This is a genomic window from Brevundimonas sp. GCM10030266 (assembly GCF_042666595.1).
In the GTDB taxonomy this organism is placed as follows: Bacteria; Pseudomonadota; Alphaproteobacteria; order Caulobacterales; family Caulobacteraceae; genus Brevundimonas.
The window spans coordinates 1-52,593 of record NZ_JBHTCY010000002.1 but is presented as its reverse complement, the minus strand read 5'-3'; the positions used below and the strand labels follow the sequence as shown (position 1 = coordinate 52,593).

Below are 52,593 nucleotides of genomic sequence, written 5' to 3'. Positions count from 1 at the left end.
GCTGATGACAAAGCCGCGCTCGTTGACGCTCCGGTGGGCGCAAAGCAGCCCGTAGCGGTAGGCCTTCACAGGACGAAGGCCACACCGGCGCGTCAGTTCGACGGACTCGTACTGACAGAGGTCGAGGGCGCTCACTGGACCCACTCCCGCTTCTTCGCCGGGAGGGGCTTGTCGAGGTGGTCGGTGTTCGGGACCGAGGTCTTCAGCCAGGATTGGAGGTCGCGGCGCTGGACCTTGCGGAAGCGGTAGGGTGCATGCCCCCAGAATCTGGCCAAAGCCGGATTGGGGTCGCCGTTGTCCACTCCAACTAGCGTAAGCGCGGGTCCACCGGTTGGATGGAAGAACACCGTTTCGACGATGTAGGTGCGCCCCACCATTGAGGGTTTCCGATCCATGCGGATGCAGATCACCTCGTCGCCCGGCTTGAAGTCGCACATCAGGCAGCCCTCCCAACGATGGACAGGACGTCATCAGCCTCGGCCTTCACGCCGAGCGCGGACAGGCGCAGCTTGCGGCGTTCAGCTTCGGTGAGCGGCCCATCGGCCAGCGCCTCGCGGACCTCGCGTTGCAGCCCGGCAGCGGCCTCGGTGGCCTCCGACGATGCGGTCAGCAGGCAGGTTTCCTCAGCCTCATCCTCAGCCAGCAGCAGGTCGATCAGTTCGGCCCGCTCGGCGGCGTTGGCGACGGCGAGGAAGCAGTGAACGGGCAGGGTGGTCCGGGGGCGCTCGGCGCTCTCGTACAGGCTCCACGCGCCCTTGTTCTTGAGCCCGGCCTGTCGCGCCGCTTCCTCGGTCGAGCCGATGCGCTGGCGCATGCGCTTGGTCAGGGCCTTGATCCTCGGGATGCTCATTGGCGGGTTCTCAAAACGTTCGGTGGCGGTGTTTCAGCGACGGCGGGCCGCGCTCAGGCGACAGGAGTGGCGGGCAGTTCAGAGGTGGCGGTGTGGTTGTCGTTGGCGTTCGAATGTTCATGGGGCTGGACCCCGACGCCGACGGCTGGGCGCTGCGCGAGGTGCAATCCCTCTGCGGCCTGATGCTCGGCGGTGAGGCGGTCGAGAGTGGCGACGACGCCGTCGACGACGGGGATGTCCCGCTCCGCCCGGTCCGCCAGCTGACGGATCAGCGACCGCGCCTGAGGCTGGTTGTCCAGTTCGGCCAGCGCGTTGGCGGCGATCACGTCAGCCATGAAGCGGCGGGCGGTCTGGAGGATCTCGCGGGTGATGCTCATGCGTCACCTGCGGAATGGGTGGCCCCGACCGGCGCGGGGGAGGGGAGGCCGGTCGGGGCGCGCAGCACCGGGCAGGGGAAGGGTCGGTGCTGCGTCGGGGAGAAGGTCGCCATCGGTCAGGCGGCCCCAATGCGGAGAACGAGAGCGATGGAGACGACGCCCGACAGCGCGGCCAAAACTGGCCATCGACGCTTCTCCGGGAAGCGGAAGAAGGTCGCGACCGCGTACCCGAAGTTCGACGCGTTCATGGCGAGCAGGATCAGCGACAGCATCTACGCGGCCTCCGAATGAGGGAGGGTGTCGTTGGCGGCGTCGGAAGCGCGGAAAGCCTCGACCATGGCCACGTCGGGGTTCAGGTCGCGCGCGCGGATGCGGCCGCCGGACAGCTTTTCGATTTCCAACGCGACGCGCACGCTGGCCGACTGGGAGCGCTCCAGATCGCTGACGTGACCCTTGCTTCGAAGGCCCACCTTCGCGGCAAAGGCTTCCTGAGAGAGCCCCAGTTCTTTACGGAGAGCGACGATGTCCATGGCCAAGGGTTCGCATATCCCGAACTTACGTGCAAGCGGATAGTTCGGACTACGGCTGACGACATCGGTCTAGCGGGATCGCACAATGCGAACATGGCCAAGAAGTTGAAACCCGCAGACCACTACGACGACCTGAAGCAGGCCTCGGGCTGGTATCTCGCCGCATGGCGCGACGTGAAGGGTCTCTCCCAGCAAGCCCTGGCTGATGCCATGGAGACGTCCAAGGGGCAGGTCAGCGATCTCGAGAACGGGGCCATCAACAAAAAGGGACAGCAGACCCGATACAACCGCGACTGGTTGGAAAAGGCCTGCGCGGCCCTTGAGGTCGCGGCTGGTGACCTGCTCGATACCAACCCGGCGAGGGAAGAGCCCAAGTACGCGGCATTGCGCCGGGCGTTCCCCGGACTGTCGGAAAAGGACGCCGAGACGGTCAGCCGCCTAGCAGACGACCTGAGGGCACGAGCCTGACGGCCAACTGATCAGTGCTGGCACGGTGTGAGAAGTTTCGTTTTTGAGGGCTTGAAGAATGAGCGAGACTGACGGCGGTTCGCCCGAAAACTCGAAACCAAAGCCGCCACCGCTGATTAGCAGCGGCGAAAAAGCCGCGCTTCTGGCCATCATGGAACTTTCGACGGCAGTAAAGCACCTGGCCATGGCCCAAGTTCGAGATGAGGACGTGGCTGGGCGCGACGAAGATCTAAAAACCGTCGTGAAGTGCATCAATCAGGTGCACAGCCTCATGGAGAAGTTCCTCGCTGGCGAGAAGGTGACGCTTGATGCCTAGCTCGGAGGAAATCATGGGCCAGCGTTCCGCGGACTTGCTCTCTCAGATGCAGCGGTTGCAAACCGGCGGTGGAGGGGGCACTTCTGACGGCATGGAGCCCCGCGTCGCGAAACTGGAAGCCGATGTCGGCCATATCCTCACGACCTTGAGCGACCTCAAGGCGGGGCAGGGCGCGGCGTCCAAGGATCTGACTGACCTGAAGGTCGGCCAGACCGAGTTGAAAACGACGGTCGGTCACCTGCCGTCGAAGGAAGACATCTCGAAAACGATCAAGGATTGGGCGCTGCTAATTGGCGCGATCCTTGCGGCGATCAATGTGATCGGGCTCCTGATCATGCGGTTTGTGCCGACCGGGTCGTGATCCACGCCCTCCCGCCTGATCCCCCGCCCTTCATTGGCCGGGCTACCGTGATCGACGGCGACACCATCGAGATCCACGGCCAGAGGATCAGGCTTTGGGGGATAGACGCCCCTGAAGGCCGGCAGACCTGCACGCGGGGAGGGGAGACCTACCGCTGCGGCCAGGAAGCGGCGAACAACCTTGCGCGCCACACCGGCGAGTTGGTGGTCGAGTGCGAGCCTCGGGGCCGACCGGACCGATACCGTCGCATCGTGGCCCGGTGCGTGACCAAGCGGCAGCACGGCGGGGATCGCTGGTTCATCGTCGATCTAGCCGCCCAGCAAGCGCGGGACGGATATGCGCTCGACTATCCACGATACAGCGACGGCGCCTATGCGGTGGCAGAGGCTACAGGTCGGGACGCGAGCGCCGGGATGTGGGCCGGCGAGTTCCAGAGGCCTTGGGAATGGAGGTCGAGATGATTGACTGGCAAGAACCGCCGTCGGGATATGAGCGCTTCGTGGAAGCGAACGGCCCCGACGCGGCGGTCCCCATCATCTTCGGCGATGCCCCCTACATCATCTCCCCGCATTCAGCCGAGCGGTTCGGTAGGGTCGAGATGGAGTGCATGGCGCACGACGACCATTCGCTCACGGACTGTCGCCCGCTCGCTGAGATGCCCCAAGGTCGAGGGCTTGGCGAATACGCCGTGCGGGAGGCCCACAGGGTCGGGCGCACCCCGCAGTGGCTGGAGGGCGGCCGGCGTTACAAGGTCATGCTGTTCTTCAAGGATCCGAACCAGGGCGATTGATACAGAAGGCCTTGGGAGTGGAGGGCGCGATAGGCTATCCTCAGGCGCTTTCAATAACTCGAAACACGTGGATCCGAACCGGCTTCGTGGTGCCGTCTTCTTTGAAGCGGCTTTCGAGAATGGCCTCGACTCTCGGCTCGTGCATTTCAGCCAGCGCATCTGGATCAACGCCGGGTGCCAGCCGCAGCGGAAGACGGCGAGTTTTCACCCCCTCCGCCTCGATCTTAGCGGCCCATCCTCGGTCTGACTTGTCGCGGTCCGTCGCCCTGATGTGAAGCACAGCGTCGGTGAGGTGGAGCGGTACGATGTCGTCTTCTAGCTCGGCTAGCGCGACGGCGGTCGGGAAGTCTGCCACCGCCTCCGGACTTACTTCCGGCAACCCGCGAGGCTGAATTCGGCCGTTACCGTTTCGCTTAGCGGGCCTGAAAATATCAACCGTAGCGCGCTGCACCGAGGAAAGCTTGTTGCCGATAGCTTTGTTGACTGCGGCGATCACATCGGCCGGCGACTTGCCGAGCTGATCAGCGGCGATGTTTATGAAGACGTTGTGGTCACCCACAATAGACGCCGGTGCCGCCTCTGACTTCTTGTTGCGACCGAACATGGCGGTGGCCCCGGTGTAGAGGGCCACCATGAAGAGAACGGTCAGGATGGTGTCGTAGCGATCGCTCACTGGCACGCCCGTGATGGTCTCGAACAGGGCAGGCACCTGGACCTCCAGATCCTCTTGAAAGGCAATGAAGAGCGCGACGTAAAACGCCTCGCGCAAAGAGCTCTTCTCTACCCGGTCTAAGACTATTTTCCTATCCTCGACCGTTAGGCCGGGAACTAGTCGTTCGAGGGCGTCGACCGCTATTGGAAGAAGCTTCTCGTGGGCGATCAGGGTCGCCGCGATGTCGCTCAGCGAAACGTCGTGGCTGTCGGGATAGTAGATTTCGTGCGGCAGCTGGATTTGTTGCAATCGCCCCTCCCCAGAGACGGTTGCAGCTAGCCAGCAACCGGGGCGGGAGTCTAGGCCGGGACGATCTGGCTCTTTCGGCGGCTGATCAGTAGTCGCCCTTCTGGATGTCGCCCACGACGATCTTCAGCTCCGACCGCCCTTCCTCCAAGGCCTGAACGCTCCACTCGAAGATCGACTTTAGCCGCTCGCCCGGGTCCGAGGTCTGGTCTGACAGCAGCCGCTCCATGATGTCGGTCACGGCCTGATTTCGTCCCATCAGCAGCCCAGCCCGATAGATGGGGTGATCCGCCAAGCCGCCGTCGTCATGTGGGTCGGACATGGCGAGAGCTAGCCCGCTGCCGGGTCGGATGTCCATAGCCGGGAACGATTGCAAAGCGGTCAGGTTGGCCCTCTAGCAAGGAGGTCTCCATGACCGACACGAACTCCCCCAATCCCGATCCTGATGATGACATTGCCTGGCCCGAGGAGGGTGGCGCTACCGATAAACCCAAGCCGGGCGAAGAAGATGGGTGGGGAGATGGTGGTGAAGACGGCGAAGGTCGAGCCGACGTCGACAAGATTATCGAGGAGAACACCTCGGTGAACGGGATCGACCCCGACGCAAGCTGACGCCCGGAACGCTTAGCAGGCTAAGCAGTTTGGTCGCCGCGTCCGCGTCCTTGGGGAAGCGTCATGCGGACGTAGCGGCGGCTCCGAGCAGGGGGCCGCCGCTTTACGTTCATCATGGTGCAACCGCGAACAGGCTTGGCGGTTAGCGTTGCATGACCAGCCCTGCTCAAATTCGGATAGATCGAGAGAAGTGGGGCCTCGTTGTTCTCGCGGGCCTCGCACTTGTCGTCGCTGCTCTTCTGATCGTCGCCGTGCTTCTGCCAGGAAGGACCGAGGCTGACGAAAGAGCTTCAGCCGAGGCCGTCCAACAGATGGACCGCGCCCAAGCTCAAGACACCGCTGCTCGTCGGCAGGCCGAAAAGGGCCAGCGATCAGACTTCGACTAAGCCGCCCCTTCCATAGAGGGGACGGCGCCGTTCAAGCAGCGTCGTCCAGCCACGGGTCTCTCCCGTCTGGATCGATCTGCTGAAGTCGAGATGGAACCTCGCCAGCGATCACCAGCGGGTCCGGGTCGTCCCAAACGTCCACCTCAGGATCGCCCCACTGCTGAAATGCGATCACGCCAGGTGCGAGTTTAGCGAGAATGCGTGCGCCTTCTTCCGCATCGACCGCGCACGAGAATGCGTGCCGGATCTCACGGTCGGGCCAGATCTCGATGGCGAAATAGAACAGTGATCGCAAGGGTAACCTCCGCGCTCGAATCCATCCGAATGGCATCTGGAGTCAACGGGGTCGCCTGACCCATACGACCAAATCTGACGCACGTAGTTCGGAATACGCGAACTTTATTGTTGCAACGTAGTTCGGATAGTGCGAACGTCATCTCATCACCGGAGAGGACGCCATGTCGCCCACCACCACGAACAACCCGGGCTCTGTCCGCGTCGCGCGCAATGATGCGATGACGGTCGTGGCCATCGACGCCACAGCCCCGGAAGGCCGCGCCGTGATGCGCGAAGCCTTCGGCCTGTCGCCGCTTCGCCGCGCCGAAATCCGCCGCAGCCTCGTCGTGTCCGAGACGGACCGGGCGCACCCGCTCTTCGGCGGCATCTTCGCCGGTCGCCGCGTTCTGCCTGACGCCGAAGTCGCTGCGATGGACGCCGAAATCGAGCGCCTGAAAGCCGAGCAGGCCGAGGCGCTGACCCCCCAGCAGAAGGAAGCCGCCTGATGGTCTCGCACCCGCTTCTCCCGGCCACTGAGGCTGCGGCTGACGCCTATCTCGGCTTCGCCCGGATCGCTGACGGTTCGGCTGCCGATGCGGCCCACAAGGACAAGCTTCGTCAGGCCTACCTGGCCCTGAAAGCCCAAGACCCCGGCGGCCTGCTGAACGAAGCGGAAGAGCTGGAGCGCTGGGCGGAGAAGAACGACGCCCAAGCCGCCGCCTTCCCGGTGGCCTCCGCTCAATACGCCCGCACCGCTGCCGCCTTCCGTGAACAGGCCTCGGGTCTGCGCGCCAAGGCCGAAGCGCTCTCCAACCCTGAAATGAAGGAAGCCGCCTGATGGCTGAGCAATCGCATACGCTGGGGCCGTGGGAGGCCATCCGAGTGGGTGATCTTCTGGCGATCATGCCGGACCCCATGCGTGGCCGGGCCGACACCTTCCTCGGCGTCGCCATCATTCAGGAGCACGACGGGGAGCGTTCGCCTCGTCGCGTGGACGCCAACGCCAGCCTGATCGCTGCGGCTCCTGAACTGCTGGAGGCAGACGAGGAAGGTGCGGCCGCGCTGATCGCCATGATCGAGCGGTACGAGCGCGTGGACGCCCCGGCAGAGGACCGGGCGCTGATCGAGCGCGCTTCCAAGGCCTATGCCGCCCTCCGCGCCGCGTCCCGCAAGGCCACCGGAGGGTCGGTCTGATGGGAGGCTCCGTCGTTTCCCTGCCGCCCCGTCCGTCGGCGGCGCCCGCGCCTCTGCGTCCGGTGAAGGAGCCCTCGGTCGCCGAGCGCGTCGGCATCCCTGATCGCCGCCCCCGGTACTTCGCCGAGGATGGCGCTGTGATCGTCACGGCCAGCCGCCGCCGGATGACTGTCGAGCAGGCCTACGCCGAAGCGGTCAGCCTGCTGGACAAGGCGACGGACCCGACCATCGGAACCCTGGCCGACGCCTATCGGGACGAACTCAGCGACCTGATCGTGGCGCTGCGGGGAGCTCTCGACGGCTCCAGCCCGCCCCCGGCGGCCATCGCGAGGGCGGCGGCATGATCGACACCCGCGCCCTCCAGAAGGCCATCGACGCCTCCCGCGAAGCCGCCACCACCATGAACGAGGCGTGGTGCGCAAACACCCGGGTCGATCAGGCCGAACACCTCGCCGAGGCCGAGCGCCTTCTGGTCGAGGCCCTTCACAACATCCGGGCCGTCCGAGTGCCCGTCACCCCTGAGCTGAGGAGTGCAGCATGAACCGCGAGCGACTGAAGACCCTGCGCGACCATCTGGCGGGACTGCCGGATGAGCGGGTGGATATGCGCCATTACTTCACGGTCGGAAACGGCTGGACGGCTGCTGATCCAGCCGCTCTCCTTGAGGCTGGATGCGGAACGGCTGCCTGTATCGCTGGGTGGGCGGCGAGCCTGTTCCAAGGTCAGCCGGAAGACGCCAACGACCTGTTGGACCTCACCGAAATGCAAGAGCAGGCGCTGTGCTACCCGACCGGGTTCCAGTTCAAAGGCACCTACAACCGCCTCGGAGCCATAGCCGCCATCGACTCCATGCTGGCGAACCCTGACGATCTCGCTCTTCCGGTCTGGCCGGAGAAGGCGGTGTCGGCATGAAGCCCCAACGCACCCACGCCAACGACGACGGCGGCATCGACTGGGACGGCATCTGGTCGACCTACGTCCAGCAGTCCGACGCCCCGCTCGAACTCAAAGCCGCCAACGACAACACCGACGACCGTGAGCCTTCCGGCTTCGGCCTGGCTGTCGTGGTCATCATCGTGATGGTCGTCGGCCTCTCCTGCATCGGAGCCATTCAATGACGACCGAGCCGAAACCGACCGGTGCGGCCCTGCTGCGCGAGCCGTTCCCGGCGCACCAGATCAGCAAGCTGCCGAAGCCGACTAAGCCCCAGACGGACGCGGTTAAGGCCGACTTCAAGAAGGGCATCCGCTGCAAGATTTGCGACGGCTGGCATCACCCGGACGTCGTCCACCTCGACTATGTCGGCCATGCTGCCCTGACGGACCGGCTTCTGGATGCTGACCCGAACTGGTCGTGGGAACCGGTGGCGTTCAACCCGGCAGGCCTGCCCGCGCAGGACGCGGACGGCGGGCTGTGGATCAGGCTGACGGTCGATGGCGTGACCCGTCTCGGCTACGGCCATCCCGACGGCAAAAAGGGCGGCGACGCCATCAAGGAAGCCATCGGCGACGCCCTGCGCAACGCCGCCATGCGCTTCGGCGCGGCTCTGGACCTCTGGCACAAGGGCGACCTGCATCTGGCCGATGGCGAGGCGGAGGCCCCGCCGCCCGCGAACGACGAGCAGGACAAGCCGAAGTCCCCGCCGACGCTCGCCGAGCGTGCTGACGCTCTGGTCGGCGCGCTGAACAAGGCCGCCACCGCTGACGCGCTGGAGCGCACCTGGGCCAAGGGCTCGGGCCTTTGCGCTGACCTCGACACCTCCGACCCCGAGAAGCTCGCCGTGATCACGCAGCTCTACGAGAGACGCCGCGACGAGCTGGACACCACCCCGTTTGGAAAGGCCGCCTGATGACCTCCACCTACCGCAGCAGCAAGGGCGAAGACCTCGTCATCGCCGATATGGCCTTCCCCTACCTGAAGTCGGCCCACGCCAAGCTCATCCGCGAGCAGGTCGGCGAGGAGCGCCAGGACGAGATCGACGCCATGACGGCCGAGATCACCAACCGCGAGATCGAGCGCGCCAAGGCCGAGGCCGAGGCGGCAGCGACCACTGAAACCGCCTGATCGAAGGGATCACCTATGTTCATCACCTCCATCAACATCGCCCGCGAAGGCTACTACGGTCATGGCCGCAACGATCCGACGAAGCCGCTCCGCGCTGTCGTTCAGGTCGAAGGCCAGCACGGCAAGGTCGAACTGAACCTGTCGCCGGAAGCGTCAGACCGCATGGTCGCGCTTATCGCTGAAGAGATCGTCGAGGCCACGAAGGCCACGGCGGCCCTGATGACCAGCGGCGTCCTGACCGGAGCCAAGAGCGACCGGTTAGCGGCCCCGAAAGGGAAGGGTGCCGCATGAGTGCCGAACCCATCCACCTCGCCAACGCCACGCCGTTCGACCTGATCGTTGAGAGCATCAACGACCTGATCGGCGAGGCCCGCAACTACGCCGACGGCGCCGCTGTGGAGACGCAGGGGCAGGCCGACGACATCTCGCGCATCATCGAAGGCCTGAACCAGAACGCCGCCGCACTGGACGCGGAACGGGTGAAGGAGAAGGCCCCGCTCGACGCCGAGATCAAGCTCATTCAGGACCGCTACAACGCCTACATCGCCGACCGGAAGAACAAGAACCCCGGCTCGGTCTGGAAGGCCGTCGACGCCCTGAAGGCCTGCCTTCAGCCGTACCTCGCCCGGCTCGACGCCGAGAAGCGCGAACGAGAGCGGATCGCTCGGGAGGCCGCCGAGGCCAAGGCCCGCGAGGCCGAGGCCGCCATCCGCGCCGCCGCCGCCAACGACCTGGGCGCCCGCGAGGACGCCGAGACCAAGGTCAAGGAAGCGGCCATCGCCGAGGCTGAGGCCCGCAAGGCGGTTGCGGACAAAGCGCAAGCTTCTGGCGGCAACCGCGCAATGGGCCTGCGGTCGGTCTGGAAGGCGCGCGTCACCGATCCCCACGCCGCCGCCGGCCACTACTGGCGCCAGAACCCGGAGGCCTTCAACGACCTGCTGCAGAAGCTGGCGAACGATGACGTTCGCGGCGGCAAGCGCTCGGGCATCCCCGGCGTCGAGTTCTACGAAGACCGGGTGCTGTAGTGAGCGACCGGCACCTCCTCAAGCTCACGCCCGGCGTGCGCCAGCAGGCCCACCAGTGGCTCGACCGTGCCCTGTCACTGTGGCAGCCCGGCTCGCCGTGGGTGATGGAGCTGCGGTCGGCCACCCGGTCGGACGAGCAGAACGCAGCCATGTGGTCGCTGCTGGGCCAGATCCAGAAGCAGCGCCCGACGCACAACGGCGTCCAGATGACGACGGAGACGTGGAAGTGCCTGTTCCTGCACGCGCTGGGCCACGAGATGAGCTTCGTTCCGACGCTGGACGGAACCTCGATGCTGCCGCTGGGCCTCCGGTCCTCCAAGCTGACCAAGCGCGAGTTCTCGGACCTGATCGAGTTCATCCTGGCATGGACGGCCCGTGAAGGCCTGACAATCCAGCACTTCGACGCGGCCAACGACGATCAGGTGCAGGGGAGGGCGGCATGACGACCGCCCAGGAAAAGGCGATCCTCCGCGCCGCCGCAGAGATCACCCGGAAGAAGAACCGGGAGCGCCGTCAGGCGATAAAGGCCCAGCGTAAGCCCGGCGGCAAGGCTGATCGCGGACGGGTGCGGGACACCGGCTATCTGGCGTTCCTCCGCCGCCAGCCGTGCGCCTGCGGGTGCGGGGCTCCGGCGCCCAGCGATGCCGCGCACCTCCGCATGGCCAGCCCCGAGCGCGGGAAGCTGCCGACCGGGATGCAGGTCAAGCCGAGCGACCGGTTCGCCGTCCCGCTGCGCCGGGCTTGTCATGAGCGGCAACACAGCATGAGCGAGGCCCGGTTTTGGTCCGAGCGAGGGATCGACCCCTTCGTCGTGGCTGACCGTCTCTACGCTGAGTACCGCGGGGAGGGGGCATGACCGCTCTTCCCGACTACTGCCCGTTCGAAGTTGTCGAGCGGCTGACCTTCGACACCAAGAAGTGCGGTGCTGACATTCGCCTTTCGATCCAGCCGGAGGGAGTCGTCTGGGCGACTTCGGCCCATCGCCGCCACGGCAACTTCAGCGGCTACGCCGAGCCACTTGGCCGGTGGGGAACTGAGCGCCCGTCACGCTGCGCGCCTGATCGGTTGTCCGCGATCGAGCAGGCCTCCGCCCGCATCCGCCGGCACGACGCCGACCCCGAAGTGCTGGCCTGGCTCGACACCTTGATCCCCGACCAGCCCGACCTTTTCCAAGGATCTGACCAATGACCCGAGAGACTGAACAGAAGCTGGTTCCTCTGGAGCCGACCGCCGACATGATCGCTGTCGCTGAGCAGGCGAGCCAGATGCTGGAATGGCAGATCAAGGCGTCATGGTCCGCCATGCTCGCCGCCGCCCCCTCTCCCGACACCGGGAAGATGGGTGGGGATGTTCGTTACGGCGACGAGACGGCCTCACAGATCGTCCGCCGCTGGGCCGATTGGATCAACGATGTCAGCGCCGACATGGAGCAACCTGAGTGGGGCGGAAAAACCCGCAACGATGTGCTGAACGAGCGCGACTTCCTGCTCAAGGCCCTTTCGCGAGCCCCTGTCTCTGGGGGAGAGGGTGAAGCGGTGGCGTGGCGGTGGCGTCTCAAGCCCGAAACCGATTGGTGGGTCTCGGTGCGACCGTTCGGCAGCAAGACCGGCGAAGAACAGCCCCTCTACACCCACCCCTCCGACCCCTCCGCTACGGAGAGGATGAGGGCGGAACGGGAAGATGAAATCGTCCGCACGGCGACCAGCCTTTTCAATGCGTTCGTCGGCGGTTCGGCCCTTCGCGACGTTCAGAACGGCACCATGACGAAGGCCCAGGCTGACTCGTGGAAGGCCCACGCTGTTCGCCAGCATGAGCAGAGCCTTCGCGAAATGGCCGGTGTCGCCGCTCTTGGGGAGGCGTGAGCGATGGGGGATGTGCTTCACAGGCCGGGCCTTGATCCTGAGCGAGACGCGATTTTCTGCGCTGCCATCACAGGCATCTGCGCAAACCCGAACTTCTTCGGTTCGGTCTTTCAACAATCCCCGCAAGTCGCCGTCGAGTTCGCCTCGCAGGTTGTTGCTCGCGCCTGTCAGGACCCTGAGCAATGACCGACCAACCAACCGTAGGAGTGGCGCTCAAGCCCTGCCCGTTTGACGAAGGATCAGCGATCATCGTCGTCAAGCCTCTGGGGGACGGATGGCCCGACCTGTTCCAAGGTCAGTGCCAATCGTGTGGAGCCGAAAGTGCCCCCTGTAATAGCGATGCGGATGCGGTCACCGCATGGAACACCCGCACCCCAGCGTCAGGGGCGGTGGAGGCTGCGCGAAAGATCGGACGCTGGATCGACGCAGGGATGCCGGATCACTCCGACGACACCCCCACGCGGGAAGCCTTGAAGCGTGACCTCCGCGCCGTCCTCGCCGCCCTGACCTCAGAGCCGGAAGCCGAGGGGGCAGACATGCGTCCCGTCGAGGCTACGTGGTCAACCGGAGACTCCCATGCCTACGTCAATATGGCGGCGGCGCTGTCAGCAGAGGCAATGCCGTGGCGGAAGAAAATCGGCCTTCGCATCACGTCATTCCGGTTCCTCGATTTCGATGCGCCCCAACCCCTACAAGGGGGTGAGGTGACGAGGGAGGCGGCGCAAGACATTCGCTTCCTAGAGGCAATGGCGGTCGATCTGGACTACGCGGCCATGCCGACGAAGCCCGACGTGGTTACGCTGTGTGGATCACAGGCGGCGCGCACCCGTGACGCGATCCGAACGGCTCTCGCCCTGATCTCCCCCGCCCGCACAGGAGGCAAACAGTGACCCAGGATTTGATCGAAGCTCGTCGCGAACCGCAGCCCGCAACCATCATAGCGGGCCACATCGACGGACCATTGCTCGTTTACAGCGACGGGCAAATGCATTGGTTGTCCGTCTGGGAGCGCGTCAAGGTCGCGCTTGGGCTCGACAACGCGAACAGCATCCAGAACCGCAAGCGGCCTGACCTCCGCGCCCACCGTGAAGGGGAGGGACGGTAGTGGCGCTCTGTCGTGTTGGCCTGCATCGCCGCCGATGGGTTTCTCAAGAGGGGGCCGATCATACCGGCATTGATGTTTGGCTCCGCTGCACGAACTGCCAGCACCGGACGGTGACCCACATCGAATGCCGCGTCGTCACCCCCGAGGTCCGAACGAGGCTGGAAAAGGAGTGGGCCAAAGAAACGACGAAGGACGTGATCCCGCAATGACCACCCATACCGACGCCCCCGCTGATGATCTGGTGGGGAGGCTGGAATCCGGAAAGCTTTGGGCCTTTGACTCCAAACAAGCCGCCGCCCGCATCCGCTCTCTGGAAGCCTCCTGCGCCGCCTACCGTGAACAGGTCATCACACTGGACCTGATGAAGGCCTCGGCAGAAGCGCAGAGGGATGAGGCGGTCGTGGCGCTCAAGGAGATCAAGAAGCTGAAGCCTTCGCCTATCGGGGACACTGGCTTCCAGACCGGCCCAGCGGCGCTCCTGAACGCAGCAAAGCGCATCGCCAAGGACGCCCTCGACAGCCTGAAGGAGGGACGCTGAATGGCCTCCTGCAAGTTCTGCGGCGAGCCGCTCGGAACCCTGACCTGTGGCGGCGTGGCTCTCCCCGCCTCCAGCCCGCTAGTCACCAACCTGGTCTGTTTCGATTGCGACGACGACCCCCAAAGCTGGTTCGACGGGACGCCTTCTCGCCGAGCCCGCCTGAAAGGCAAAGACCATGAGTGAGGAGAGGGCGCCGGCCAACGACAACGGCTTCAAGCTGGCCTACTCGCCGGAGGAGGCGGCCGAGGCTCTGAGCCTGGGTCAGACCGCGATCTATGCCCTGCTGAAGGACGGCAAACTGAAGCGCGTGAAGTTCGGTCGCCGGACGCTTATCCCCAGATCTTCCCTGGAGGCTTTGCTCGCCGAATGGGCCGCAGCCGCTTAGGGACGATCTTAGGGAACGGGGCTCAGATGGGCCTCAAACCCAATCAGGGCTTGAGGCGGTGGCGGAGAGGGGGGGATTCGAACCCCCGGTACGCTTTCACGCACGCCGCATTTCGAGTGCGGTACATTCAACCACTCTGCCACCTCTCCGCGGGGCCGAACGTTCATTGGTCGAACGGAGCGGCTTCTCTAATGGGGGAGGCCGTGCGCCGCAAGCGGGGATTTCAGGAAAATCGTCAGCGTAGGGCGGGAAGCGGCAGGCCGAGGGCTTCACCGCTCGCGGGGTCGGCCTTGGAGACCCGGAAAAGCTCGGCCGGACGTCCGCCAGTGGCGGCGGACAGGCGGCCCGTCGCCTCGACCAGACCGGTGCGCTCGACGCCGCGGCGGAAGTTCTGCTTGTGCAGCGACAGGCCCGCGACGGCCTCGGCGGCGCCCTGAAGGCCGGACAGGGTGAAGGTCTCGGGCATCAGGTCGAACAGGACGGGGCGGTACTTCAGCTTGCTGCGCAGGCGGCCCAGCCCCGTCGCGAGGATGCGGCGGTGGTCGGAGAGCATCATCAGGCCCGGCGCGGCGGCGGGGGCGGCCCGGTCGAGGTCGCGGGCGGCCTCGGCGACCAGACCGGCCTCATAGAGCAGCTCGTAGCGTTCCAGCACCTGACCTTCGTTCCAGCGCTGGCCGGGGCCGGCGGCGAACAGGGCGTCGATGCGGGCGGTGCGGCGCGGGTCTGCGGCCGCCCAGCCGCGCAGGCCCTCGATCAGGGCGGTCTGGCAGGCGGCGGCGCCGTCGCGGCGATCCTCCCACGGGAAGAAGTCCAGCACCGGGGTCCAGCGGGCCTCGGCCAGCGACGGATCGGCGCCGTCGGCGGTCAGGGCCAGATAGCCGATCGACACCTCGCGGTGGTGCTCAGGGCCTGGGGTGGCGCGGGGGCTGGCGCGGCCCAGGTCGCCGAAGGTGTAGAGCTGCTCGACGAAGCCGAGGCGGAAACCGGTCTGGGCCGTCACGAAGGCGCGCAGGGCCAGCTCGAAGGTGCGGTCGCGGGCCGGATCAAAGGGGCCGAAGGGCAGGGCGGCGGAGCCGTCGTCGCCGGTGGTGGTCAGGACGCTGGCCTGACCCTCCCGAAGCGCGATGACCACGGCCGACAGGCCGATGCGGACCCCCTGTTCGCCCATGGCTATTCGGTATGCCAGGCGTCGGGGGGCGTGATCAGGCCAACGGCCTCGGCCAGGACGCGATAGCGCTCGAGATAGCGCTGCTGGGCCACGGGGGCGGGCAGGGGCTCGATGATCAGGTCATAGCCGGCGGGCGGCGCGCCGAAGATCTGCAGCGACTCGGTCTTGTTGAACCCGGCCAGCTGGGTGGCTTCGAAGAAGGCGCAGGCGCGGTCGGCCTTCTTGATCAGGGTCTTGATGGCCACCGGGTTCTTGGGCGGCAGGCCGAAGCGGACGTGGATGGCGCTTTCCAGACGGGCCTCGAAGGCCTTGTAGTTCATGCCCAGCGCCGCCTTGAACGGCGAGATCATGTCGCCGATCACGTATTCGGAGGCGTCGTGGAGCAGGGCGGCGAGGCGCCATTTCGGCTCCAGCCCCGGCTTGATGTAGGCGGCGATCTCCTCGACCACGCAGGAGTGCTGGGCGACCGAGAAGGCGTGCTCGCCGATGGTCTGGCCGTTCCAGCGGGCGACGCGGGCCAGGCCGTGGGCGATGTCCTCGATCTCGATGTCGAAGGGCGACGGGTCGAGCAGGTCCAGGCGGCGGCCGGACAGCATGCGCTGCCAGGCGCGGGGCGCTTTCGACGAGGATCGGGGTGCGGAAGCCAAGACGTTATCCAGTTCAGTCGGCTGGACGTGGTGGCGCATAGGGCCGCCGTGATCAAGGGCGACGGGGTTTCATCCCCGGCTTATTCGCCGACGTTGAGGGTCACCAGGTCCTTTGCGTCCTCGAACACCCGGCCGCCGTTGCGGTCGCGCGAGCGAATGGTGGCGACCACCAGGGGGCCGCCGACCGGGCCGCGAGCCTCATAGCCCACGCGGCGCCAGCCCTCCGTCGAGGCGCGGTTGTCGCTGAGCATCCAGCTGGCGCGGGTGGCGTCGCCGGCGCCCACGGCGCGGACCTCGGCGGTGTCGTTGCGGGCCCGGACGCTGACGTTGTCGCCATCCTCATTGCCGGCGCCGCGGATATCGACCGTTCCGTCGCTGTCATTGGCGTCGATGTGGAGGCCGCCGATGCGGACGCTGGCCTGATCGCCGCTGGCGTCGATGCGGACGCCCGGCAGGCTGACGCTGGCGTCTTCGCCTTCGGCGCGGATGTCGACGCCGGGGGCAGTCACCCGGGCGCGGTCGCCGGCAGCGTCCGTCTTCACCGTGGCGACATCGCCGCCGGGCGCCTGCAGGCCGGCGACGGCCATCGGCAGGGAGGCGGAGAGCCGGTCCTCGAAGCCCTTGAGCACCTGGGGCGGGGTCTTGCCGTCCAGCGCGACCAGCTGGAGCGTCACCTCGGCGCCCTTGGGGCCGATGTAGGTGCAGGTCCGACCGGCGTCGGTGGCGGAGCCCTTGCGGGTCAGGGAGCCGAGGGTCTGCGGGCATTGCAGGGCCTCGACCACCGTCAGTACGCCGCTGGCGTCGTTGTTCTCGGTGCGGGTCGAGGTGATGTGCACGCCGCGTTCGCCGTCGCAGGCCGCGGTCAGGGCGGCGGCCATGCAGACGATGGGAAGGATGAAGGGGCGCAGCGGCATGGTCTGGATCCTCAAGTCCCTGTCATCCTGCGCGCAACAGGCGGGGAATCCAGTGAAATCGCGGTAACAGGCGTGACGAAACCGGACCGGGCGTGTGGCGGCGTCATGAAGCGGGGCTGTCTCGTCATTGATTCTCCGGACCCGTGCGGTCAGCCGCCCGGGCGGCCACCCTCGCGACGATTGAGGAAGGCGAGGCGTTCGAACAGGTGCACGTCCTGCTCGTTCTTCAGCAGGGCGCCGTGGAGCGGCGGGATCAGCTTGTTGGGCGATTTCTCGCGCAGGGTCTCGGCGTCGATGTCCTCGACGAGGAGAAGTTTCAGCCAGTCGAGCAGTTCGGAGGTCGAGGGCTTCTTCTTCAGGCCCGGCGTGTCGCGGATCTCGTAGAAGGTCTTGAGCGCCTCGGAGGCCAGCCGGCCCTTGATGCCGGGGAAGTGGACCTCGACGATGTCGCGCATGGTCTCGGCGTCCGGGAAGCGGATGTAGTGGAAGAAGCAGCGGCGCAGGAAGGCGTCGGGCAGCTCCTTCTCATTGTTCGAGGTGATGACCACCACGGGGCGGACCTCGGCGCGGATCGTCTCGTCGATCTCCTGAACATAGAACTCCATGCGGTCGAGTTCCTGCAGCAGGTCGTTCGGGAACTCGATGTCGGCCTTGTCGATCTCGTCGATCAGCAGGACCGGGCGGACGGGGGAGGTGAAGGCCTCCCACAGCTTGCCCTTCTTCAGATAGTTGCGGACATCGTGGACCTTCTCCTCGCCCAGCTGGGAGTCCCGCAGGCGGGAGACGGCGTCGTATTCGTACAGGCCGTTGTGGGCCTTGGTGGTCGACTTGACGTGCCAGGTGATGAGGGGGGCGTTCAGCGCCTTGGCCATCTCATAGGCGAGGACCGTCTTGCCGGTGCCGGGCTCGCCCTTGATCAGCAGCGGCCGCTCCAGCGCCACGGCGGCGTTGACCGCGATCTTCAGGTCGTCGGTGGCGATATAGTTCGACGTGCCTTCAAAGCGGGACATGGACGCTCCTCCGTAGTGTTTGAAAACGCCTAGCGAAGGCTGGGGCGGTTAACAACGATCATGTGGGGGTATCCCTCGCTGCTATCGTCATCCCGGACAAGCGCTCGCGCAGCGGGCGCGCGATCCGGGACCCAGCGGCGCCGCGACGGCGGCGAAACACTGTGGTCGAAAACCTGGGCGCCGGCGCTCCCGACAGCTTCGCGCTCACGCGCGCCGCTGGGTCCCGGGGTTCGCTGCGCGCCCCCGGGATGACGATAGCAATGAAAACGAGGGGTCAGACGCCGCTTCACCATCGTCGGAGCCGTTCGCGGAAGGTGCGGCGGCGGTTGGAATCCGGTGCGGCGGTCGAGGCCGGGGCTTCGCGGAAATTTTCCGCTGCCGAGGAAAAATTCGGGTGCGAACAGTGCGGATGGGTTCGGCAAAGGCTGTCGTCGAAGACCCACTTCCCCGCCTTGCCGGCCTTGATGCGGGCGGCGAAACGCAGGGCGCGCAGGCATTTGACGATGGCGCGGTCCCAGAAGCGGACTCGGCGAGGGTCGCGCAGACGGCGGGCGAGGGCCCGCTGTGTCAGGGCGTGGCGGCGCTTGTCCCGAAGGTCGGCGCACTGGCTGTAGAAGCGGTCACGATCCATGCCGGACAGGATCGCATGCCGGTGCGTCAGATTTGGACGTATGGGGTGCGGGGGGGCTGAGGCGTCTCCTGCCGATACCGAGCCGCCCTCTCCTGATCGACGCTGATCGCGTCGATCAGTCCTCTCCATTCGCTTGAGGGCGAATGGAGAGGTGAGCTGGAGTAGCGGCCTTACCCGCCCCGGCGGATCAGTTCGTCAGCGAGATCGGCGGTCAGGTAGCCGTCGGCGAGGCGGTTGTTGGCGATCTGCCAGCGGCGCAGGGCGGCGCGGGTGTTGGCGCCGATGACGCCGTCGACGCCCTGGGTGTCGAAGCCGAGATTGGTTAGGGCGCGCTGGGCGCCGATGCGCTGGTCGCGCGACATAGGGGCGTCGGTCGGCCAGGCCTTGCTGAGCGCCGGCTTGCCCTGGATGCCGTCGGCGGTCAGGCCGATGGCCAGCGCATAGCTGACCGAGTTGTTGTAGCGGCGGATGACGTAGTGGTTCGGCAGGGCCAGGAAGGCCGGACCGCGCGCGCCCTGCGGCAGGAGGATGGTCGCTTCCTCGGCCGCCTCGGCGGCGCTGGGCTGACCGCCGGCGGACAGGGTGACGCCGCGCGCCGCCCAGTAACGCCAGTTGTGACGCTCGCCCTCGGCCAGGGCGTAGTCGAAGTTGGCGGGCAGGGTGACCTCGTAGCCCCAGGTCTGGCCGCGCTTCCAGCCGGCCTGGGCCAGCAGGTTGGCGGCGGACGCCAGGGCGTCCGCGTCATCGCCCCAGATGTCGACAATGCCGTCGCCGTCCTGATCGACGCCGAGGTTCAGATAGTTGTCGGGCATGAACTGGGTCTGGCCCATGGCGCCGGCCCAGCTGCCCTTCAGGCCCGCGCGCGAGCGCCTGCCGTCCACAACGATGTCCAGGGCGTGCTTCAGCTGGCCCTCGGCCCAGTCGCGGCGACGGCCGTCGAAGGCGAGGGTGGCCAGCGAGCGGATGACGTCCTGATTGCCCTGCACCTGACCGAAGGAGGATTCCTGGGCCCAGATGCCGACAAGGATTTCGGACGGGACGCCGTAGCGCTGGACCACGGCCCACGGCACCCGGTCCGTGCGCTGGCGCGCCTGGGCGATGCGGGTGGCGGTGACGGCGTTCTGGACATAGGCGCCGGCGGGGCGGCTGAACTCGGGTTGATTGCGGTCCAGGCGGATGACGGACGGATCGGGGGTCAGGCCCGCCAGCTCGCGCTCATACTGGGCGCGGCGCACACCGCCGTGACGGGCGAGGAAACCCTGTTTCCAGCCTTCGAACCCGGCCTGATCGACGACAGGCGCGGCCGGTTCGGCGGGGCCGGGCGCCGGAGACGGCGCGGGCTGCGACGGCGCAGGAGCGGGCGTCGGCGTGACGGGCGGCGCCTCCGGCAGCATGGGCGCGCAGGCGGCGACGGTTCCGAGCAGGAGGAGGCGGAGGCTGATACGCATAACCAAGAGTCTAGTGTCCCCACGGGCTGCGCCCTCATAACAAGTGCGCGAGTCTTTCGTTGGCCATAAAGCGCCCGAATGGAGAAAGCGTTGCCGTGACGCTCCCTGTTCAGCGTCATTAACCCATTTTGTTTTTGGTCTGGTGACCGCGCCGGGCGTAGGACGAACACTGTCCTCTGATACGGCCTGGTGGCGGAGGGGCTACGCGGCGGAGGTGCAACTCCGCAGACCCTCCGTTCAACTCGGAGGCCAGGCCTCCAGAGATCGCGGCGCGATCTCCTGTTTCTTGAAGGGCGCTAACGCTCGCGACGTGGTCGCTCGCTGCTTGAGCGCATTATGTTTCCGCTATCGCTCGCCGCGCGGCGGCTCGCTGCTTGAGCGGGTTCTTTTGCGCTATCGCTCGGCTCGCGGAGCCTTGCTGCCTGAGCGCGGACTGCAAATCTCTTCCGGACGGGCTGGCTGACGGGCGGGGTCGGACTCCGCTCGCAGTCCTGCGCCCGCTGTCCGGAAGGCGGCTCTATAACCAAAGTTAGTCGTGTGGGATGGCCAGCTTCACCGTAGGGTCTGCGGACGGTCGCCCCTGCAAACGGCGGCCGCGTCTGCGGCGCCGCTCCGAACTTTCGTTAGCTCCGGTCCGGCGTCGCCCAGTATGCTGATGGTCCGGTTGTTATGAAGAAGACGAAACGTGAGACCGTGGAGGGCCTGCTGGTCGCGGGCCTGGTCGCGGTCACGATGTTGCTGACGGTTCTGACCGCCATTCAGGTGATCGGCGTCCTGGGACATTAGCAGGACGCCGGGAGGCGCCGGGAAGGGAAAGCGGCTCATTGAGGCTGCCTTGTCGGAACCCTGTCGATCCCGGTTGACCTCTCTGCGACTCCTCTCTATACGCACCGCTCCGCCGCAGGCTCGTCCCGCGGCTTTCTTATTTTGATTTGCCCCAGGACGACGACCATGAAGGTCCGTAGCTCGCTCAAGTCGCTGAAGACCCGCCACCGCGACTGCAAGGTCGTGCGCCGCAAGGGCAAGGTGTACGTGATCAACAAGACCGACCCGCGCTTCAAGGCCAAGCAAGGCTGATTGCCTTGATGCGCTAACGCAGGCGACGCGGTCGCCTGCTGCTTGAGCGCATTCTTTCTTCGCTACCGGTCGCCGCGCGGCGGCTCCCTACTTGAGCGAAGGACGGGTTATCGAAAGGGCTGCGGATTTCGTCCGCAGCCTTTTTCGCGTCCGGCGTTGAGTCGCGCGCTGGGACGTGGTTAGCACCCGGATCAAGTTTGCCCCCGCCGCCTTCGGGCGAGGCGAGGGCCGGTTCCCCCTTACGGAGTTCTTCCCATGGCCGATGACGCCACCTTCGACTCGTCGCCCGACGTCCTGACCGCCACCGCCCAGGGCCGCCTGCGCTCGATCATCGAGCGTCTGGAGCGTCTGGAAGAGGACAAGCAGGCCGTCATGACCGACATGAAGGAGGTCTTCGCCGAGGCCAAGGGCGAGGGCTATGACGTCAAGGTGCTGCGCAAGGTCATCCGCATCCGCAAGCAGGACAAGGCCAAGCGTCAGGAAGAGGAAGCGATCCTGGACCTGTATCTGTCGGCGTTGGGCGAGGTTTAGGTTTCAGGTTCTGGGGGGCAGGTTCTAGGGTAAGGTTTGATCAGAGACCGCCAGGTCTCCCTGAAACCTGACCCCTAGCGCCCAGAACCTCCGTGAAGCGGAAACCCCCGCCCAGCCCCTTTGAAGCCCAGCGCAAGGCCGCCCAGCGGGCGGCGCTGAACGCCCTGAAACGCGCCCGCCGCTCGGCAGAGCAGGCGGGCGTTTCGCTGTCTGAATGGGAGGGCGAGTTCCTCGACTCGGTGTCCGAGCGGGTGAAGACCCATGGCCGCGCCTTCGGCGACCCGGAACTGGGCGCGCCCGGTCAGGCCCTGTCGGCCATGCAGGGCCGCAAGCTGAAGGAGATCACCGCAAAGGCGAAGGGGGAGCCGCCGAAGAAGAGGTTCTAGGCGTCAGGTTCCAGGTTCTGGGGGAGGGTTGAAGATCGCGCTCTTCCCCAGAACCTGAAACCTGGAACCTGAAACCTCAGAACAGGATCTTCCGCAGCGTCAGGCTGACCACCCGGCCTTGCGGGTCGAGGTAGTCCGACTGGTAGTTCAGCGGCAGGTCGCCGGACGAGGTCGAGGCTTCCGGGCGGCTGTCGAACAGGTTCTGGATGCCGAACTGGATGCGCGTGCCCTTGAGGATCGGGTATTTCTCGACCCAGGAGGTGCGCTGGTTCAGGTCCATGAACAGGTTCAGGTTCACCGTCGTGCGGTCGGCGAAGCTGATGTCCGGACCCGTGCCGCCGTTGATGGTGGTGCCCTCGCGCCAGGTGGCGAACATGAAGCCGCCGAAGCCGTTGCGGAACACGCCCGACATCAGCTGGAACTCGTTGCGCGGGCTGCCGCCGCTGGCCGAGATGGCGCCGCCGTCCAGCTGGTCGATGACCGGCAGGCCGTCGGCGATGGTCAGCTCGTCCTGCAGGCGGACGGTGTGGAACAGGGAGATGTTCCAGCGGCCCTGACCGGGCTGCATGGACGCGCCGCGACCGCGACCGCCGCCGCCGGGGCCGCCGCCCATGCGGACTTCGGTGCGCGGACCGCCGCCGCCGCCGCCACCCTCGATACGGAACGAGCCGCCGCCGCCGGGCGGACGCGGACCGCCGGGCAGGCCGGGCAGGGGCGACTGGCTGGCCGCCGGGCTGGGCGTGCCGAAGGCGCGCGAATAGTTAATGCCGGTGCGGATGTCCTGCCGCTCGTACTTCTGGAAGTTCAGCGGGCGGGCGTCGATGGCGGTCAGATTGCCGTCCGTATCGCGGGTGAAGCGGCCGGGCAGGGCGGCCTCGAGGTCCGGCGTGATCGCCGGGAAGGACGCCAGATAGTCGTCGGTCCGGCTGTAGGTCCAGGTCGACTGGATCGACAGATCCTGACTCGAAAGCGGCCGCCAGGTGCCGCCCACGCGCCAGACCTGGCGATTGTCGGCGTTCAGGTTCGGATTGCCGCCCGTGGTGCGGGTGACGAAGACGGTCTCGCCGGTGCGGAAGTCGAACACCGGCGTGTTCGGGGTGGCGATGGTCGGGTCGTTCAGCTGGCTGATGCTGGGCGCGCCCTGTTCGTCGGCATAGCTGACGAGGAAGGACAGGGGCTCGATCGGCGACCAGTTGACGCCGATGTTGTAGCTGGACAGTCCCCCGAAGTCGGACAACTCCTCATAGCCCAGGGTGGCGTTGACCGAGAGGTCGCCCAAGGCCTCCAGCGTGCCGTTGCGGCGGCTGGCGATCGGGAAGTTGAAGGTGCCCTGACCGTTGAAGCGATCGCGCGACTGCGAGCGGTCGATGGTCTCCAGCACATTCGAGGTGTTCAGCCGGGTGCTGGTCGAGTCCAGCGAGCGGGTGTCAGCGCCGAATTTGAAGGTCGAGGAGATGCTGCCGGCGGGCAGCTCGTACAGGTCGCCGTTCAGCACGACCTCGGCGCCCAGCTGCTGCGAGACCGAGTTGGCGGTGTCGTTCGGCGTGCGGGTGAAATCGGTCGGGCCCAGCGCCCCGAACGGATTGGCCGTCGGGTCGTTGGCGGCGAGGCGGGCGTTGAACGCCGTGGCGCTGTAGCCGCGGCCGGTGACGGTGTCGGTCTCGGTGCGCTCGTAGCTGCCGGTCGCGGTCCAGCGCCAGTCCTCGCCCAGATAGCCGTCGGCGACCACGGCCAGCTTGCCGTTCAGGCCCTCGGTCTCGCGCACAAGGGAGCCGGCGTCGTCGATGTAGCGGTGCACCAGAACGTCGTTGGCGAAGGGCGACAGGTCGTTGCTCGAGGGCAGGTTGAGGGTCAGGCCGGGAAGGCCGTTGAAGCTACGGCTGGAGGTGTCTTCCAGGCTGCCGCTGACGGTCAGCTGGGTGGTGCTGTTCAGGTCGCGCTTCATGGTGCCGCGCACCGTGGCGCGTTCGCTCTCGGCCAGCAGGGTGCGGTAGGCGCCGAGGTCGCCGGTCCGCCCGCCGCCCGCCGCGCCGGCGAGGAAGTCGGCCAGGGTCGGGGTGGTGGTCCCGCCGGGAACCGGAGTGATCGCCGTGCCCAGCGCCGGATCGATCACGGTGCAGGTCGCCGGATTGTCGAAACAGGCGGCGGTGTAGTCAGTGCTGGTGACGTTGCCGAGCAGGTCATAGGGCGTCGAGCCGCCGTCGCGGGTCAGGTTGCGTTCGGACTCGAACAGCGGGCTGGAGCGTTCGAACTCGGCGTCCATCGACCAGCGGTTGGCGCCGGCGATGTGCAGGACATTGCCCTCGATCTCGGTGGTGGTGCGACCGCCCTGGGTGGGGCCGCGGCCGGTCAGCTCGCCCGTATAGGAGCTGAAATTGGCCTTCAGGACGAAGTTCACCACCCGCTGCTCGGCGCGATAGCCGAACTGCAGGGCGACCTGTTCGGGCAGGATCTCGGTGCGCTCGATGGCCTCGGTCGGGATGCCCTGGATTTCCTGGAAGCCGGAGATGCGGCGACCGTTGACCAGGAAGACGGGCTGCAGGTCGGTGCGGCCGCTGGAGCTGCGGGTCAGCGGCTCCAGATAGGTCATCAGTTCGGCGATGTTCGAGGCGCCGTAGGCCTGGATCTGGCTGGCGTCGAGCGTGACGTCGGCGGGGATGTCGGTGTCGACGCTGCCGCGCGGGCGGGCGGCGCTGACGGTGACGGTGCTCAGCTCATAGGCCTCGTCGTCCTCGGCCGTGGGCGCGGTCGCCGGAGCCGGGGGCTGCTGCGGGGGCGTTTGCGGCGGGGTCGGCGCGGTCTGGATCACGCCGGCCATGAGGCCGGAAAGCGCGGTGGTGACGAGCAGCATGCGAAGAGCCTCGGGGGAGGAGAGTAAAGACAGATCAGCAAACGTGCGGCGCGCCTGTTTCCGTCGCGTTTCAGCGATGAAACCAAAAGTTGCCGGTCAGCCGTGGTCCCTGTCTTTGGGCGGCGCGCGGTTTGAGGCCAATGAACTTTCGTTCAGACTTGGGACTTCCCCGGGGCGTTGCCGATCTGCCGCATCCCCGAAGGGCTCAGCCGGCCTCGCGCAGGGCGCCTTCCAGCCCCTGCTCGCGCACCTTCCGGTAGAGGGTCGAGCGACCGATGCCGAGGCGACGGGCGATCTCGGACATGTGGCCGGCATAGACCTCGATGGCGTGCTGGATCAGGTCGCGTTCGATCTCTTCCAGCGTGCGCAGGTGGCCGCGGTCGTCGAGGATGCGGATCGGCGTGTCCGGGAGCGGAGGCAGTTCGATGTCGGAGGCGTGGAGGGACCGAGCGTCCGCATGCAGCCCCTCCGTCTCGGGGCTGTCGCCAGGATCCACCTCCCCCAGGGGGGAGGAATAGACGCCCGAGATGGCCGGGAAGTCGTGCGGCTGCAGGAAGGGCGCGTCGGCCAGGATGATGGCGCGGTAGACGGCGTTCTCGAGCTGGCGGACGTTGCCGGGCCAGTCGAAGGCGGCCAGCAGGGTCGAGGTCTCGGGCGAGACGCCGGCGATGCGCTTGCCTTCCTCGACGTTGAAGCGGCCGATGAAGTGATCCAGCAGGGCCGGGATGTCCTCGCGACGTTCGCGCAGGGCCGGGGCCTCGATGGGGAAGACGTTCAGGCGATAGAAGAGGTCCTCGCGGAAGCGGCCGTCGCGGACCTGTTCGGCCAGATCGCGGTTGGTGGCCGAAACGATGCGGACATCGACCTTGACCGAGCGCTTGGAGCCGACCGGGTCGATCTCGCCTTCCTGAAGGGCGCGCAGCAGCTTGACCTGCATGTCGAGCGGCAGTTCGCCGATTTCGTCGAGGAAGAGGGTGCCGCCGGAGGCTTCCGCGAACTTGCCGAGGTGCTTGTCGGTGGCGCCGGTGAAGCTGCCCTTCTCGTGGCCGAACAGGATCGACTCGACGAGGTTGGCGGGCAGGGCGCCGCAGTTCACCGCCACGAAGGGCTTGCCCGAGCGGTCCGAGGCGCCGTGCAGGGCGCGGGCGATGACTTCCTTGCCGACGCCGCTTTCGCCGGTGATCAGGACCGGGATGCCCGACTTGGCCGCGCGGGCGCCGAGCGATTTCACAAGGCGCATCGGCGGGCTGTTGCCGACCAGATCGTCGAAGGAGGTGCGGCCGCCGTGGTGCTTCTTCAGGCGACCGACCTCGGCCGTCAGCTGGGTCAGCTGCAGGGCGTTGCGGACGCCGACCAGCAGGCGCTCGGCGGAAACGGGCTTGACGAAGAAGTCCTGCGCCCCGGCCTGCATGGCCTTCACGACGGCGTCGACGCCGCCGTTGGCGGTCAGGACGATGACCGGGGTGGCGACGCCGGCGGTGCGGATTTCGGCCAGGGCCTCCATGCCGCTCATGCCCGGCATGACCATGTCGAGCAGGACCACATCGGCCCCGCCGCCCTTGGTCAGGCGGTCGATGGCCTCACCGCCGCTCTCGGCGTGGACCACGACATAACCCTCGCGCTCCAGCACGGCCTGCGCGAGGCGGCGCTGGGTCGGATCATCGTCCACGACAAGTACGGTCTTCGCCATGCGGGCGGCCCCTGTTCCATCACGTCCGGCCGGCTCTCAACGGTGGAGCTGGCTCATTCCGGGACGTTTTAGGGCGCACAAGGTGAAGATCGGGTGGTCGGGCAGGGTGAGCGGGGAGTTAACGGGAGGTTCCAGGTTCCAGGGGGCAGGTTCGAGGGGGAAGCGGCGGCGATCGAAAACCCAGCCCTAAAACCTGACCCCTAGAGCCTCGCCCCTATCTTCCCGCCATGAACTCGCGCTGGGCCTTCATCATGGTGGTGATGAGGGCCTTTTCGCCGTCGGAGAGCCAGGGGTTCCAGACGTCGAAGATCAGGATGACACGCATCTGGTCGGCATCGTTCCAGGCCTCGTGCTCGATGGTGTCGTCGAAGACCCAGGCCTGGCCCATTTCCCAGTCCCGGGTGGTGTTGCCGACGCGGAAGCGGGCCGGACCGGGCAGGATCAGCGGCAGGTGGCAGAGCAGCCGGGTGTTGGCCGAGCCGGTGTGGGCGGGAATGTGGGTGTGGGGCTGCAGGGCCGAGAAGACGGCGGTGGGGGCGAAGCCGTCCTGATGGGCCATCGGCAGGCTTTCCAGCAGGGCGGCGGTCTGCGGGCAGCGGTCGGTGACCGAGGTCTGCTTCACCCCGTCCTTCCACAGCCACAGCGAGGTCCATTTGCGCGAATGGTTCAGTTCGCCCCACTGGTTGACCGGCGCGCCCTTGGGATAGGCGATGTAGGGGGCGAAGTCGTCGAAGGAGGCCTCCAGCAGGGCGGTGAGCTCCTGCTGGATCACCGGCGTGGCGGCCTCCAGCGTCTCCAGCCACGGGAACAGCGCGCGGTCGTAGAAGGGGATGGCGGGCAGGCGCGGGTAGTTGAGCAGGATCGGCTCCTGCTTCGGCGGCGTCTTTACCCCCGCATAGATTTCCAGCCCCTCATCGAACCGGTCCAGCGAGGCGGCGTCCAGATCGCCGCGAAGGCTGGAGACGGCGGCGCGCATGTGGTCGCGCAAGGCCTCGGCCTGACGTCGGACCAGCCCATCGGCGTGATCCATCTGGGCGGCGAGGGCGGGAGGGCACTGGGCGCGGGGCGGGGCGATCTTGAGCGCGTTGCGATAGGTCTCGGCCGCCGCGCGCTCTCCCGCCAGCTTCTCCAGCATGGCCGCCTTGGCCAGCAGGGCGACGAAGTCGTAGGGCTGCATCGACAGGGCGTCGTCCAGCACCGCCAGCGAGCCGTGGAAGTCCCCCAGCAGCCGCAGGGCCAGGGCGCGGTTCAGGATGCTGTTGTGGCTACGTCCGCCGAGGGCGTCGGCCTGATCCAGCAGGTGCAGGGCGCCCGCGGGATCGCGACGCGCGATCGCCTCCGCGGCCCGGCGCAGCAGTTCGTCCTGTCCACCCGTGTTCATGCGTGATCCCCCGATCCGCGAAACATGAACTGGATGTAATGTGGCTCAGGTCGTCCGGGTCAAGAGCGCTTTTGTGCGGCGCGGAAGATTGGCGGCCGGTGTGGCGGGAAAGAGGGGGTCTAGTCCGCGGCTCCGGGTTCGCAGACCGGCCTGAAGTGAAGCGTCGTTCGCTGTCCGTCCGCGGTCAGGCCGGGCCATTGCGGAGCCGCGACGCCGACAGATCCCTCCCGCAGCGCCTTGCGCAGGTCCGGGCGTTCCGGGCGCCTGACGCAGTAGTCCGGCGACCAGGTTCCGACCTGGGCCCACTGGTTCTGGCCGTTGCGGCTCCACAGCTGGATCGCGCCATCGGTGGCGACCAGCACCTCGGGGACGCTGTCGTTGTTGAGGTCCATGGAGCGGGCGACGCAGCGTCCCTCGGCCAGACACATGCGGTAGCGGACGTCCGTCGCGGGCAGGACGACATCAAAGCCCTCGGGCAGGCGGGCTCCTGCGGGGACTACTTCATACTGTGCGCGCAGGTCGGGCGTGCCGATGTCCCGGTCCTCCCAGCGGTCCTTCACCTGACGCATGTTTCGGGCGCTGCGGGCGATGACCGGATCGGTGGAAGTGGTCAGCCGCTGCAACGCCGCCTCGCCCGCCTTGCCGCTCTCGAAGCGGAGGAAGCGGAAGTCGAACTGGGCCGGTTTCACCACGCCGCGCTCCAGCCGGGCGACCTGATCGGCGACCGACAGGCGGGCCGGGTCGGCGATGGGGCTGAACAGGGCGAGAATGACCACGATGGCCAGACCGGCGGTCAGGACATTGGTGCGCTCCAGCGGCTGCATCCAGTCAAGACCCTTGCGGGTCAGGGGCTCAAGCGCCGCATAGCCGTAACCACCGGCATAGGCGGCGCCGATGACGGCGCAGGCCAGGGCGATGATCCGGTCCGGCGTCAGCCCGTGCTGGCCGATGCGCAGGGCCAGACCCCAGAAGGCGAGGATGACCAGCGGCGTCAGCAGGACGGCGGCGACCCGCACGGCCCATTGCAGCACGCGCGGCGGCAGGTTGTCCTCGCGTCCATCCTGATAGGCGGTGTTGATGAGGATGATCAGGGCGGCGGCGGCCGACAGGACCAGGGCTGTGGCGCTGCCGGTGTCCCACAAGCCCTGCAGGCCGGTGAAGGGCAGGGCGACGAGGAAGCCGGCGGCCAGCACGGTCATCAGCAACAGCAGCCAGGACAGCAGCATCAGGGCGACGCTGCGCACGCCGCGGATCAGGCCGTCCCGCACATCCGTCAGGTGGACGGCGACGGCGAACATCAGGGTGGTGACGGGGATGGAGAACCACGACTGCTCAATCAGATCCTCGAGGAATTCGAGCCCAATGACCTTGAACAGGGCCGAGCCCAGATGGAGCAGAATCCAGAAGGCGCCGGTGAAGCCGATGGACAAGGCCAGTTGGACGCCAGCCTTCCAGGCGGTGTCGAAATAGGTGGGGAAGGCGGCGATCCATTTCCGCTCCAGATCGGCGGGCAGGATCAGGTGGTGGCCGATGAACAGGGCCGCCGCCGCGAACAGGGGCATGGGCCAGGGCAGGAAGGGCGGGCGGCTGGTCGGGCCGTACTCGCTGGGCGATTGGGCCGCGACGCCGTGCCAGCCCAGCAGGGCGAGGAAGGCGGTGGCGCCGATGATCCAGAACAGAAGGGTGCGGATCCGCATCCGGCCCGCGCCGGCCAGCAGAAGGACCGGGACCATGACGAGGATCATGGCCAGTGGGCCGAACAGCTCCGGGACCGTGGCGGGCCAACTGAGATGTTCAGCGCTGACGCGGCTGTACTCGCCCCCGTTTGTTGACCGGTACAGCCACCACAGGGCCGCGCCCTGCAGCAGGCCGACCGCGAGGCGGAAGCCCGCCAGCGCGGGCGTGCCGTTGCGGCCCAGGCTGTTGCGGCCGGTGGCTTCCGTGGCGTCGGTCATGAAGCGTTTCTCCCCTTATGAGGGGGAGCCTGCCCCGGATTCCCGGCCCTGTCTTGAGGATTTCCGATGCAGATCGCCTGCAAACGCCGAACCCGCTTGAGTTTGCGGGGATTGCGTGTATAGAGCGCGCCTTCTCCGTCGCTGCCCTCGGGACGCGGCGGTCCTGTCCGAGAACTTCGGGGCGTGGGGGCCACCCATGCCGTAACTGTCAGGGAGCCCCCTGACGCCGTGGGGAGATGGGGATGCAGACGATCACCGTCACCCGGAAACGGGGGCACGGGGTTTGAGCTTCCTTCGGACAATACGACCGGCCTGAACGTCTCGCAGCGATGCGCGGCGCTTTGGCCACAACGTCGTCGGGAATAAGCCCGGCGGCGAGTACCAAGACTGGAGACCGCAATGGACCGCGCACAAAAAGCCGAGTCGATCGAAACGCTGAAGGGCGTTTTCGCCGACGCGGGCGCCGTGGTCGTGACCCACAACCTGGGTCTGACCGTTGCGGAAATGGAAGATCTGCGTGGCCGTCTTCGTAAAGAAGGCGCCGCGTTCAAGGTGGTCAAGAACCGCCTGGCGCTGAAGGCGCTCGAAGCCGAAGAAGGCAGCGAGTACCACGGCCTGTTCAAGGGTCCGGTGGGCATCGCCTACGCTTCGGACCCGGTGACGGCCGCCAAGGTGTCGTCCGAGTTCGCCAAGGGCAACGACAAGTTCGTCATCCTGGGCGGCTTCATGGGCGAGACGGTCGTGGACGCGAAGGGTGTCGACACCCTCGCCAAGCTGCCGTCGCTGGACCAGATCCGCGCTCAACTGCTGGGCCTGCTCAACGCTCCCGCGACTCGCATCGCCGGCGTCGTTCAAGCCCCGGCGGCCCAACTGGCCCGCGTTTTCAACGCCTACGCCACGAAGGACGCCGCGTAAGCGGACCCGCCTCTTTCATCTCTGCACACTCTCTGAACCTCATCCTACCGAAGGAACTACCCCATGGCTGATCTCGCCAAAATCGTTGAAGACCTGTCGGCTCTGACCGTCCTGGAAGCCGCTGAACTGTCGAAGCTGCTGGAAGAAAAGTGGGGCGTGAGCGCCGCTGCTCCGGTCGCCATGGCCGCCGCTCCGGCTGCCGGCGGTGGTGACGCCGCTCCGGCCGGCGAAGAGCAAACCGAGTTCACCGTCGTCCTGATCGACGGCGGCGACAAGAAGATCAACGTCATCAAGGAAGTCCGTGGCGTGCGTTCGGACCTCGGTCTGAAGGAAGCCAAGGACCTGGTCGAAGGCGCTCCGCAGAACGTCGTCGAGAACGTCTCGAAGCAGACCGCCGAAGAAATCAAGAAGAAGCTGGAAGAAGCCGGCGCCAAGATCCAGATCAAGTAATCTGGCTTCTGGCAGTCGCTCTCCGGAGCGATGGCTTGAACGGTTTGACGGGTCGGGGAGCAATCCCCGGCCCGTTTTCTTTTGCGCGGTGACAGGCGGGGTCGGCTGTGGCCTTCTCCTGTCATCCAGGGGGAGATTCCATGAAGATCATCGTTCCGGTCGCCGTCGCGGCCGTGCTGGCGCTCGGCGCCTGCTCGCAAGGCGAGGACAAGGCTGTCGAGCCTGCGGCCGCGGTTCCGGCGGCGGAACCGGCCGCGCCCGCCGGTCTGGCGCGCACCGCGTTCGCGGGGCTGCCGGAATCCTGCATGGTTCTGGCCGACAAGATGGATCGCCTGCGGGGCTGCGCCTCGAGGATGGTCGCCGGCCAGCTGACGCCGGAACAGGTGGCCCAGGAGGAGGCGGGGGCAAAGACCAAGGCGGAGGCCATGGCGACCGACCTGCGCAATCTGCCGGCGGGCGAGGCGGCCGAAGCCTGCACGGCCAATCACGACCTGATGGAGAAGATGGGGCAGGCGATGGTCGGCGATTGCTGACCGTCTGACCGGGTCAGACAGTGACCTTCAGCCGGCCCTGACGGTTCGCCGTCAGGGCCGGTCTGCGTTCTGGCGTCCGCCTATCGCCGACGGGGCGCGAAGATGTCGGCCAGCCGGTCGCGCGTGCCCTCGATGCGGACGAGGCGCGGGTAGCGCAGGCCGCCGTGGTAGTCGAAGTCGACGGTGCGGAACTCGTCGCCGCGTTTGAGCACCAGCCGGATGGGATCGGGGCTGGTCCTGGCGGCGGTGACGGCGGCGCGCAGCGCGTCGGCGGAGCCGACCCGGTCGCCGACGGCGATCAGATCCCAGCCCGCGCCGAGGCCCTGATCGAAGGCCAGGGAGCCCCAGCGGACGCCGGTGATGCGCGTGCCTGACAGGCTGAAGCCCAGCGAATACTGGAAGTCGCCGGCCCAGCCGCCGAACATCCGCTTCTCGACCGGGGTCAGCTCATCGACATAGGTCAGGCGCCAGCCGGCGCGCTCGATGCCGTCCAGCGGGGCCTTCGCCTCGGGGCCGACCGCATCCAGACGGGTGCGCAGGAAGGTGGCCCAGTCGTGCGGATGCACTGCGTTCAGGGCCGCGACCACATCGTCGAAGGTGTAGGGGCGGGCCTCCCAGACGCCGTCCTCGGCACCGAAGAAGGCGCGGGCGAAATCGTCCAGCGACTTGCGCTCGCGGGTCTCGGACCGAATCAGGGTGTCGGCGTCCAGCCAGACCAGCAGGGCCTCGCGGTAGTAGTCGCCGGTGCCGCGCATCCAGGACGACCACGGATTGGTCGTGCGATAGCCCAGCAGGTTGTGGTTGGTGGTGTCCTGCAGGGCGCGCCACTGGCGGCCGGGCTGCTGGTCGTAGAAGCCCGCCACCTCGGCCAGGTTGATCACCGCCTCCTCGAAGGTGCCGAGGCCCGAGCGCGGGGTCAGGACATCGCCCCAGTATTCGGTCTGGCCCTCATAGACCCACATCAGGGTGTTCTGGGTCGGGACGTTGAGGTTGGCGACGTATTCATCGGACGGACGGCGGAATTTGCCGTTCCAGCTGTGGACGTACTCGTGGGGCAGCAGGCCACGCGCGCCATAGGCCGGGCTGGCGCTGGAGAAGTAGTTCGGAGCCGCCGTGTTCTCGGACGAGCGGTGATGCTCCAGCCCGATGCCGCCCATCTGGTTGGTCAGGGCCAGCAGGAATTCGTAGCGGTCGAACTGGCGCGAGCCGAACAGGTGGTCGGCCTGATCGACCAGCGCCTCGTATTTGGCCGTCCACTCAGGCGTGATGTTGATCGAGGCGGCGGTGTCGCCGACCAGGTTCAGGTGCACCGGTGAGCGGCCGCCCGGATCGATGTCCACGCGGCGATAGTGACGGCCCGCGAACATGGGGCTGTCAGCCAGATGCTCCAGATTGATCGGGGCGAAGGTGGCGACGTCGCCCTCGCGGCCCGTGGCGTCCAGCGCCACGCCGTACTGCCAGCCGGTCGGCAGGACGACGGAGGGGGCGAACATGATGCGGCTGTGGTTGTAGCCCGCCGGATAGAGCAGGGCCTTCTCCCACTGCAAATTGACCATGTCCTGGGTCATGACCACGCGCCAGACGGCGTTGTCGGGCTGGGTCAGCCACTCGAAGGCGACCTCGATGGTCGAGACGCCCGCCGGGATGTCGAGGTGGAAGGCGTGGGGATCGACGGTGTCGCGCACCCACTCGATCCGCTGGCCATTGCCGGTGACGGTCAGGCCCGAGATCAGCTGGATCGGGCCGGTGTCGGCGTGATTACCCGGAATGAATTTCGGATACTGCAGGACCAGATGGCCGGCCGAGACCGGGATGGTCTGGCGGGTGCGGATGACCTTGTGGTCGAGGTCCGTCAGGTCGACGCGGATGCCGATGACGCCGGGGTAGTCGCGGTCCTGCGGCGCCGGGATCGGCGGCAGGGCGTGCGGCAGGCTGGTCGGGGCGGGCAGGGGCGCGTTGGCCTGCGAGGCCGGGCCCGTCTGGGCGAAGGCCGGCAGGGTCGTTGAGGCGAGCAGCAGGGCGAGGGCGGCGGGCTTGATCATGTCAGGGCTACTCGAAATCAGCGGCGGCGCGGGCTGAGGATGTCGCCCAGCCGGTCAGGGGTTCCCTCGATCCGCTCCAGGTGCGGGTAGCGAAGGCCGTCATGGTAGTCGAAGGCGATGGTGCGGAAGCGGTCGCCCCGCTTGAGCATCATCTGGATCGGGGTCGCATTGCCCTTTGAGGCCGTGATGGCCTCGGCGATGGCGGCGGCGCTGGCGGTGCGGCCGTTGACGGCGACCACTTCCCAGCCGGACGTCAGCCCGGCCTCGAAGGCGGGCGAGCCCCAGCGCACCCCCGTCACCCGGTTGGTGGTGTTGAGCGACAGGCCCAGCGAATACTGGAAGTCGACCCGGCCCAGTTCGGCGTTGAGGGCGCGGGAGTAGTCATTGGGCGCCTCGCGCCAGACCAGCCGGTAGCCGCCGCGCTCGATGCCGCCGAGCGGCCCGTGGGCGTCGGGCCCGACGGCGTCCAGACGATCGCGCAGGAAGGTGGCCCAGTCATGGGCCTCGACCCCGTTCAGCGTCGAGGTGACGTCGGTGAAGGTGTAGGGGGCCGGATCCCAATTCCCGTCCTCGACGCCGAAGAAGGCTTTGGCGAAATTGTCCAGCGAGCGCCGGCCGCCGGACTGCTCTCGGATCAGGGTGTCGGCGTCCAGCCAGATCATGGCGCCCTCGCGATAGTAGTCCTCGGCCCGCTGGCGGCTGGGCCAGGGCTGGGGACGGCGTTGGGCGATGATCGGGTCGTTGGTGGTGTCCTGCATCGCGCGCCACTCGCGACCCGGATTGCCGTCGGCATAGCTCGCAGCCGTATTTGCGAAGACGTCCAGCGCCTGCTGCTTGCTCATCAGGCCGGCGCGGGCGGTCAGGATCAGGCCCCAGTACTGGGTCTGGCCTTCATAGACCCAGAGCAGGGAGTTCTGCAGCGGCTCGTTCAGGGTCGGGGTCAGCTGGTCCGCCGGGCGGCGCCACTTGCCGTTCCAGCTGTGGGTGTACTCGTGGCCCAGCAGGTCGCGGTCGGCGAGGGTGCCGGTCGGGTCCGTGAAGTATTTCGTGTCGACGCTGTTCTCGGACGAGCGCTGGTGCTCGAGCCCGATGCCGCCCAGCCGGTCGGTGACGGCCAGCAGGAAGTCGTAGTGGTTGAAGTGGCGGGCGCCGAACAGGCGGTCGGCCTGCTGCACCAGTTCGCGGTGCTGGGCGATGTGCGCGTCGGTGGCGGCCAGCTGGTCGGCGCTGTCGGCGACGACGTTCAGGCGGACCGGCGAGCGGCCGCCCGGATCAAGGTCGATCTGGCGGTAGTGCAGGCCTGCGAACAGGGGGCTGTCGGCGAAATGCTCCAGCGTGATGGGGGCGAAGGTCGCCACGCCGTTCTCGAATGACTGCGTGTCCAGCGCCGTGCCGTACTGCCAGCCGGCGGGCAGGCGCAGCGTCGGCTGGAAGGTGATCTGACGGGAGTAGTAGCCCGCCGGATAGAGCAGGGCCTTCTCCCACTGGATGTTCAGCATCTCGTCGGTGATGACGACCCGGCCCTGGGCGCCGTCCAGCGGGGTCAGCCATTTGAAGCTGACCTCGACCGAAGAGACACCCGCGGGCACCTCGACCTGGAAGGCGTTGGTGCTGACGGTGTTGCGCACCCAGCGCAGGGGCTGGCCGTTGGCGGTGATCTGCAGGTCGGCGATGTCGTCGACCGGTCCGACCGGGCCGTGGTTGCCGGGGATCCACTGCGGATAGAGCAGGACCAGCGGACCCGCCGCGACGACCGGGATGGTCTGCTTCACCGAGACGATGCGTCGGTCGATGTCCGTGGCGTCGACCTCGATCGGGATCGGCGCGGGATAGGCGACGTCTCGCGGCGCGGGGATGGGCGCGAGGGTCACGGGCAGGGCGGGCGTGCCGACCTGGGCCAGGGCCGGGGTCGTCCCCAGAAGCAGCGCCGTGGCGCAGGCGGAGACGAGCAGGCGGGCGGACGGACGCATCATGGGACTCGCAGGCAGGGCAAACCGGGCGTGCAGATCACGCCGCCCCGGGCCGGCGGTCAACCCGGAGCGACTGTTACGGTATTACAATTCTGTCATCGCGCGCTGCCGAGGGCGGCCAGCAGGGCGGCGTGGAAGGCGTCGGGCGCCTCGACCTGCGGCGAGTGGCCCAGATCCGGGAAGGCGATCAGCCGGGCCTCGGGGATGGCGTCCACGGTGCGGCGGCCCAGCAGGTCGTAGCGGCCCAGCCGCGCCTGCACCTCGGGCGTGGCGCGGGCGGCGCCCGGGGCGGTGCGATCCAGTTCGCCGATGAACAGCAGGGTCGGGACGCGCAGGTTCGGCAGTTCATGCACGACCGGCTGGGTGAAGATCATGTCCGAGGTCTGGGCCTGGTTCCAGGCGACGATCTCGCCGCCCGGTCCGGCGTACATCCCCGCCAGCATGGCCACCGGCTCGTCGTAACGGGGCTGCCAGTCGCCGTCATAGTAGAAGCGGCGCTGATAGGTCTTGATGCTGTCGAAGGTGGTCCGGCGCTCGCCTTCGAAGGCGGCGTCCAGCCGGGCATACGGCACGCCCTCGGCCTGCCAGTCCTCCAGCCCGATGGGATTGACCAGCACCAGTCGAGAGACAGCGTCCGGGTTCTGCAGGGCGTAGCGGATGCCCAACATGCCGCCCATGGAATGGCCCATGATGATGGGCCGCTCGATATCCAGGCTGTCCAGAAGGGCGCGGGTGTTGCCGGCCAGTTGCGACAGGGAGAACTGCCAGGCTTCGGGCTTGGACGATTTGCAGAAGCCGATCTGATCCACCGCGATGACGCGATAGCCGTCGGCGGCCAGCACCTCGATGGTCGGCGCCCAGGTGGCGGCGCAGAAATTCTTGCCGTGCAGCAGGACGATGGTCCGCCCGTTCGGCGCGGTGGTCGGGGCCACGTCCACATAGGTCATCTCCAGCGCCTGACGCTGGGAGGTGAAGGCGAAGGTCCGGACCGGGAAGGGATACTCATACCCCTCCAGCCGCGGGCCGTAGGTCGGATGCGCCGGTTCCTGCGCATGGACGACCGGCGCGGCCGCGAGCAGCAGGCCGGCGAGGAGGAGGGGGCGAAGCATGGGCGGCCTTTCGGGGAAGATCGGGCGACGGACGCCCTGATCGCCGGGATCAGGACGCCGGTTTTACTTCCAGCAGATCGACCGTGAACAACAGGGTCGAGTTGGGCGGCAATTCGTCGCCGCCGACCCAGCGCTCGCCATAGCCGAGCGAGGCGGGAATGACGAACTCGAACCGCTCGCCCTCGCGCATCAGGCCGACGCCCTCGGTCCAGCCGCGAATGACGCGGTTCAGCGGGAACTCGGTCGGCTCGTTGCGCGACCAGGAACTGTCGAACTCGCGCCCGTCGATGAAGGTGCCGCGATAGTGGACCTTGACCGTATCAGCGGCGGCGGGCTGGCGGCCTTCCGGATGGGCGCGACCGATGCGGCGGTATTGCAGCCCGCTTTCGGTGGTGGTCCAGCCGCTGCGGGCGCCGTTCCAGTCCAGATAGGCCCGATTGCCGGCGTTCCAGTTCGCCTGGCTCGACTCGCCGACGGCCGCGCGGACGACGGAGGTCGGGGCTTCCAGCGGCTGGGGCCCGGAGGCGCAGGCGGCGAGGGTCAGGGCGGCGGCGGAGAGGATCAGGATGCGCTTCATAAGGTGACGCTAGCCGGAGTTGGCGGGGACGGAAAGGGACCCCATATGTCGGCTCCACGACGGCGATCGCGGCCGGCGCAAGCCGAAATCCGACCGAACGCCAAGATTTTCCACAGCGACCTTTATTTCGCCGTCAAAGCGAGTATATCAGCCCGTTCCGCTAACTCCGTAATGAGTCTGCGCGAAAGCGCCGAGGCCCGGTTTGTCGCCCTCCGACCGGTGCGAAGGCGCGCTCCTCCCCAAGGGAGCCTTACAATTCAGGTGTCCTGGGACCGCAAGGCCCGAGGGTGGACGCCGAAACCGATTGTCACGGATCGCCACCCGGCGGGCCGTGGCTGCTGCATTTGAAACGGCCTGCCCGGGCCGTATTGGGAAGACAGAATGGCCAAGTCCAAAGCGGAACTCACCGTCAACGGTCAGTTCCTCACCGCCACCTCGTTCACCGGCAAGAAGCGCATCCGTCACTCGTTCGGCCGCATCCCGGAAGCGGTGCAGATGCCGAACCTGATCGAGGTTCAGCGCGCGTCGTATGAACAGTTCCTCCAGCGCGAGGGCCGTCCGGGCCTGCGCACCGACGAGGGCATCGAGGCGGTCTTCAAGTCGGTCTTCCCGATCAAGGACTTCAACGAACGCGCCATCCTCGAATACGTCTCCTACGAGTTCGAAGAGCCGAAGTACGACGTCGAGGAGTGCATCCAGCGCGACATGACCTATGCCGCGCCGCTGAAGGTCAAGCTGCGCCTGATCGTGTTCGAGATGGACGAAGAGACCGGCGCGCGCTCGGTCAAGGACATCAAGGAGCAGGACGTCTACATGGGCGACATCCCGCTCATGACCGACAAGGGCACCTTCATCGTCAACGGGACCGAGCGGGTGATCGTGTCCCAGATGCACCGTTCGCCGGGCGTCTTCTTCGATCACGACAAGGGCAAGACGCACAGCTCGGGCAAGCTGCTGTTCGCCGCCCGCGTGATCCCGTACCGCGGTTCGTGGCTGGACTTCGAGTTCGACGCCAAGGACATCGTCTACGTCCGCATCGACCGTCGCCGGAAGCTGCCGGCCTCGACCTTCCTGATGGCCCTGGGCATGGACGGCGAGGAAATCCTCAAGACCTTCTACGAGACCGTGCCCTACGAGAAGCGCGGCGAAGGCTGGGTCACGCCGTACAAGGCCGAGCGCTGGCGCGGTGTGAAGCCGGAGTTCGATCTGGTCGACGCCGACACCGGTGAAGTCATCGCCGCCGCCGGCACCAAGATCAGCGCCCGTCAGGCCAAGAAGCTGGGTGACACGACCACGTCGCTGTCGCTGGCCGCCGACGCCCTGCTGACCCGCTACCTGGCCGCCGACGCCGTCAACTACGAAACCGGCGAGATCTACGCCGAGGCCGGCGATGAGCTGGACCAGGCCACGATCGAGCTGCTGGAGTCGCACGGCTTCACCACCATCGACGTGCTGGACATCGACCACGTCACGGTCGGCGCCTACATGCGCAACACCCTGCGCGTGGACAAGAACACCGGCCGCGAGGACGCCCTGTTCGACGTCTATCGCGTGATGCGTCCGGGCGAGCCGCCGACCCCGGAAGCCGCCGAAAACATGTTCCAGTCGCTGTTCTTCGACAGCGAGCGCTACGACCTGTCGGCCGTGGGCCGGGTCAAGATGAACATGCGTCTGGAAACCCCCGAGGTTTCGGACGAAATCCGCGTCCTGCAGAAGGACGACGTGCTGAAGGTGCTGCAGATCCTCGTTGGCCTGAAGGATGGCCGCGGCGAGATCGACGACATCGACAACTTGGGCAACCGTCGCGTTCGCTCGGTCGGCGAACTGCTGGAAAACCAGTACCGCGTCGGCCTGCTGCGCATGGAACGCGCGATCAAGGAGCGCATGAGCTCGGTCGATATCGACACGGTCATGCCGCACGACCTGATCAACGCCAAGCCGGCCGCGGCCGCCGTGCGTGAGTTCTTCGGCAGCTCGCAGCTGTCGCAGTTCATGGACCAGACCAACCCGCTGTCGGAAATCACCCACAAGCGCCGCCTGTCGGCCCTTGGACCGGGCGGTCTGACCCGTGAGCGCGCCGGCTTCGAAGTCCGCGACGTGCACCCGACCCACTACGGCCGGATCTGCCCGATCGAAACGCCGGAAGGTCCGAACATCGGCCTGATCAACTCGCTGGCCACCCACGCCCGCGTGAACAAGTACGGCTTCATCGAGAGCCCGTACCGTCGCGTGAAGGACGGCCAGGCCCAGGACGAGGTGGTCTACATCTCGGCCATGGAAGAGGCGAAATACACGATCGCCCAGGCCAACATCGAACTGAAGGACGGCCAGATCGTCGAGGACCTGGTCCCCGGCCGGATCAACGGCGACTCCCAGCTGCTGACCAAGGAAACGGTCGACATGATGGACGTGTCGCCGAAGCAGGTCGTTTCGGTCGCCGCCGCCCTGATCCCGTTCCTGGAAAACGACGACGCCAACCGCGCACTGATGGGCGCGAACATGCAGCGTCAGGCCGTGCCGCTGGTCCAGTCGGACGCGCCGCTGGTCGGCACCGGCATGGAAGCCGTCGTGGCCGTGGACTCCGGCGCCGTCGTGGTCGCCCGTCGTGAAGGCGTCGTCGAGCAGATCGACGGCACCCGCATCGTCGTGCGCGCCACCGGTGAACTGGAGCCGGGCCGCTCGGGCGTCGACATCTACCGCCTGTCGAAGTTCCAGCGTTCGAACCAGTCGACCTGCATCAACCAGCGCCCGATCGTGCGCGTGGGCGATGCGGTGAAGGCCGGCGACGTGATCGCCGACGGCCCGTCGACGGACCTGGGCGAACTGGCGCTGGGCCGCAACGCCCTCGTCGCCTTCATGCCCTGGAACGGCTACAACTTCGAAGACTCGATCCTGATCTCGGAGCGCATCGTGCGCGACGACATCTTCACGTCGATCCACATCGACGAGTTCGAGGTCATGGCCCGCGACACCAAGCTGGGTCCGGAAGAAATCACCCGCGACATCCCGAACGTCGGCGAGGAAGCCCTGCGCAACCTCGACGAAGCGGGCATCGTGGCCATCGGCGCTGAAGTCCAGCCGGGCGACATCCTGGTCGGCAAGGTGACGCCGAAGGGCGAAAGCCCGATGACCCCGGAAGAGAAGCTGCTGCGCGCCATCTTCGGCGAGAAGGCTTCGGACGTCCGCGACACCTCGCTGCGCCTGCCGCCCGGCGTCGCCGGCACCATCGTCGACGTGCGCGTGTTCAACCGCCACGGCGTCGACAAGGACGAGCGCGCCATGGCGATCGAACGCGCCGAGATCGAGCGTCTGGGCAAGGACCGCGACGACGAGCTGAAGATCCTCGAGCGCAACGTCTACGGCCGCCTGCAGCCCCTGCTGCTGGGCAAGACCGCCGTCTCGGGTCCGAAGGGCCTGGGCCGCGGCGAGGTCACCCTCGAGAAGCTGGGTGAGCTGTCCAAGGGTCTGTGGTGGCAGATCGCCCTCGACGACGAGAAGGCGATGGGCGAGCTGGAGGCCATGAAGAAGCAGTTCGAGGACGCCAAGAAGGCCCTCGACCGCCGCTTCGAGGACAAGGTCGAGAAGCTGCAACGCGGCGACGAACTGCCCCCGGGCGTGATGAAGATGGTCAAGGTCTTCGTCGCCGTGAAGCGCAAGCTTCAACCGGGCGACAAGATGGCCGGCCGTCACGGCAACAAGGGCGTCATCTCCAAGATCCTGCCGATCGAGGACATGCCGCACCTTGAAGACGGCACCTCGGTCGACGTCGTTCTGAACCCGCTGGGCGTGCCGTCGCGCATGAACATCGGCCAGATCTTCGAAACCCACCTGGGCTGGGCCGCGGCCGGTCTCGGCAAGCAGATCCAGGGTCTGCTGGAAGCCTGGCAACAGGGCGGCCAGAAGCAGGCGCTGATCGACCATCTGTCGGACGTCTACGGCAAGGACACCCCGCTGCCGCAGGACGAGGAAGAGCTGGTCGAGCTGGCCCGCAACCTGTCGAAGGGCGTTCCGTTCGCGACCCCGGTCTTCGACGGCGCGCACATCTCGGACATCGAGGACCTGCTGGAGAAGGCCGGTCTGGATCGTTCGGGCCAGTCGATCCTGTTCGACGGCCAGACGGGCGACCAGTTCAAGCGTCCGGTCACGGTCGGCTACATCTACATGCTGAAGCTGCACCACCTGGTCGACGACAAGATCCACGCCCGCTCCATCGGGCCGTACTCGCTCGTCACCCAGCAACCGCTGGGCGGCAAGGCGCAGTTCGGCGGCCAACGCTTCGGTGAAATGGAAGTGTGGGCTCTGGAAGCCTACGGCGCGGCCTACACCCTGCAGGAAATGCTGACGGTGAAGTCCGACGACGTGGCCGGCCGGACCAAGGTCTACGAGGCGATCGTCCGCGGCGACGACAGCTTCGAGGCGGGCATCCCCGAGTCGTTCAACGTGCTCGTGAAGGAAATGCGCTCGCTGGGCCTGAACGTGGAGCTGGAGAACGGCTGATCGCTTCAACCCTCCCCGCCGTCGAGGCGGGGAGGGCCGCCTTCGCCCTCTCCAACTGATTGAATTTTAGCGGCTCCGCCGCAGAAGGAACCAAGATGAACCAGGAAGTCCTGAACATCTTCAACCCGGTCCCGGTCACCCCGACCTTCGACCAGATCCGCATCGCCCTGGCCTCGCCGGAGAAGATCCGCTCGTGGTCGTTCGGCGAGATCAAGAAGCCGGAAACCATCAACTACCGCACGTTCAAGCCCGAGCGTGACGGCCTGTTCTGCGCCCGTATCTTTGGCCCGACCAAGGACTACGAATGCCTGTGCGGCAAGTACAAGCGCATGAAGTACAAGGGCATCATCTGCGAGAAGTGCGGTGTTGAAGTCACCCTGGCCCGCGTCCGTCGCGAGCGCATGGGGCACATCGAACTGGCCTCGCCGGTCGCCCACATCTGGTTCCTGAAGTCGCTGCCGTCGCGCATCTCGCTGATGCTCGACATGGCGCTGAAGGACGTCGAACGCGTCCTGTACTTCGAGAACTACATCGTCACCGAGCCGGGCCTGACCCCGCTGAAGCAGAACCAACTGCTGACGGAAGACGAGTTCTACCGTTACCAGGACGAGTTCGGCGACGACGGCTTCACCGCCGAGATCGGCGCCGAGGCCGTGCGCAACCTGCTGATGGGCATCGACCTGAATGCCGAGGCTGAAAAGCACCGCGGCGAGCTGGCCGACAATCCGTCGGAAATGAAGGCCAAGAAGGCGTCCAAGCGCCTGAAGCTGATCGAGGCCTTCCTCGAGAGCGGCAACAAGCCCGAGTGGATGATCCTGAACGTCGTTCCGGTCATCCCGCCGGAACTGCGCCCGCTGGTGCCGCTGGACGGCGGCCGCTTCGCGACCTCGGATCTGAACGACCTGTATCGCCGGGTCATCAACCGGAACAACCGCCTGAAGCGCCTGATCGAGCTGCGCGCGCCGGACATCATCATCCGCAACGAAAAGCGGATGCTGCAGGAGTCGGTGGACGCCCTGTTCGACAACGGCCGCCGCGGCCGCGTGATCACGGGCGCCAACAAGCGCCCGCTGAAGTCGCTCGCCGACATGCTGAAGGGCAAGCAGGGCCGCTTCCGTCAGAACCTGCTCGGCAAGCGCGTCGACTACTCGGGCCGTTCGGTCATCACCGTGGGTCCGGAGCTGAAGCTGCACGAGTGCGGCCTGCCGAAGAAGATGGCTCTGGAGCTGTTCAAGCCGTTCATCTACGCGCGTCTGGACGCCAAGGGCCTGTCGGGCACCGTCAAGCAGTCCAAGCGCATGGTCGAGCGCGAGCAGCCGCAGGTGTGGGATATCCTCGACGAGGTCATCCGTGAGCACCCGGTCCTGCTGAACCGCGCCCCGACCCTGCACCGTCTGGGCATCCAGGCGTTCGAGCCGAAGCTGATCGAGGGCAAGGCCATTCGCCTGCACCCGCTGGTCTGTACCGCTTTCAACGCCGACTTCGACGGCGACCAGATGGCCGTGCACGTCCCGCTGAGCCTCGAGGCCCAGCTGGAAGCGCGCGTCCTGATGATGTCGACGAACAACATCCTGTCGCCCGCCAACGGCAAGCCGATCATCGTGCCGTCGCAGGACATCGTCCTGGGTCTGTACTACCTGTCGCTGGTCAAGGACGGCGAAGCCGGTGAAGGCAAGCTGTTCGCCAACATGGGCGAGATCGACGCCGCGCTCGACGCCAAGGCCGTGACCCTTCACACGAAGATCAAGGCCCGCTGGACCGAGATGAACGCCGCCGGCGAAGTCGTGACGAAGGTCATCGACTCGACCCCGGGCCGGATGAAGCTGGGCGCTCTGCTCCCGCACAACCCGAACATCGGCTACCGCCTGCTCGAGAAGAACCTGACCAAGAAGGAAATCGGCAACCTGATCGATCAGGTCTACCGTCACTGTGGTCAGAAGGCGACGGTCATCTTCGCCGACCAGATGATGCAGCTGGGCTTCCGCGAAGCCGCCAAGGCCGGCATCTCGTTCGGCAAGGACGACATCGTCATTCCGGAAGCCAAGGCCGGTCTGGTCGCGGAAACGCGCACCCAGGTGGAAGAGTACGAGCAGCAATACGCTGACGGCCTCATCACCAAGGGCGAGAAGTACAACAAGGTCGTCGACGCCTGGGCCAAGGTCACGGACAAGATCGCTGACGCGATGATGGGCGAGATCGCGCAACCGCGCGTCCTGGCCCCCGGCCAGAAGCCGGACATCAACTCGGTGTTCATGATGGCCAACTCGGGCGCCCGTGGTTCGCAGGCGCAGATGAAGCAGCTGGGCGGCATGCGGGGCCTGATGGCCAAGCCGTCGGGCGAGATCATCGAGACCCCGATTATCTCGAACTTCAAGGAAGGCCTGACCGTGCTGGAGTACTTCAACTCCACCCACGGCGCCCGTAAGGGTCTGGCCGACACCGCGCTGAAGACCGCCAACTCGGGTTACCTGACCCGTCGTCTGGTGGACGTTGCGCAGGACTCGATCGTCACCGAGGACGATTGCGGCTCGACCCGGGGCATCACCCTGCGCGCCGTGGTCGAAGGCGGCGACGTGCTGGTCTCGCTGGGCCAACGTGTCCTGGGTCGCTACGCGGCCGAGGACATCAAGGAGCCGGGCGGCGACAAGATCCTGTTCCCGGCGGATACCTATCTGCAGGAAGAGGAAGTCGAGGTCATCGATGCGGCCGGCGTCCAGTCGATCAAGGTCCGTTCGGCCCTGACCTGTGAAGCCGAAGCCGGCATCTGCGCCATGTGCTACGGCCGTGACCTGGCCCGCGGCACCAACGTCAACATCGGTGAAGCCGTGGGCGTCATCGCCGCCCAGTCGATCGGCGAGCCGGGCACCCAGCTGACCATGCGGACCTTCCACATCGGCGGCACCGCGCAGGTGGCGGAAACCTCGTTCTACGAGGCGACCAACGCCGGTACGGCCAAGATCAACGGCCCGACCGTCAAGGCGGCGCACGGCGATCTGGTGGCCATGAGCCGCAACGTCACCGTCGTCGTGGCCGTGGATGGCAAGGACCGCGAGACCCACAAGGTCCCGTACGGCGCCCGCATCCGCGTCAAGGAAGGCGGCGACATCGCCAAGGGTCAGCGTCTGGCCGAGTGGGACCCGTACACCACCCCGATCCTCACCGAAGTCGCCGGTACGGTGCGCTTCGAGGACCTGGTGGAAGGTCTGTCGGTCAAGGAAGAGACCGACGAGGCGACCGGTATCGCCCAGCGCGTCGTCAGCGACTGGCGGGCCTCGCCGCGGGGTTCGGACCTGCGTCCGGCCATGGGCGTGACCCAGGGTGACGCCTACGCCAAGCTGGCTTCGGGCTCCGACGCCCGTTACCTGCTGCCCGTGGGCGCGGTTCTGTCCGTGTCGAACGGCGACGAGGTCAAGCCGGGTGAGATCATCGCCCGTGTTCCGACCGAAGGCGCCAAGACCCGCGACATCACCGGCGGTCTGCCGCGCGTCGCCGAACTGTTCGAAGCACGCCGTCCGAAGGACTGCGCCGTCATCGCCGAAATGGATGGCCGCGTTGAGTTCGGTCGCGACTACAAGAACAAGCGTCGTATCAAGATCACCCCGGAGCCGGATGCCGATGGCAACCAGGGCGAAGCGGTCGAATTCCTGATCCCGAAGGGCAAGCACATCTCCGTCCACGACGGCGATCTGATCCAGAAGGGCGACTACATCATCGACGGCAACCCGGATCCGCACGATCTGCTGCGCATCCAGGGCGTCGAAGCGCTGGCCGAATACCTCGTGAACGAAGTGCAGGAAGTCTACCGCCTGCAAGGCGTGCCGATTAACGACAAGCACATCGAGGTCATCGTCCGTCAGATGCTGCAGAAGGTCGAAGTCCTGGATTCGGGTGAAACCACCCTGATCCGCGGCGACACCGTCGAAGTGGCTGAGGCGGCGCTCGAGAACGCCAAGGTCGAGAAGCGCGGCGGTCGTCTGGCCACCACGCAGCCGGTCCTGCTGGGCATCACCAAGGCGTCGCTGCAGACCCGCAGCTTCATCTCGGCGGCGTCGTTCCAGGAGACCACCCGCGTCCTCACCGACGCCTCGGTCAACGGCAAGCGCGACACGCTGGAAGGCCTGAAGGAAAACGTCATCGTCGGCCGCCTGATCCCGGCCGGTACGGGCGCCTACCTGCGCAGCCTGCAGAAGATCGCCAACGAGCGTGACGCCGAGCTGACGCAAGCCCGCGAAGACGCGGTCGAGCCGCTGCCGGCCGATCTGGCCCTGGAGCTGGAGAAGTCGGAAGGCTGATCCGGGTCACGGACCTGAACTGAAAAGAGAGGCGGTCCCGGAAACGGGGCCGCCTTTTTTGTTGCCCTATCGCTCGGCCCGCGGGGCCTCGCTGCTTGAGGGCATCCTTTTGCCCTATCGCTCGACGCGCGGCGGCTCGCTGCTTGAGGGCGTCCTTGTTGCGCGATCGCTCGCTGCTCAAGCGCGGGGGCTATTCCCGGTCGAAGCCGCCGCCGGGCGTCAGGGGCTGGCCGCCGGCGCGGTCGCCGTCGCGACGGGTGCGGACGTTACTGGTCGAATCCGGGCGCAGCGACTGGTCGAGGTGGGCGCCCGCGACCCCGATGCCGAAATTCGAGCCCGGACCGTCCTGCGGACCGACCACGCCCGTCCCGCCGGCCAGTGGGCGTCGTCGCGCCTCGTACTGCGCCAGGGCGGCGGCGCCTTCGCGGGCGAAACGGCCGTCGCGTTCCGCATTGCCGGTCCCGGAGATCGGCGGGGCGGCGGCGGCGCGTTCACCGAAGCGGTCGTCACAGATGCGGCGCTCTTCCGGGCTGAGTAACTGGGGACTGGCGCAGCCCGGACCGCGCGTGCGCAGGCCGCGACCGATCCGGCCGCCCATGGTGTCGGGCCGCACCTGCCAGGCGTCGGCATTGGCCGGCGGAGCCGGAGCGCCGGGGGCGGCGACGCGTGGCGCAGGCGGGGAGGGCGGCTGATCCTCCTCGTCGCGCGGACGGGGCAGGGGCAGCGGCAGACCGAGGAAGGTCTGGCGGGAGTCCGCCGTCGTCGGAGCCGCTTCGGCGGCGGCCGGAGCCGGCTGGGGACGCGGCCGGGGCGTCTCGTCCTCCAGAAGCGGGCGGGGCTCGATGTCCAGATAGACGGTCGGCGGGGGCTCGGGCAGGCGCGGCGGCTCCACCGTCAGCACCCGCAGGGCCAGTCCGCCGAGGATCAGGACGTGGGCCGCCACGGAAACGCCGATCAGCGCCGGCTTGCGCCAGCGGCTGTCGATCCGGGGCCATGGCCAAACCCGCCCGTTCATTCGCGCTCCGTGTCAGAACGACAGGTGACGGGGCCAGCGTGGCCGTAATGGGGCCGGTTCTCGCTCATCGGTCTCGAAGCGCCCGCAGGCCCGGATAGGCGCCTTCGCCCCGGGTGTAGTCGCGCCACGCCTCATTGGCCCGCCGCTGGCGTTCGAAGCCGTCCTCGCGGGCCTGTTCGGATCGGTTCAGGCGACGTGGCCCGGCGTCGGCATAGGGATCCGAGCCGTCCGTCGGGGGCGGGCCGACCTGGCACAGTCGGGCCGCGATGCGGTCCCCGGGCGGCGGCGGGCAGGGCAGGGCCAGCGTCACGGGCCTGCGACCGTTCCATGGATCGGCCACGGTCGAACCGGCGCTGTCGGTGTCCGGGGTCGGGGCGGCGGGAGAGGCCGCCGCCGGCGCGGCTGCCTCCGTTGCCCGGACGGGAGGTGTCCGGGGACGGGGCGGCCTCACCAGATCACCAGCGGCGCGCTGTCGGGTGGTCTCGCGCCTCGGCAGGGCGTCGGTCAGGTCGAGGGGAACCAGGAAGACCTGTTCGCGCGTCGTCGTCGGCGGCGGCTCCCGAGGGGGCGACAGGGCTATGGGCAGCAGGATGACGGCATGCAGGGTCAGGGCCGCGACGACCACAAGGCCGCGCATCCTCGCGGTGCTGGCAGTCCCCCGTTTCAACCGCGCCCCCATGCCGACCTCAACCCGAGGTAGGGGAGGGGACGAGCGTGGCTGTATTGCGGCTGGTTTCCGGCCCTGTGGTGTTGACCCCGTGCCCGGTCCCCCGCCATGGAGGTCTGCGCGTGATGAATCGCGCGGACTTGCCGGGGGGCGGTTGGGCATGATCGGGTTGGCGCTGGCGGCGTGGGTCTCGAGCCAGGCGGTAGAGGCCGCACAGGCGGCTCCAGAAGTGCGGCCTGTTCCGATCCGCTCCTTCGCCTCTCCGGTGGCGGATTTCGGCGGTCTCAGGACGGTCGATGTCGTTTTCATCTGCAACTACCAGCCTGACGGTCGCAGCGACTGCACCGTCGGCCCTGCGCCGGGCGAAGCCGTCCTGATCGATCGCGCGGGAGAGTGGATGGCCGCCTACTCGGAGCACCGGCCCGACCTCGGCGCGGTCGGCGCGCAACGAACCCTGACCCTGCGTTTCAAGCCGGAGGTGCGACCCGAGATCGTCAACGTGCGCTGGGCCTACTGGACGACGGCGGTCGAAAAGCCGGTGTGGCGGACCAGTCCGGAAGACCTTGATCAGGCCCTGTTCTACGCCATCGCCGCCGAACACGGGGGGCTCCCGGCAAGGCGCGAGGACGAGGTGGTCCACCTGGCCTGCCCGGTCATGGTCGATGGATGGCTGGGCCTGTGCCGTTCCGGCGAAGAGGCGGAGGAGACAACCGGCGCCGCCCTGAACATCGGTCGACTGCTGGCGGCGAATGTCCGCATGGCCGAGCTGGACGGTGACGGCGTCGCGACAGGCGGTCGCCACATCAGGCTGTCGTTCACGATTCGCCGACCGGAGGTCATCCCCGATGTCGAGGTCGTGCCGCCCGTCGTCATCAGTACGCCCAACCAGGACGAGGTGGCGTCGCTGACCCCGGACTACGTCTTCGACGCCGGGATGCGCAACACCTCCGAAGTCTACTGCATTTCGCCCGCGGAGATCGGCCCGCCCTCCCATTGCCTGGTCGGTCGCAACACCAGCGGCCGTTTCGCCTTCTCCCGTGTTGCGCTGGAGATCTCGCGCCGCCGGCTCCTCGCGCCGGGTCTGGTCAACGGGCAGCCCTATCGGGCCCCGGTCGCGAACCGGGTCACCTGGTAGCAGGGAACGGGAGCCGGCGGCGCCCAACCCTTGACCTGACGGCCCCGCGCGCGTAGAAGCCGCGCACTTTCGAGAAGGATGTCTCCGGACCTCCGTCGCGATCGTGACAATCGAGCGAACGGGCTGTGCCCGCCGGAACGTCCAAAGCGCACGTTCCGGCTTTTGCGTTTGTCGCGATCAAGACTCGGAACCTCACCCGAGGGCGGCCCTGCGGTCGTCCGAAAAGAAGGCTCACCGGGGCGCTCCGGCCGAAAGGCACACGCCCCCATCGACTAGAAGAGAACGAGTACTCGATGCCGACTATCAACCAGCTGATCCGCAAGCCGCGCGCCCCCAAGCCGGTCCGTAACAAGGTCCCGGCCCTGAAGGGTTGCCCGCAACGCCGCGGCGTCTGCACCCGCGTCTACACCACGACCCCGAAGAAGCCGAACTCCGCGCTTCGTAAGGTCGCCAAGGTCCGTCTGACCACCGGCATCGAAGCCGTGTGCTACATCCCGGGCGAAGGCCACAACCTGCAGGAGCACTCCGTTGTGCTGATCCGCGGCGGCCGCGTGAAGGACCTTCCGGGCGTTCGCTACCACATCCTGCGCGGCGTGCTCGACACGCAAGGCGTCAAGGACCGCAAGCAGCGCCGTTCGCACTACGGCGCCAAGCGTCCGAAGTAAGCGACCGCTTCACTCCATTCGCCGGTCCGCGCCCAAGGGGTTCGGATCGGCCGTTCGATACGTCTTTAGAAGGCCAAGCCCATGTCCCGTCGTCACCGCGCCCAGAAGCGCGAAGTTCTGCCGGATCCCAAGTTCAAGGATCTGACCGTCACCAAGTTCATGAACTACGTCATGTACGAAGGTAAGAAGGCCGTCGCCGAAAACATCGTGTACGGCGCCTTCGACATCCTGGCCGACAAGAAGAAGGACCAGGAGCCCGTCGCGACCTTCCACACCGCGCTGGAAAACGTCGCCCCGGCTGTTGAAGTCCGTTCGCGTCGCGTCGGCGGCGCCACCTACCAGGTGCCGGTCGAAGTTCGTCCGGACCGCCGCAAGGCCCTGGCCATCCGCTGGCTGGTGAACGCCGCCCGCAACCGCGGCGAAAACACCATGACCGAAAAGCTGGCCGCTGAACTGCTGGACGCTTCGAACAACCGCGGCACCGCCGTGAAGAAGCGCGAAGACACCCACAAGATGGCCGAAGCCAACCGCGCCTTCAGCCACTACCGCTGGTAAGCCTTTCGGGAGCCTCCCTCCTTCCAAGGAAGGGTGGGGGTTCCTATTTACGTGACTATCCGGCGCGGGCGGTTTGAGCTAAATCGCCCGCGCTCGCTTATCCGAACATTCCCGAGGCGCTGTAGCGGCGCCGCATCTGACCGCAAGGCACGCTCCTATGCCCCGCACGCATAAAATCGAAGACTACCGCAACTTCGGCATCATGGCGCACATCGACGCCGGCAAGACGACGACGACCGAGCGGATCCTGTATTACACCGGCAAGTCGCATAAGATCGGCGAAGTCCACGACGGCGCCGCGACCATGGACTGGATGGACCAGGAGCAGGAGCGCGGCATCACGATCACGTCGGCCGCGACGACCGCGTTCTGGAACGAAAAGCGCCTGAACATCATCGACACCCCCGGCCACGTGGACTTCACCATTGAAGTCGAGCGTTCGCTGCGCGTCCTCGACGGCGCCGTGACCGTGCTGGACGGCAACGCCGGCGTTGAGCCGCAGACCGAAACCGTCTGGCGCCAGGCCGACAAGTACTCGGTGCCGCGCATCGTCTTCGTCAACAAGATGGACAAGATCGGCGCCGACTTCGACGCCTCGGTCCAGTCGATCCGCGACCGTCTGGGCGCCAAGGCCGTGCCGATCCAGTTCCCGATCGGCGCCGAGTCGAACCTGAAGGGTCTGGTCGACGTCGTCGAAATGCGTTCGGTGATCTGGGACAACGACGCCCTGGGCGCCAACTTCACCGTCGGTGAAATCCCGGCCGACCTGGTCGACAAGGCCAACGAAGCCCGCCAGTACCTGATCGACAACGCCGTCGAACTCGACGACGAGGCCATGGAAGCCTACCTCGAAGGCAACGAGCCCTCGGTCGAAACCCTGAAGAAGTGCATCCGCAAGGCTGTGCTGACCGGCGCCTTCTACCCGATCCTCTGCGGCTCGGCCTTCAAGAACAAGGGCGTGCAGACGCTGCTGGACGCCGTCGTCGACTACCTGCCGTCGCCGGTGGACATCCCGCCGACCCCGGGCATCGACTACAAGACCGAAGAGCCGATCACCCGCAAGGCGTCGGACGAGGAGCCGCTGTCGGTTCTGGCCTTCAAGATCATGGATGACCCCTTCGTCGGCTCGCTGACCTTCTGCCGCCTGTACTCGGGCAAGATGGAAACCGGCATGGGCCTGCTGAACTCGTCGCGCGACAAGAAGGAGCGCGTCGGCCGCATGCTGCTGATGCACTCGAACAACCGCGAGGACATCAAGGAAGCCTACGCCGGCGACATCGTCGCCCTGGCCGGCCTGAAGGAAACCCGCACCGGCGACACCCTGTGCGACCCGATCAAGTCGCCGGTCATCCTGGAGCGCATGGAATTCCCGGCCCCGGTTATCGAGATCGCCGTCGAGCCCAAGTCGAAGGCTGACCAGGAGAAGCTGGGCGTCGCCCTGGCCAAGCTGGCTTCGGAAGATCCGTCCTTCACCGTTTCGACCGACCACGAGTCGGGCCAGACGATCCTGAAGGGCATGGGCGAGCTGCACCTGGACATCAAGATCGACATCCTGAAGCGCACCTACAAGGTCGAGGCCAACATCGGCGCGCCGCAGGTGGCCTACCGTGAATCGATCAGCCGCAAGGCCGAGATCGACTACACCCACAAGAAGCAGACCGGCGGTACGGGCCAGTTCGCCCGCGTCATGATCACCTTCGAGCCGGGTGAGCCGGGTTCGGGCTTCGTGTTCGAGAACGCCATCGTCGGCGGCGCGGTGCCCAAGGAATACATCCCGGGCGTCGAGAAGGGCCTGGAATCGGCCAAGGAAAACGGCCTGCTGGCCGGCTTCCCGCTGATCGACTTCAAGGCGACCCTGACGGACGGCAAGTTCCACGACGTCGACTCCAGCGTGCTGGCGTTCGAAATCGCGTCGCGCGCCGCCTTCAAGGAACTGCGCACCCAGGGCGGACCGAAGCTGCTGGAACCGATCATGGCCGTCGAGGTCGTGACCCCGGAAGAGTATCTGGGTTCGGTCATCGGCGACCTGAACGGCCGTCGCGGCATGATCCAGGGTCAGGACATGCGCGGCAACGCCACCGTCGTGAACGCCTTCGTGCCGCTGGCCAACATGTTCGGCTACGTGAACACGCTGCGCGGCATGTCGCAGGGCCGCGCCGCCTTCACCATGCAGTACGACCACTACGAAGCGGTGCCGCAACACGTCGCCGACGAAGTGATCAAGAAGTACAGCGCCTAAACCAACCCATCCCGGCGGGCTCCGCAAGGGCCCGCCGGACCCCTGATATCCCAAGGACAAAGCCCCCTTTTCAGGGGACGGAGAGAAGAGAATGGCCAAGGAAAAGTTCGAACGCACCAAGCCGCACTGCAACATCGGCACGATCG

The 52,593-nt window shown here is 66.9% G+C and carries 62 protein-coding genes and 1 tRNA gene (1 of these 63 only partly in view); 37 read left to right on the top strand and 26 right to left on the bottom strand.

All coding sequences use genetic code 11. The annotated features are described in order from the left end of the window. The 6 genes from ACFQQC_RS06800 to ACFQQC_RS06775 all read right to left on the bottom strand — a co-directional run. Positions 1-135, bottom strand: partial view of a hypothetical protein gene (locus ACFQQC_RS06800; protein WP_376860990.1) — the beginning only. The gene continues 258 nt to the left of window position 1, outside the view; 135 of the gene's 393 nt are visible here — the first part of the coding sequence; its start codon is at positions 133-135; its stop codon lies beyond the left edge, outside the window. Then, a complete protein-coding gene (locus ACFQQC_RS06795) occupies positions 132-437 on the bottom strand; it encodes a hypothetical protein (protein ID WP_376860988.1) in 306 nt (101 codons plus the stop codon). The genes ACFQQC_RS06800 and ACFQQC_RS06795 overlap by 4 nt, the downstream gene beginning before the upstream one ends. Beyond that, complete coding sequence (locus tag ACFQQC_RS06790) at positions 437-850, bottom strand: hypothetical protein (protein ID WP_376860987.1); 414 nt, start codon at positions 848-850, stop codon at positions 437-439. Before ACFQQC_RS06790 ends, ACFQQC_RS06795 begins: the two co-directional genes overlap by 1 nt. A gap of 53 nt (positions 851-903) precedes the next feature. Next, positions 904-1,227 carry a hypothetical protein gene (locus ACFQQC_RS06785; RefSeq protein WP_376860985.1) on the bottom strand — a complete coding sequence of 108 codons (324 nt, stop codon included), beginning with the start codon at positions 1,225-1,227 and terminating at the stop codon, positions 904-906. A 116-nt stretch (positions 1,228-1,343) separates the two neighbouring features. After that, positions 1,344-1,499: a hypothetical protein gene (locus ACFQQC_RS06780; protein ID WP_376860983.1), complete on the bottom strand. Its 156-nt coding sequence runs from the start codon at positions 1,497-1,499 to the stop codon at positions 1,344-1,346. Continuing rightward, positions 1,500-1,757 (bottom strand): helix-turn-helix domain-containing protein, encoded by a 258-nt coding sequence (locus tag ACFQQC_RS06775; protein WP_376860981.1) that lies wholly within the window; start codon positions 1,755-1,757, stop codon positions 1,500-1,502. A 93-nt stretch (positions 1,758-1,850) separates the two neighbouring features. On the opposite strand from ACFQQC_RS06775, the gene ACFQQC_RS06770 reads away from it, so the two are divergent. The 5 genes from ACFQQC_RS06770 to ACFQQC_RS06750 are packed head-to-tail and all read left to right on the top strand — an operon-like array spanning position 1,851 to position 3,692. Further along, on the top strand, positions 1,851-2,225 hold the full coding sequence (locus tag ACFQQC_RS06770; protein ID WP_376860979.1) for a helix-turn-helix domain-containing protein: 375 nt from the start codon (positions 1,851-1,853) through the stop codon (positions 2,223-2,225). A gap of 58 nt (positions 2,226-2,283) precedes the next feature. Next, positions 2,284-2,541, top strand: coding sequence for a hypothetical protein (locus ACFQQC_RS06765; protein ID WP_376860977.1), 258 nt, complete (start codon positions 2,284-2,286; stop codon positions 2,539-2,541). A gap of 13 nt (positions 2,542-2,554) precedes the next feature. Beyond that, the gene (locus ACFQQC_RS06760; protein WP_376860975.1) at positions 2,555-2,902 is read left to right on the top strand and encodes a hypothetical protein; all 348 of its coding nucleotides are present in this window, start codon (positions 2,555-2,557) and stop codon (positions 2,900-2,902) included. Further along, positions 2,899-3,363, top strand: coding sequence for a thermonuclease family protein (locus ACFQQC_RS06755; RefSeq protein ID WP_376860973.1), 465 nt, complete (start codon positions 2,899-2,901; stop codon positions 3,361-3,363). Before ACFQQC_RS06760 ends, ACFQQC_RS06755 begins: the two co-directional genes overlap by 4 nt. Further along, positions 3,360-3,692: a hypothetical protein gene (locus ACFQQC_RS06750; RefSeq protein WP_376860971.1), complete on the top strand. Its 333-nt coding sequence runs from the start codon at positions 3,360-3,362 to the stop codon at positions 3,690-3,692. The genes ACFQQC_RS06755 and ACFQQC_RS06750 overlap by 4 nt, the downstream gene beginning before the upstream one ends. A 40-nt stretch (positions 3,693-3,732) precedes the next feature. On the opposite strand, the gene ACFQQC_RS06745 is transcribed toward ACFQQC_RS06750, so the two are convergent. Further along, a complete protein-coding gene (locus ACFQQC_RS06745; protein WP_376860969.1) occupies positions 3,733-4,653 on the bottom strand; it encodes a hypothetical protein in 921 nt (306 codons plus the stop codon). 85 nt (positions 4,654-4,738) lie between these two features. Beyond that, positions 4,739-4,972, bottom strand: a complete 234-nt coding sequence (locus tag ACFQQC_RS06740; RefSeq protein ID WP_376860967.1) for a hypothetical protein — start codon at positions 4,970-4,972, stop codon at positions 4,739-4,741. A gap of 89 nt (positions 4,973-5,061) precedes the next feature. Here ACFQQC_RS06740 and ACFQQC_RS06735 point away from each other — a divergent pair, with 89 nt between their 5' ends. Continuing rightward, positions 5,062-5,262, top strand: a complete 201-nt coding sequence (locus tag ACFQQC_RS06735) for a hypothetical protein (RefSeq protein WP_376860965.1) — start codon at positions 5,062-5,064, stop codon at positions 5,260-5,262. A 417-nt stretch (positions 5,263-5,679) separates the two neighbouring features. Here the strand turns inward: ACFQQC_RS06735 and ACFQQC_RS06730 are convergent, their stop codons facing one another. Further along, positions 5,680-5,943, bottom strand: coding sequence for a hypothetical protein (locus tag ACFQQC_RS06730; protein ID WP_376860963.1), 264 nt, complete (start codon positions 5,941-5,943; stop codon positions 5,680-5,682). 163 nt (positions 5,944-6,106) lie between these two features. On the opposite strand from ACFQQC_RS06730, the gene ACFQQC_RS06725 reads away from it, so the two are divergent. The 19 genes from ACFQQC_RS06725 to ACFQQC_RS06635 all read left to right on the top strand — a co-directional run bounded on the left by ACFQQC_RS06725 (position 6,107) and on the right by ACFQQC_RS06635 (position 14,097). Next, positions 6,107-6,430, top strand: coding sequence for a hypothetical protein (locus ACFQQC_RS06725; protein WP_376860961.1), 324 nt, complete (start codon positions 6,107-6,109; stop codon positions 6,428-6,430). Then, complete coding sequence (locus ACFQQC_RS06720; RefSeq protein ID WP_376860959.1) at positions 6,430-6,762, top strand: hypothetical protein; 333 nt, start codon at positions 6,430-6,432, stop codon at positions 6,760-6,762. The genes ACFQQC_RS06725 and ACFQQC_RS06720 overlap by 1 nt, the downstream gene beginning before the upstream one ends. Next, a complete protein-coding gene (locus ACFQQC_RS06715; RefSeq protein WP_376860957.1) occupies positions 6,762-7,118 on the top strand; it encodes a hypothetical protein in 357 nt (118 codons plus the stop codon). Before ACFQQC_RS06720 ends, ACFQQC_RS06715 begins: the two co-directional genes overlap by 1 nt. Beyond that, positions 7,118-7,462: a hypothetical protein gene (locus ACFQQC_RS06710; protein WP_376860955.1), complete on the top strand. Its 345-nt coding sequence runs from the start codon at positions 7,118-7,120 to the stop codon at positions 7,460-7,462. The genes ACFQQC_RS06715 and ACFQQC_RS06710 overlap by 1 nt, the downstream gene beginning before the upstream one ends. Then, complete coding sequence (locus tag ACFQQC_RS06705) at positions 7,459-7,659, top strand: hypothetical protein (protein ID WP_376860953.1); 201 nt, start codon at positions 7,459-7,461, stop codon at positions 7,657-7,659. The genes ACFQQC_RS06710 and ACFQQC_RS06705 overlap by 4 nt, the downstream gene beginning before the upstream one ends. After that, positions 7,656-8,030: a hypothetical protein gene (locus ACFQQC_RS06700; protein WP_376860951.1), complete on the top strand. Its 375-nt coding sequence runs from the start codon at positions 7,656-7,658 to the stop codon at positions 8,028-8,030. The genes ACFQQC_RS06705 and ACFQQC_RS06700 overlap by 4 nt, the downstream gene beginning before the upstream one ends. Further along, positions 8,027-8,236, top strand: coding sequence for a hypothetical protein (locus ACFQQC_RS06695; protein WP_376860949.1), 210 nt, complete (start codon positions 8,027-8,029; stop codon positions 8,234-8,236). Before ACFQQC_RS06700 ends, ACFQQC_RS06695 begins: the two co-directional genes overlap by 4 nt. After that, positions 8,233-8,967 (top strand): hypothetical protein, encoded by a 735-nt coding sequence (locus tag ACFQQC_RS06690; protein WP_376860947.1) that lies wholly within the window; start codon positions 8,233-8,235, stop codon positions 8,965-8,967. The genes ACFQQC_RS06695 and ACFQQC_RS06690 overlap by 4 nt, the downstream gene beginning before the upstream one ends. Continuing rightward, on the top strand, positions 8,967-9,182 hold the full coding sequence (locus ACFQQC_RS06685; protein WP_376860946.1) for a hypothetical protein: 216 nt from the start codon (positions 8,967-8,969) through the stop codon (positions 9,180-9,182). Before ACFQQC_RS06690 ends, ACFQQC_RS06685 begins: the two co-directional genes overlap by 1 nt. Before the next feature lie 15 nt (positions 9,183-9,197). After that, a complete protein-coding gene (locus ACFQQC_RS06680) occupies positions 9,198-9,473 on the top strand; it encodes a hypothetical protein (RefSeq protein ID WP_376860944.1) in 276 nt (91 codons plus the stop codon). Further along, positions 9,470-10,207, top strand: a complete 738-nt coding sequence (locus ACFQQC_RS06675; RefSeq protein ID WP_376860942.1) for a hypothetical protein — start codon at positions 9,470-9,472, stop codon at positions 10,205-10,207. The genes ACFQQC_RS06680 and ACFQQC_RS06675 overlap by 4 nt, the downstream gene beginning before the upstream one ends. Beyond that, positions 10,207-10,650 (top strand): recombination protein NinB, encoded by a 444-nt coding sequence (locus ACFQQC_RS06670; RefSeq protein WP_376860940.1) that lies wholly within the window; start codon positions 10,207-10,209, stop codon positions 10,648-10,650. Before ACFQQC_RS06675 ends, ACFQQC_RS06670 begins: the two co-directional genes overlap by 1 nt. Next, on the top strand, positions 10,647-11,063 hold the full coding sequence (locus ACFQQC_RS06665) for a hypothetical protein (protein ID WP_376860938.1): 417 nt from the start codon (positions 10,647-10,649) through the stop codon (positions 11,061-11,063). Before ACFQQC_RS06670 ends, ACFQQC_RS06665 begins: the two co-directional genes overlap by 4 nt. Further along, the gene (locus tag ACFQQC_RS06660; RefSeq protein ID WP_376860936.1) at positions 11,060-11,395 is read left to right on the top strand and encodes a hypothetical protein; all 336 of its coding nucleotides are present in this window, start codon (positions 11,060-11,062) and stop codon (positions 11,393-11,395) included. Before ACFQQC_RS06665 ends, ACFQQC_RS06660 begins: the two co-directional genes overlap by 4 nt. Positions 11,396-11,442: 47 nt before the next feature. Further along, the gene (locus tag ACFQQC_RS06655) at positions 11,443-12,069 is read left to right on the top strand and encodes a hypothetical protein (RefSeq protein ID WP_376860934.1); all 627 of its coding nucleotides are present in this window, start codon (positions 11,443-11,445) and stop codon (positions 12,067-12,069) included. A 182-nt stretch (positions 12,070-12,251) separates the two neighbouring features. Then, a complete protein-coding gene (locus tag ACFQQC_RS06650; RefSeq protein WP_376860932.1) occupies positions 12,252-12,959 on the top strand; it encodes a hypothetical protein in 708 nt (235 codons plus the stop codon). Beyond that, on the top strand, positions 12,956-13,174 hold the full coding sequence (locus ACFQQC_RS06645) for a hypothetical protein (RefSeq protein ID WP_376860930.1): 219 nt from the start codon (positions 12,956-12,958) through the stop codon (positions 13,172-13,174). The genes ACFQQC_RS06650 and ACFQQC_RS06645 overlap by 4 nt, the downstream gene beginning before the upstream one ends. Before the next feature lie 205 nt (positions 13,175-13,379). Beyond that, positions 13,380-13,712, top strand: coding sequence for a hypothetical protein (locus ACFQQC_RS06640; protein ID WP_376860928.1), 333 nt, complete (start codon positions 13,380-13,382; stop codon positions 13,710-13,712). Between the two features lie 175 nt (positions 13,713-13,887). Further along, positions 13,888-14,097: a helix-turn-helix domain-containing protein gene (locus ACFQQC_RS06635; RefSeq protein WP_376860926.1), complete on the top strand. Its 210-nt coding sequence runs from the start codon at positions 13,888-13,890 to the stop codon at positions 14,095-14,097. A gap of 59 nt (positions 14,098-14,156) precedes the next feature. On the opposite strand, the gene ACFQQC_RS06630 is transcribed toward ACFQQC_RS06635, so the two are convergent. The 7 genes from ACFQQC_RS06630 to ACFQQC_RS06600 form a co-directional block, all read right to left on the bottom strand. Continuing rightward, positions 14,157-14,246: transfer RNA gene (locus ACFQQC_RS06630), tRNA-Ser, on the bottom strand. Between the two features lie 86 nt (positions 14,247-14,332). Beyond that, positions 14,333-15,265: an NAD regulator gene (locus tag ACFQQC_RS06625; protein WP_376860924.1), complete on the bottom strand. Its 933-nt coding sequence runs from the start codon at positions 15,263-15,265 to the stop codon at positions 14,333-14,335. 2 nt (positions 15,266-15,267) lie between these two features. Next, positions 15,268-15,861 (bottom strand): YfbR-like 5'-deoxynucleotidase, encoded by a 594-nt coding sequence (locus tag ACFQQC_RS06620; protein WP_376862080.1) that lies wholly within the window; start codon positions 15,859-15,861, stop codon positions 15,268-15,270. A gap of 131 nt (positions 15,862-15,992) precedes the next feature. Then, positions 15,993-16,826 carry a methyltransferase type 11 gene (locus tag ACFQQC_RS06615; RefSeq protein ID WP_376860922.1) on the bottom strand — a complete coding sequence of 278 codons (834 nt, stop codon included), beginning with the start codon at positions 16,824-16,826 and terminating at the stop codon, positions 15,993-15,995. Between the two features lie 149 nt (positions 16,827-16,975). Beyond that, on the bottom strand, positions 16,976-17,836 hold the full coding sequence (locus ACFQQC_RS06610; protein WP_376860920.1) for an AAA family ATPase: 861 nt from the start codon (positions 17,834-17,836) through the stop codon (positions 16,976-16,978). Positions 17,837-18,122: 286 nt separating this feature from the next. Beyond that, positions 18,123-18,467, bottom strand: a complete 345-nt coding sequence (locus ACFQQC_RS06605; protein WP_376860918.1) for a hypothetical protein — start codon at positions 18,465-18,467, stop codon at positions 18,123-18,125. 170 nt (positions 18,468-18,637) lie between these two features. Next, positions 18,638-19,915: a lytic murein transglycosylase gene (locus ACFQQC_RS06600; protein ID WP_376860916.1), complete on the bottom strand. Its 1,278-nt coding sequence runs from the start codon at positions 19,913-19,915 to the stop codon at positions 18,638-18,640. A 951-nt stretch (positions 19,916-20,866) separates the two neighbouring features. Between ACFQQC_RS06600 and ykgO the strand changes: the two genes are divergently transcribed. From ykgO to ACFQQC_RS06585, 3 genes are all read left to right on the top strand, one after another. Further along, on the top strand, positions 20,867-20,992 hold the full coding sequence (ykgO, locus tag ACFQQC_RS06595) for a type B 50S ribosomal protein L36 (RefSeq protein WP_045655953.1): 126 nt from the start codon (positions 20,867-20,869) through the stop codon (positions 20,990-20,992). Positions 20,993-21,247: 255 nt separating this feature from the next. Beyond that, entirely contained in the window at positions 21,248-21,523 is a 276-nt protein-coding gene (locus ACFQQC_RS06590) for a DUF2312 domain-containing protein (protein WP_141626229.1), read from the top strand. Between the two features lie 92 nt (positions 21,524-21,615). Continuing rightward, positions 21,616-21,909, top strand: a complete 294-nt coding sequence (locus tag ACFQQC_RS06585; RefSeq protein WP_376860913.1) for a hypothetical protein — start codon at positions 21,616-21,618, stop codon at positions 21,907-21,909. A gap of 76 nt (positions 21,910-21,985) precedes the next feature. Here the strand turns inward: ACFQQC_RS06585 and ACFQQC_RS06580 are convergent, their stop codons facing one another. From ACFQQC_RS06580 to ACFQQC_RS06565, 4 genes are all read right to left on the bottom strand, one after another. Then, positions 21,986-24,760 (bottom strand): TonB-dependent receptor, encoded by a 2,775-nt coding sequence (locus ACFQQC_RS06580; protein WP_376860911.1) that lies wholly within the window; start codon positions 24,758-24,760, stop codon positions 21,986-21,988. A gap of 205 nt (positions 24,761-24,965) precedes the next feature. Next, positions 24,966-26,450 carry a sigma-54-dependent transcriptional regulator gene (locus tag ACFQQC_RS06575; RefSeq protein WP_376860909.1) on the bottom strand — a complete coding sequence of 495 codons (1,485 nt, stop codon included), beginning with the start codon at positions 26,448-26,450 and terminating at the stop codon, positions 24,966-24,968. Between the two features lie 214 nt (positions 26,451-26,664). Then, complete coding sequence (locus ACFQQC_RS06570) at positions 26,665-27,831, bottom strand: aspartyl/asparaginyl beta-hydroxylase domain-containing protein (protein WP_376860907.1); 1,167 nt, start codon at positions 27,829-27,831, stop codon at positions 26,665-26,667. Between the two features lie 119 nt (positions 27,832-27,950). Then, on the bottom strand, positions 27,951-29,786 hold the full coding sequence (locus ACFQQC_RS06565) for a DUF4153 domain-containing protein (RefSeq protein ID WP_376860905.1): 1,836 nt from the start codon (positions 29,784-29,786) through the stop codon (positions 27,951-27,953). Positions 29,787-30,185: 399 nt separating this feature from the next. Between ACFQQC_RS06565 and rplJ the strand changes: the two genes are divergently transcribed. From rplJ to ACFQQC_RS06550, 3 genes are all read left to right on the top strand, one after another. Further along, positions 30,186-30,701: a 50S ribosomal protein L10 gene (rplJ, locus tag ACFQQC_RS06560; RefSeq protein WP_376860903.1), complete on the top strand. Its 516-nt coding sequence runs from the start codon at positions 30,186-30,188 to the stop codon at positions 30,699-30,701. A 63-nt stretch (positions 30,702-30,764) separates the two neighbouring features. Beyond that, positions 30,765-31,151: a 50S ribosomal protein L7/L12 gene (gene rplL / locus ACFQQC_RS06555; RefSeq protein WP_331044459.1), complete on the top strand. Its 387-nt coding sequence runs from the start codon at positions 30,765-30,767 to the stop codon at positions 31,149-31,151. A gap of 140 nt (positions 31,152-31,291) precedes the next feature. After that, the gene (locus ACFQQC_RS06550; RefSeq protein ID WP_376860900.1) at positions 31,292-31,684 is read left to right on the top strand and encodes a hypothetical protein; all 393 of its coding nucleotides are present in this window, start codon (positions 31,292-31,294) and stop codon (positions 31,682-31,684) included. Positions 31,685-31,764: 80 nt separating this feature from the next. Here ACFQQC_RS06550 and ACFQQC_RS06545 read toward each other — a convergent pair whose 3' ends face one another. The 4 genes from ACFQQC_RS06545 to ACFQQC_RS06530 all read right to left on the bottom strand — a co-directional run bounded on the left by ACFQQC_RS06545 (position 31,765) and on the right by ACFQQC_RS06530 (position 37,382). Beyond that, positions 31,765-33,726: a M61 family metallopeptidase gene (locus tag ACFQQC_RS06545; RefSeq protein ID WP_376860899.1), complete on the bottom strand. Its 1,962-nt coding sequence runs from the start codon at positions 33,724-33,726 to the stop codon at positions 31,765-31,767. 17 nt (positions 33,727-33,743) lie between these two features. Continuing rightward, positions 33,744-35,696, bottom strand: a complete 1,953-nt coding sequence (locus tag ACFQQC_RS06540) for a M61 family metallopeptidase (RefSeq protein WP_376862078.1) — start codon at positions 35,694-35,696, stop codon at positions 33,744-33,746. Between the two features lie 95 nt (positions 35,697-35,791). Next, complete coding sequence (locus ACFQQC_RS06535) at positions 35,792-36,805, bottom strand: alpha/beta fold hydrolase (RefSeq protein WP_376860897.1); 1,014 nt, start codon at positions 36,803-36,805, stop codon at positions 35,792-35,794. Between the two features lie 49 nt (positions 36,806-36,854). Next, on the bottom strand, positions 36,855-37,382 hold the full coding sequence (locus ACFQQC_RS06530; RefSeq protein WP_376860895.1) for an FKBP-type peptidyl-prolyl cis-trans isomerase: 528 nt from the start codon (positions 37,380-37,382) through the stop codon (positions 36,855-36,857). A 381-nt stretch (positions 37,383-37,763) separates the two neighbouring features. Here ACFQQC_RS06530 and rpoB point away from each other — a divergent pair, with 381 nt between their 5' ends. After that, entirely contained in the window at positions 37,764-41,879 is a 4,116-nt protein-coding gene (rpoB, locus tag ACFQQC_RS06525; RefSeq protein ID WP_376860893.1) for a DNA-directed RNA polymerase subunit beta, read from the top strand. 95 nt (positions 41,880-41,974) lie between these two features. Beyond that, positions 41,975-46,171 (top strand): DNA-directed RNA polymerase subunit beta', encoded by a 4,197-nt coding sequence (rpoC, locus tag ACFQQC_RS06520; protein ID WP_376860891.1) that lies wholly within the window; start codon positions 41,975-41,977, stop codon positions 46,169-46,171. A gap of 190 nt (positions 46,172-46,361) precedes the next feature. Here the strand turns inward: rpoC and ACFQQC_RS06515 are convergent, their stop codons facing one another. After that, positions 46,362-47,186 carry a hypothetical protein gene (locus ACFQQC_RS06515; protein ID WP_376860889.1) on the bottom strand — a complete coding sequence of 275 codons (825 nt, stop codon included), beginning with the start codon at positions 47,184-47,186 and terminating at the stop codon, positions 46,362-46,364. 64 nt (positions 47,187-47,250) lie between these two features. Beyond that, a complete protein-coding gene (locus ACFQQC_RS06510) occupies positions 47,251-47,823 on the bottom strand; it encodes a hypothetical protein (protein WP_376860887.1) in 573 nt (190 codons plus the stop codon). Positions 47,824-48,013: 190 nt separating this feature from the next. Between ACFQQC_RS06510 and ACFQQC_RS06505 the strand changes: the two genes are divergently transcribed. From ACFQQC_RS06505 to fusA, 4 genes are all read left to right on the top strand, one after another. Beyond that, positions 48,014-48,988 (top strand): hypothetical protein, encoded by a 975-nt coding sequence (locus tag ACFQQC_RS06505; protein WP_376860885.1) that lies wholly within the window; start codon positions 48,014-48,016, stop codon positions 48,986-48,988. 293 nt (positions 48,989-49,281) lie between these two features. Then, positions 49,282-49,653 (top strand): 30S ribosomal protein S12, encoded by a 372-nt coding sequence (rpsL, locus tag ACFQQC_RS06500; RefSeq protein WP_056453566.1) that lies wholly within the window; start codon positions 49,282-49,284, stop codon positions 49,651-49,653. Positions 49,654-49,734: 81 nt separating this feature from the next. Then, the gene (gene rpsG, locus ACFQQC_RS06495; RefSeq protein WP_376860883.1) at positions 49,735-50,208 is read left to right on the top strand and encodes a 30S ribosomal protein S7; all 474 of its coding nucleotides are present in this window, start codon (positions 49,735-49,737) and stop codon (positions 50,206-50,208) included. A 157-nt stretch (positions 50,209-50,365) separates the two neighbouring features. Further along, on the top strand, positions 50,366-52,447 hold the full coding sequence (gene fusA, locus ACFQQC_RS06490) for an elongation factor G (protein ID WP_376860881.1): 2,082 nt from the start codon (positions 50,366-50,368) through the stop codon (positions 52,445-52,447). Positions 52,448-52,593 lie beyond the last annotated feature (146 nt).

What these genes read in the sequence shown, in the direction of transcription:
- ACFQQC_RS06795 (WP_376860988.1), bottom strand. Translation starts at nt 437, where the DNA reads ATGTGCGACTTCAAGCCGGGCGACGAGGTGATCTGCATCCGCATGGAT.
- ACFQQC_RS06790 (WP_376860987.1), bottom strand. Translation starts at nt 850, where the DNA reads ATGAGCATCCCGAGGATCAAGGCCCTGACCAAGCGCATGCGCCAGCGC.
- ACFQQC_RS06785 (WP_376860985.1), bottom strand. Translation starts at nt 1,227, where the DNA reads ATGAGCATCACCCGCGAGATCCTCCAGACCGCCCGCCGCTTCATGGCT.
- ACFQQC_RS06780 (WP_376860983.1), bottom strand. Translation starts at nt 1,499, where the DNA reads ATGCTGTCGCTGATCCTGCTCGCCATGAACGCGTCGAACTTCGGGTAC.
- ACFQQC_RS06775 (WP_376860981.1), bottom strand. Translation starts at nt 1,757, where the DNA reads ATGGACATCGTCGCTCTCCGTAAAGAACTGGGGCTCTCTCAGGAAGCC.
- ACFQQC_RS06770 (WP_376860979.1), top strand. Translation starts at nt 1,851, where the DNA reads ATGGCCAAGAAGTTGAAACCCGCAGACCACTACGACGACCTGAAGCAG.
- ACFQQC_RS06765 (WP_376860977.1), top strand. Translation starts at nt 2,284, where the DNA reads ATGAGCGAGACTGACGGCGGTTCGCCCGAAAACTCGAAACCAAAGCCG.
- ACFQQC_RS06760 (WP_376860975.1), top strand. Translation starts at nt 2,555, where the DNA reads ATGGGCCAGCGTTCCGCGGACTTGCTCTCTCAGATGCAGCGGTTGCAA.
- ACFQQC_RS06750 (WP_376860971.1), top strand. Translation starts at nt 3,360, where the DNA reads ATGATTGACTGGCAAGAACCGCCGTCGGGATATGAGCGCTTCGTGGAA.
- ACFQQC_RS06740 (WP_376860967.1), bottom strand. Translation starts at nt 4,972, where the DNA reads ATGTCCGACCCACATGACGACGGCGGCTTGGCGGATCACCCCATCTAT.
- ACFQQC_RS06735 (WP_376860965.1), top strand. Translation starts at nt 5,062, where the DNA reads ATGACCGACACGAACTCCCCCAATCCCGATCCTGATGATGACATTGCC.
- ACFQQC_RS06725 (WP_376860961.1), top strand. Translation starts at nt 6,107, where the DNA reads ATGTCGCCCACCACCACGAACAACCCGGGCTCTGTCCGCGTCGCGCGC.
- ACFQQC_RS06720 (WP_376860959.1), top strand. Translation starts at nt 6,430, where the DNA reads ATGGTCTCGCACCCGCTTCTCCCGGCCACTGAGGCTGCGGCTGACGCC.
- ACFQQC_RS06715 (WP_376860957.1), top strand. Translation starts at nt 6,762, where the DNA reads ATGGCTGAGCAATCGCATACGCTGGGGCCGTGGGAGGCCATCCGAGTG.
- ACFQQC_RS06710 (WP_376860955.1), top strand. Translation starts at nt 7,118, where the DNA reads ATGGGAGGCTCCGTCGTTTCCCTGCCGCCCCGTCCGTCGGCGGCGCCC.
- ACFQQC_RS06705 (WP_376860953.1), top strand. Translation starts at nt 7,459, where the DNA reads ATGATCGACACCCGCGCCCTCCAGAAGGCCATCGACGCCTCCCGCGAA.
- ACFQQC_RS06700 (WP_376860951.1), top strand. Translation starts at nt 7,656, where the DNA reads ATGAACCGCGAGCGACTGAAGACCCTGCGCGACCATCTGGCGGGACTG.
- ACFQQC_RS06695 (WP_376860949.1), top strand. Translation starts at nt 8,027, where the DNA reads ATGAAGCCCCAACGCACCCACGCCAACGACGACGGCGGCATCGACTGG.
- ACFQQC_RS06690 (WP_376860947.1), top strand. Translation starts at nt 8,233, where the DNA reads ATGACGACCGAGCCGAAACCGACCGGTGCGGCCCTGCTGCGCGAGCCG.
- ACFQQC_RS06685 (WP_376860946.1), top strand. Translation starts at nt 8,967, where the DNA reads ATGACCTCCACCTACCGCAGCAGCAAGGGCGAAGACCTCGTCATCGCC.
- ACFQQC_RS06680 (WP_376860944.1), top strand. Translation starts at nt 9,198, where the DNA reads ATGTTCATCACCTCCATCAACATCGCCCGCGAAGGCTACTACGGTCAT.
- ACFQQC_RS06675 (WP_376860942.1), top strand. Translation starts at nt 9,470, where the DNA reads ATGAGTGCCGAACCCATCCACCTCGCCAACGCCACGCCGTTCGACCTG.
- ACFQQC_RS06665 (WP_376860938.1), top strand. Translation starts at nt 10,647, where the DNA reads ATGACGACCGCCCAGGAAAAGGCGATCCTCCGCGCCGCCGCAGAGATC.
- ACFQQC_RS06660 (WP_376860936.1), top strand. Translation starts at nt 11,060, where the DNA reads ATGACCGCTCTTCCCGACTACTGCCCGTTCGAAGTTGTCGAGCGGCTG.
- ACFQQC_RS06655 (WP_376860934.1), top strand. Translation starts at nt 11,443, where the DNA reads ATGATCGCTGTCGCTGAGCAGGCGAGCCAGATGCTGGAATGGCAGATC.
- ACFQQC_RS06650 (WP_376860932.1), top strand. Translation starts at nt 12,252, where the DNA reads ATGACCGACCAACCAACCGTAGGAGTGGCGCTCAAGCCCTGCCCGTTT.
- ACFQQC_RS06640 (WP_376860928.1), top strand. Translation starts at nt 13,380, where the DNA reads ATGACCACCCATACCGACGCCCCCGCTGATGATCTGGTGGGGAGGCTG.
- ACFQQC_RS06635 (WP_376860926.1), top strand. Translation starts at nt 13,888, where the DNA reads ATGAGTGAGGAGAGGGCGCCGGCCAACGACAACGGCTTCAAGCTGGCC.
- ACFQQC_RS06625 (WP_376860924.1), bottom strand. Translation starts at nt 15,265, where the DNA reads ATGGGCGAACAGGGGGTCCGCATCGGCCTGTCGGCCGTGGTCATCGCG.
- ACFQQC_RS06620 (WP_376862080.1), bottom strand. Translation starts at nt 15,861, where the DNA reads ATGCTGTCCGGCCGCCGCCTGGACCTGCTCGACCCGTCGCCCTTCGAC.
- ACFQQC_RS06615 (WP_376860922.1), bottom strand. Translation starts at nt 16,826, where the DNA reads ATGCCGCTGCGCCCCTTCATCCTTCCCATCGTCTGCATGGCCGCCGCC.
- ACFQQC_RS06610 (WP_376860920.1), bottom strand. Translation starts at nt 17,836, where the DNA reads ATGTCCCGCTTTGAAGGCACGTCGAACTATATCGCCACCGACGACCTG.
- ACFQQC_RS06605 (WP_376860918.1), bottom strand. Translation starts at nt 18,467, where the DNA reads ATGGATCGTGACCGCTTCTACAGCCAGTGCGCCGACCTTCGGGACAAG.
- ACFQQC_RS06600 (WP_376860916.1), bottom strand. Translation starts at nt 19,915, where the DNA reads ATGCGTATCAGCCTCCGCCTCCTCCTGCTCGGAACCGTCGCCGCCTGC.
- ykgO (WP_045655953.1), top strand. Translation starts at nt 20,867, where the DNA reads ATGAAGGTCCGTAGCTCGCTCAAGTCGCTGAAGACCCGCCACCGCGAC.
- ACFQQC_RS06590 (WP_141626229.1), top strand. Translation starts at nt 21,248, where the DNA reads ATGGCCGATGACGCCACCTTCGACTCGTCGCCCGACGTCCTGACCGCC.
- ACFQQC_RS06580 (WP_376860911.1), bottom strand. Translation starts at nt 24,760, where the DNA reads ATGCTGCTCGTCACCACCGCGCTTTCCGGCCTCATGGCCGGCGTGATC.
- ACFQQC_RS06575 (WP_376860909.1), bottom strand. Translation starts at nt 26,450, where the DNA reads ATGGCGAAGACCGTACTTGTCGTGGACGATGATCCGACCCAGCGCCGC.
- ACFQQC_RS06570 (WP_376860907.1), bottom strand. Translation starts at nt 27,831, where the DNA reads ATGAACACGGGTGGACAGGACGAACTGCTGCGCCGGGCCGCGGAGGCG.
- ACFQQC_RS06565 (WP_376860905.1), bottom strand. Translation starts at nt 29,786, where the DNA reads ATGACCGACGCCACGGAAGCCACCGGCCGCAACAGCCTGGGCCGCAAC.
- rplJ (WP_376860903.1), top strand. Translation starts at nt 30,186, where the DNA reads ATGGACCGCGCACAAAAAGCCGAGTCGATCGAAACGCTGAAGGGCGTT.
- rplL (WP_331044459.1), top strand. Translation starts at nt 30,765, where the DNA reads ATGGCTGATCTCGCCAAAATCGTTGAAGACCTGTCGGCTCTGACCGTC.
- ACFQQC_RS06550 (WP_376860900.1), top strand. Translation starts at nt 31,292, where the DNA reads ATGAAGATCATCGTTCCGGTCGCCGTCGCGGCCGTGCTGGCGCTCGGC.
- ACFQQC_RS06545 (WP_376860899.1), bottom strand. Translation starts at nt 33,726, where the DNA reads ATGATCAAGCCCGCCGCCCTCGCCCTGCTGCTCGCCTCAACGACCCTG.
- ACFQQC_RS06540 (WP_376862078.1), bottom strand. Translation starts at nt 35,696, where the DNA reads ATGCGTCCGTCCGCCCGCCTGCTCGTCTCCGCCTGCGCCACGGCGCTG.
- ACFQQC_RS06535 (WP_376860897.1), bottom strand. Translation starts at nt 36,805, where the DNA reads ATGCTTCGCCCCCTCCTCCTCGCCGGCCTGCTGCTCGCGGCCGCGCCG.
- ACFQQC_RS06530 (WP_376860895.1), bottom strand. Translation starts at nt 37,382, where the DNA reads ATGAAGCGCATCCTGATCCTCTCCGCCGCCGCCCTGACCCTCGCCGCC.
- rpoB (WP_376860893.1), top strand. Translation starts at nt 37,764, where the DNA reads ATGGCCAAGTCCAAAGCGGAACTCACCGTCAACGGTCAGTTCCTCACC.
- rpoC (WP_376860891.1), top strand. Translation starts at nt 41,975, where the DNA reads ATGAACCAGGAAGTCCTGAACATCTTCAACCCGGTCCCGGTCACCCCG.
- ACFQQC_RS06515 (WP_376860889.1), bottom strand. Translation starts at nt 47,186, where the DNA reads ATGAACGGGCGGGTTTGGCCATGGCCCCGGATCGACAGCCGCTGGCGC.
- ACFQQC_RS06510 (WP_376860887.1), bottom strand. Translation starts at nt 47,823, where the DNA reads ATGCGCGGCCTTGTGGTCGTCGCGGCCCTGACCCTGCATGCCGTCATC.
- ACFQQC_RS06505 (WP_376860885.1), top strand. Translation starts at nt 48,014, where the DNA reads ATGATCGGGTTGGCGCTGGCGGCGTGGGTCTCGAGCCAGGCGGTAGAG.
- rpsL (WP_056453566.1), top strand. Translation starts at nt 49,282, where the DNA reads ATGCCGACTATCAACCAGCTGATCCGCAAGCCGCGCGCCCCCAAGCCG.
- rpsG (WP_376860883.1), top strand. Translation starts at nt 49,735, where the DNA reads ATGTCCCGTCGTCACCGCGCCCAGAAGCGCGAAGTTCTGCCGGATCCC.
- fusA (WP_376860881.1), top strand. Translation starts at nt 50,366, where the DNA reads ATGCCCCGCACGCATAAAATCGAAGACTACCGCAACTTCGGCATCATG.